This window comes from Mesorhizobium sp. Ca11, assembly GCF_020165275.1.
Classification (GTDB): Bacteria; Pseudomonadota; Alphaproteobacteria; order Rhizobiales; family Rhizobiaceae; genus Mesorhizobium.
In genome coordinates this window covers 165,916-221,876 of record NZ_JAIUHU010000001.1, presented here as the reverse complement: position 1 = coordinate 221,876, position 55,961 = coordinate 165,916, and the positions used below count along the sequence as shown (strand labels likewise).

The window sequence follows — 55,961 nt, the reverse complement described above, 5'->3', positions numbered from 1 at the left end:
CGAGAGCGGCAAAGCCTGTTCGCTTGGCGGCGACGGACTGGAAAAATATGATCGACGACGTCTACAATGCGAAAATTCTCGGTTTCGCCGGGAATATTGGGCGGATCGGCCGGCTCGACGATGCCGACGCGACGGCCAGGGCGCATTCCAAATTGTGCGGCTCGACCGTCACCGTCGACCTCAAGATGGACGGTGACGTGGTGACCGATTTCGCCCATGACGTGAAGGCCTGCGCGCTCGGCCAGGCCTCGTCCTCGATCATGGCCCAGCATGTGGTCGGCGCCAGCGCCGACGAATTGCGCGCCGTGCGCGAAACCATGCTGAAGATGCTGAAGGAGAACGGCGCGCCGCCGGAAGGCCGTTTCGCCGACCTCAAATATCTGGAGCCGGTGCGCGACTACAAGGCGCGCCATGCCTCGACCATGCTGACCTTCGACGCGGTGGTCGACGCGATCGGCCAGATCGAGAAGAAGCGCGCCGAACAGGCGGCTTGAGCGCAGCGGTCAGGCCGCTTCCCTGGTCACGGCGAATTCGCTTCGTATCCAGTCGGCAAATGCCTTGGCGGGTTCCGGCAGATTCCGCAGGCTCCTGGCCACCAGCCAGTAGGCGCCGGAAGCCACATCGATATCGAACGGCTTGATCAAAGTGCCTGACGCAAGGTCCTCGCCGATCTGCAAGAGATCGCCGAGCGCCACGCCATGTCCGAGCAGCGCGGCCTGTTTCGACAGCGAGATGTCGGCCAGCATCGGGCCACGCGCGGGCACTGCGTCGGCGGGCACACCGGCGGCCTGGAACCAGCGCGCCCAACCCTGGCGGTTTTCCTCATGCAGCAGCGTGTAATGGCGAAGGTCGATCGGCCTTTTCAGCGGAGGGCCGGAGGCGAGCAGCGCCGGCGACAGGACCGGTGAATCGACAGTCGAGGCCAGGCGCTCGGCCTCGCTACGCGGCCATGACGTGGCGTGGGCGCTAAAACGCAAGGCGAGTTCGGGCTGATCGCTGCGGAACTCGATCAGGCGCGGATCGACCTCCAGCGACACATCGATATCAGGCCGCAATTGGCGGAAGCGATTGAGCCGTGGCACCAGCCATACGGCGGCAAGCGAGGGTTCGACGCTTATACGGACCACGGCCTGCGCCGGCGAGGCCGTAAGCTCCGATAGCACCCGGTCGATGTCGTCGAAGCTTCTGACCAATCGGTCGAGCAGCTTTTGCCCGGCATCCGTCAGCTCGACGCGGCGATGGAGGCGCAGAAACAGCGGTCTGCCCAAAAAGGTCTCGAGCTCGCGTATCTGCCGGCTGATCGCGGCCTGCGAGACATAAAGCTCCTCGGCCGCCAGGCTGAAACTAAGGTGCCGGCCGGCAGATTCGAAGCTCCTGAGCGCCGTCAGCGGCAGCCGGCCACGCTTCATATCGCATAACCTCAGGTTATCCGAAGCGGAAATTATACTCGTTTGAGGCGGAAGGCCAGCGGCAGTCTAATCGGTGCTCAAAGGAGCACTGCCATGAACCAGTTCCTGGCCATTCTGAGCGATGTCATGCTGATCGCGACGTTTCAGTGGCGCGACAAGAGCCGGCACCCCGGCTGGTGCGAGAAAAGGCCCGGCAGTTCCATGCGCCAGTGGCCGACCGGCATCCTGTCCGTCGCCGCAGGCCGTGAGGGGAAAAGGCGTTGCGTTCGAGGTCGGAAGGACACATCTATCGCGTAGCAAAACAACCGCGGAGATGCGGGTGGGCGACCATCCCGAACATACGCATGGTGGCCGGCCAATCCAGCGCGGGCGCAACTGGCCGGGGCCTTGGCGCAAGACGCCCGGGCGCATCCTGGGGACCTCGCTCGTGCGTCTCTACCAGCTGACGCTGTCCGGCTTTGTCGGCTACAGCTGCCGGCATCTGCCGACCTGCTCCGAATATGCGCATGAGGCGATTGCCCGCCATGGCCTGTGGGCGGGCGGCTGGATGGGACTGTTCCGGGTGCTGCGCTGCGGGCCGTTTGGGACGCATGGCATCGACCGCGTGCCGGAGGTGCTTGCCCAGCGCTATGTCTGGTTCATGCCCTGGCGCTATTGGCGGATCGGCAAAAGGCACAGCGAGCCCGAAATCTGATCGCTTCGCCGTCCCGCGCGACGCGGATTTTAACGATCCGGTAGGGTTAACGCGAAGCTGCACGAACACTGCGAATTTGAGACAAAATCGAGACAAGTCGCCTCGCTAAGCCGCTCCTGCAATCTCATTCCGGAGTGACTTCGCCATGCGCCAGATGGACCGCTATCCTTTCATTTTCGCCATCGTCCTTTTCCTGCTGGCCTGGATGCTGGGCTTGCCGGTGCGGGCGCAATCGGCGCCGCTCGGCGACATCCACTGCACGCTGATCCAGGACCAGCAAAGCGGCGCAACACTTTACCAGGACGGCGTCTGCGAGCAGCGCGTCAGCCCGGCTTCTACCTTCAAGGTGCCCCTGGCGCTGATCGGCTACGATGCCGGCATCCTGAGCGACGAGCATACGCCGAGCTGGGAGTACAAGCCGGAGTTCAAGGCGGCGAAGCGCGACCAGAAGACCGTCGATCCGACGATCTGGGAGCGCGATTCCATCGTCTGGTATTCGCGCGAGATCACGCGGCATCTCGGCGCCGAGAAGTTCGCCGGTTATGTGGCGAAATTCGGCTATGGCAACAAGGACGTCTCGGGCGATGCCGGCAAGGACAACGGGCTGACGCAATCCTGGATCAATTCCTCGCTCGAAATATCGCCGGTCGAGCAGACGGCGTTTCTGCGCCAGCTGCTCGCCGGCAAGATGCCGGTGTCAGCGAAGGCGCATGAGATGACCAGGGCGATCCTGCCGACCTTCGCGGCAGGGGACTGGACGGTGCGAGGCAAGACGGGCAGCACCAGACTCGGCCAGGACGGCAAGCACTCGCTCGGCTGGTTCGTCGGCTGGGCCGAGAAGGGGAGCCGCCGCATCGTCTTTGCAAGGCTGGTCGTCGATGCCAAGCGTACCGGAGAGCCGAAGGGTCTCGCGACGCGGGCGGCGTTCCTGAAGGATTTGCCCGACCTCATCAAATAGAACAGCCTATCAAATAGATGGCTGGCGGCTTTACGGCGGCGGAAACTCCTCATAAAAGACTGCCGCGCCGGACGCCTCCGGCTAACCCTCTGCAAGCCGCAACGCATCCAGCGACATGCATTTCACCACCCGCGCTCGTTTGCGGGACTGGATAGGAGAACCCTGATGCCGAATTCCGTTTCCCTGACATTTCCCGATGGTTCCGTCCGCGACTACGACGCGGCGCTGACCGGTGCCGGTCTTGCCGAATCGATCTCCAAGTCGCTGGCCAAGAAGGCTGTGGCCTATAGCCTCGACGGCATCGTTCGCGATCTTTCCGATCCGCTCGGCACGTCCGGCAAGGTCGAGATCATCACCCGCGAGGATCCGCGCGCGCTGGAGCTCATCCGCCACGATGCGGCGCATGTGCTGGCCGAGGCCGTGCAGGAGCTGTGGCCGGGAACGCAGGTGACGATCGGGCCGGTTATCGAGAACGGGTTCTATTACGACTTTGCCAGGAACGAGCCGTTCACGCCGGACGATTTTCCGGTGATCGAAAAGAAGATGCGCGAGATCATCCAGCGCAACAAGCCGTTCACCAAGGAAGTGTGGTCGCGCGAGAAGGCGAAGAAGGTCTTCGCCGAGAAGGGCGAGCGCTACAAGCTTGAGCTGATCGACGCGATTCCGGAGGACCAGGACCTCAAAATCTACGCACAGGGCGACTGGTTCGACCTGTGCCGCGGTCCGCACATGGCCTCGACCGGGCAGATCGGCAATGCCTTCAAGCTCATGAAGGTGGCGGGCGCCTATTGGCGCGGCGACTCGAACAATCCGATGCTGACGCGCATCTACGGCACAGCCTTTGCCGACCAGGCGCAGCTCGATGCCTACCAGACCCTGCTGGAAGAGGCCGAGAAGCGCGACCACCGCAAGCTCGGCCGCGAGATGGACCTGTTCCATTTCCAGGAAGAGGGACCGGGCGTCGTCTTCTGGCACGCCAAGGGCTGGAAGATGGTGCAGAACCTGATCAACTACATGCGCCGCCGCCTCGACGAGCACGGCTATCAGGAAGTCAATGCGCCGCAGGTGCTGGACAAGAGCCTGTGGGAGACGTCCGGACACTGGGGCTGGTACCGTGATGCGATGTTCAAGGTCACGGTCGCCGGCGACGACACCGACGACGACCGCGTCTTCGCGCTGAAGCCGATGAACTGTCCGGGCCATGTGCAGATCTTCAAGCATGGGTTGAAGTCATACCGCGAACTGCCCGTAAAGCTTGCGGAGTTCGGCAATGTGCATCGCTACGAGCCGTCGGGCGCGCTGCACGGGCTGATGCGCGTGCGCGGCTTCACGCAGGACGATGCGCATATCTTCTGCACCGAGGAGCAGCTCGCGGCCGAATGCCTGCGCATCAACGACCTGATCCTGTCCACCTATGCTGATTTCGGCTTCGAGGAGGTCAGCGTGAAGCTGTCGACCCGGCCGGACAAGCGCGTCGGCACCGACGAGGCCTGGGACCATGCCGAGGCGATCATGAGCAATGTGCTGGAGACGATCCGCACGCGCTCCGGCAACCGCATCAAGACCTCGATCAATCCGGGCGAGGGTGCGTTCTACGGGCCGAAGTTCGAATATGTGCTGAAGGACGCCATCGGCCGCGAATGGCAATGCGGCACCACGCAGGTCGACTTCAACCTGCCGGAGCGCTTCGGTGCCTTCTATATCGGCTCGGATTCGGAGAAGAAGCAGCCGGTGATGGTGCATCGCGCCGTCTGCGGCTCGATGGAGCGCTTCCTCGGCATCCTGATCGAGAACTATTCCGGCCATTTCCCGCTGTGGTTCGCGCCGCTGCAGGTGGTGGTGGCGACGATCACCTCGGATGCGGACGAGTACGCCTTGAATGTGGTCGAGCGGCTGAAGGCCGCGGGGCTGCTCGCCGAAGCCGACCTGCGCAACGAGAAGATCAACTACAAGGTACGCGAGCATTCGCTCGCCAAGGTGCCGGTCATCCTCGTCTGCGGCAGGCGCGAGGCGGAAGAGGAAACCGTCAATGTCCGCCGGCTTGGCTCCCGCGACCAGGAATCGCTGAAGCTCGAGGATGCCGTGAAGTCTCTCACCGACGAGGCGGTCTCGCCCGACCGCAAGCGTCGCGCAGCGTGACTTACCAGCGCTTCCTTGAATGGCGGTGGCGTGTCCACCGCCATTTTCATATGCCTGTCACGCCAGCCTTGTAACGAGCCGCCATGCTCAAGTTGAAACTGCGGGAAAGACGGTTTCCCGAGCTTTCCTACGCCAACCCGCATCAACCGGTGCTGACGCGCTGGTTCATCCATTCGGTCGAGGGCCTCTCGGGGCGCGACCGCTTCGCCGTGCTCTACGATTTCTGGCGCCGCCAGGTGGTGCCGACAGGCGACCGCGTATTCAGCCGCATGCTGGAATTGATCGACGTCAAGGTCTGCAACGCCGTGCAATGGCCGCCGCCAGCGCTGCCGGACACGCCGCTGGTCATCGTCGCAAACCATCCCTTCGGTATCGGCGACGGCATTGCGGTGCTGTCGCTGGCCGAGCAGCTCGGCCGGCCGTTCCGGGTCATGATCCACAAGGATCTGCTCAGGATCCGCGAGATGGAGCCCTATTCGCTGCCGATCGATTTTTCCGAGACCAAGGAAGCGTTGAAGAACAACATGGCGGTGCGCCATGAAGCGGTGCGGCTGTTGAAGGAAGGCGTCACCATCGTCGTGTTCCCGGCCGGCGGCGTCGCCACGGCGCCGAAGGGTTTCGGCCGCGCCATCGACCTGCCGTGGAAGATGTTCCCGGCCAAGCTCGTCCAGGACGCCAAGGCCTCGGTCATCCCGATGCATTTCTCCGGCCAGAACGGCCGCCTGTTCCATCTCGTCAGCGGCCCGATGAACATGGCCGAGCGCGACAATCGCGTGGCGAAGTTCATCGGCAAGGCGTCGCTGACGCTGCGCACCTCCTTGCTTATCCGCGAATTCGCCCGACTGTCGGGCAAGGCGATCGAGGTGCGCATCGGCGACGTGCTGAGATGGAGCGACCTCGAGCCGCTGCGCGACCGCAAGGCGCTGCTCGATCGCCTCTATCGCGCGGTCTTCGACCTGGCGACGCCTTCCGCGCAGCGTGGCCGCGTGCCGTTCCTGCCGAAGCGGATGCGCAAGGCGGCCTGATCAGCCCGATCAGTCCGCGCCTTCCTCGGGGTCGATGGCTGAGGATTCGTTGGCCACGACCTCGATTTCCTGGTTCTGGCCGGCAACGACCGTGAAATCCTTCTGGTAGATACGGTCGCGGTTCTTGGCGATGATGGTGTATTGGCCTTCGGCCAGCACCATCGAGGCGAAGGCGCCGACCGCTTCCTTGATCGGATCGCCGCTCTCGTTGAGCAGCGACCAGGACGTGTCGGCGATGGCCTCGCCGCCGGGCTCGCGCACCAGCTTCATCGTCATCTCGGCAGCGCGGTGCTCGACGGTCGCCTCCGTCAGCTTGCCGGCCTCGACGCGGATGTCGGAGCGGATCACGGCGTTGACCGCCCCATAGGTGGAGACGACATGGTAGGTGCCGGCGTTCAGCCGCACCACGGTGTTCGGCGCGACGTCGGGGGCGATCAGCGCCCGGTCGCCATTGGCCGCGGCTTGGCCTTCATAGATCGAGAAGCGCAATTTCTTCGGCGGGATGGGCGCGCCGCCCGACGTCACCGCGTCGAGCTTCAGGCCGCCGGCGTCGAGCACAAGGCTTTCGCGCTTTGCCTCCTTGCCGACCGTGATGCGTTTGGTGGCGCCGGCGCGTCCGTAGGAGGCATGGACAAGATAGCTGCCGGGGTCGAGCTGGAACACGGCTGTGCCGCCATGGGCGGATGCTACCATCGGCAGTTTGCCATCACTGGCGGGCTGCGGCCTGAAAACCCGCCAGACGATGCCGCGGGTGATGTCGGCGCCCTTGTCGGTCAACTGCGCCGACAGCGTGATGGCGCCGCCGTTGCCGAGCGCCAGCGGCGTCCCGGCCTTCGGCGTTGCGTAGCTCGAAATGCCTGGAAGCTTGATGTCGCCGATGTCGTTGGCGTTCTGGGCCAGCGCGAAGGAAACCGGCACCGCGAACAACGCAGCGACGAGTGCGATCACGAAAAGGCGCAAGATCCCCTCAAACATGCCTTGCGTTGAAGCCCAAGGCGGTGGCAATTTCAAGGCCTAGAAGCGCGCCGCCCGGCGCGGCGGCTTCTTATCAGGCGCAAAACGCCACCGCCCGAGCCGCCCGACCTCCCGATGGCGTGCTTCAGCTCAAAATCGAATGCCTTCAGGAGACTTGCGCCCATGGCGTCGCCGATCATCGAGTTCCTGCTCACCCGCAATTCCGCGCCGATACCCGACCTCAAGGAACCGGCGCCGAGCGATGCCGAGATCGCGACGATGATCGCAGCCGCCTCGCGCGTTCCCGACCACGGCCGGCTCGAGCCATGGCGGTTCATCCTTTATCGCGGCGAGGCGCGCATCGAGATCGGCAAGAAGCTGGCAGCACTTGCCGAACAGCGCGAGGGGCCGCTGCCGGAAGGCCGGCGCAACCAGGAACTGGCGCGCTTCTCGCGCGCGCCGCTGGTGATCGGCGTCGTGTCGGTGCCGAAGGAGAACCCGAAGATCCCGCAATGGGAGATGTTCCTGTCGGGCGGCATGGCGGCGATGAACCTGATGATCGCGGCGAACGCGTTGGGCTATGGCACCAACATGATCAGCAACTGGTATTCCGACGTTCCGGAGGGCAGGGCGATCCTCGGGCTGTCGCCGCAGGAGCGTGTCATCGGCTTCGTCCATATCGGCTCCTATCAGGGGCCGGCGCCGGAGCGGCCGCGGCCCGATCCGGCAAAGCTCTATGGCGATTACGCCGGTCCCTGGGCCGGTTAGGTGTTTTTGCGGGTTTTCGGAGGAACGGCGGCAGCGGGCGGCCAATAGTGGTGGGGGACGTCAGAAGGTTGGTCATGATCTCGAGATTGGTTTTCCAGACATTCGTATGGTTCGGCATCATGGGCGTGCTGCTGTTTCTGTCGGCCGGCACGCTGCACTGGACCGGAGCTTGGGTGTATGTGGTCATGATGGTCGGGCTGAGCCTGACCATGGGCGTCGCGCTCGCCCGGCGCGATCCAGGCCTGATGAATGAGCGTCTCCGCCCGCCCATCCAGAAGACTCAGACGGCGGCCGACAAGATATTGCTGAGCATATTGCTGCTCGGCATCTTTGCCTGGCTGGCTCTCATGGGGCTCGATTTCCGTTTCGGCTGGTCGGCAGCTCCCGTGTGGGTGCAGGCGATAGGTGCGCTGGTCCTGCTTGTCGGGATATGGGTCTGCTATCTGACGATGCTGGAAAACAGCTTCGCGGCGCCTGTCGTGAAGATCCAGGACGAGCGCGGGCAGAAGGTGATCACGACCGGCCCATACAGTTATGTCCGCCATCCGATGTATGCCGGCGCCATACTTTATTTCGCCGGCACGGCGCTGCTGCTTGGTTCCTGGTGGGGACTGGCGTCGGTGCTTGTCTTCATCGTCCTGCTCGGCATCCGCACCTTCATCGAGGAAAAGACGTTGCGAACCGGCCTGCAGGGCTATGACGTTTATGCCGCGCGCGTGCGCTACAAGCTGATCCCGATGGTCTGGTAACCTCAGGCAAGGCTGCCCGCCGCTCGGGCGCGAGCCAATAAATGCTCGGCCAGACGCAAATGCGGCCTGTCGTACATCTTGCCGTCGATGCCGACGACGCCCGGATTTCCCGCCGCCGCGAAGGCATCGACGATCGCCCGCGATCGCGCGACCGCTTCGGCGGACGGCGTGAAGGCGGCATTGATGACCGGCACCTGCGCCGGATGGATCGCCATCTTGCCGGTGAAGCCGTCGCGCTCGGCCTCGCGGCATTCCTTCCCAAGGGCGGCCATATCGCGGAAATCGGGAAAGACGGTGTCGATGGCGGCGACTTCGGCCGCGCCGGCCGCCAGAATGGTCATGGTCCGCGCCAGACGAAACACGTCGGTGTAGCGGCCGCTCTCGTCGCGGGTCGCGCGCGCGCCGATGGCCGCGGACAAATCCTCCGCGCCCCAGGTCAGGCCGGCAAGCCGCGCGCTTGCGCCGGCATAGCTCGCCGCCGCCAGCACGCCCGCCGCGGTCTCGGTGATGATCGGCAGGATTCTTATGGCGCCGTCCGGAAGCCCGTTCTCGGCCTCGTGCACGCGCAGCTTTGCCGCCAGCTGCTGGACGTCTTGCCCGCTGTTCGACTTCGGCAGCATGATGCCGTCGGGCTTCGCCACGACGAGCGCCGCAAGATCGTCGTCGGTCAGGCCGGTGGAAAGATCGTTGACCCGCACATAGATTGCCGAACCCGTCCGGTCTCTTTGGCTCGAGATGAACCCGGCCGCGGTCGCGCGCGCCGCCGCCTTGCTGGCGGCGGCAACGGAATCCTCGAGATCGACGATAACCGCGTCGGCGCCAGCCTCGAATCCCTTTTCCAGCTTGCGCTCGGAATCGCCGGGCACGAACAGCAGCGAGCGCATCAGGCCGCCTTCCTCAGCATCATCGCCTGCCTGGTGCATTTGGCGACAAGAATGTCGTTCTGATTGTAGGCGCGGTGCTCGAACTCGACGATGCCGCGATCGGGTTTCGATTTGGAGTCGCGCACGGAGACAACCGTCGTCTCGACCCGGATGGTGTCGCCGTGGAAGACGGGGTGCGGGAACACCGTTTCCTTCATGCCGAGATTGGCGACCGTGGTGCCGATGGTGATGTCGTTTACCGAAATGCCGATCATCAGGCCAAGCGTGAACAGCGAATTCACCAACGGCCTGCCCCACTCGGTTTTCGCCGCGAAGTCGAAATCGATGTGCAAAGGCTGGGGGTTGAGCGTCATCGCCGAAAACAGCATGTTGTCGCTCTCGGTCACGGTCTTGCGCAGCGTGTGGCGGAAGACATGGCCGACGACAAACTCTTCCAGATAAAGCCCGGCCATGGTTCGATTTCCTCCGATGTCCTTGCTTAATAGGCGTTGGCGGCGCCCCCATCAAGCCGGTTAAGAAACATGGTGAACCGTTCGTAAACCATTTGCAGCCTACCGTTCACAACGGGGCCGGGACCTTTCCGGCAAGGGCGCAGCTGGTCGGTATGGTTGTTTCGCATTTTCTAAAATGGATTGATACGGCAAGGGTTTCCGAGCGTGCCGCCGCCGCGAGCGCGTTGGCGCGCGCCTATATCAACTCCGATCTGCCGTTCGAGGATCGCTGTGCCGCCGAGGCGGCGCTGACGCTGCTTCTGGACGACGCTTCGTCCAAGGTGCGCCTGGCGCTTGCCGAGGCGCTGTCGATGAGCCATCACGCGCCGCCGCAGGTGATCAGCGCTCTGGCCGCCGACCAGCCGGAAGTGGCGGCGCTGGTGCTCGCGCGTTCGCCGCTGCTTACCGATGCCGACCTGGTCGAGCGCGTCGCCTGCGGCCAGAAGGCGACGCAGAAGCTGATTGCCAACCGTCCGGTGGTGTCGATGTCGCTTGCGGCGGCAATCGCCGAGATCGGCGAACCGGAAGCCTGCGCCGTGCTGATTAGCAACAGCGGTGCCGAGATTGCTTCGCTCAGCTTCCGCCGCATGGCCGAGCGGCATGGCCACCTGCCGCTCGTGCGCGAGGCGCTGATTGCCGATCGGCGCCTGCCGGCCGACTGCCGGCACATGTTGCTGGTCAAGCTCGGCGAGACCTTGAAAGGTTCGCCGCTGGTGCTGGCGATGATGGGGGCGGCGCGCGCTGATCGCGTCATGCGCGATGCCTGCGTGAAAGCCTCGGTCACGCTGATCGAGGGAACGCGCATGGAGGAGCATGCCGCACTGATCGAGCATCTGCGGCTGCGCGGCGACCTCACCGCCGGTTTCATCATCCGCACCATCGCACATGGCAAGGTGGACTTCTTCGGCTCGACCCTGGTGGCTCTAGCCCGACAATCCGAGCAACGGGTGACGGCACTTCTCGCCGGCGGGCACGACGTTGCGCTGCAGGCGCTGTTCCGCAGCGCCGGGCTTGCGCCGGCCACGCATGGCATCATCCTGCGGGCGCTGAAAGTCTGGCGCGAGGTCGCCAATGGCCGGCGTGTCGCCGGCGTTCAGGAAGTGAGCTGGCTGATGCTGAAAGAGCTCGGCGGCCAAGCGGCCGAGGGCGATCTCGCAGGGCTGGTGAAGTCGATCCATCTCGACGCCCTGCGTGAAAACGCGCGTGGGCACGCGCTGGCCATCGCCGCCGCCTAAGGACACATATCACGTCTCAGCTGAGTTCCTGGGCGAGGCCGATGAGAAGGCCTTCAGGTCCACGGATGTAGCAAAGGCGATACGCGTCCTTGTACCGGACGACTTCGCCGACGAGCTCAGCGCCGCGCTTGCGGAGCCTCTCTAGCGTGTCGTCGATGTCGTCCACGGCGAACATGATCCGGAGATAGCCCAATGCGTTCACCGGGGCATTGCGGTGATCCGCAATGACAGGCGGCCTGAGAAAGCGGGACAGCTCGAGCCGGCTGTGGCCGTCCGGCGTGCGCATCATGGCGATCTCAACATGCTGGTCGCCGAGCCCAGTGACACGCCCGGCCCACTCTCCTTCGATCGCGGCACGCCCTTCGAGTTCAAGGCCGAGCTCGCGAAAGAAATCAACCGTGCTGTCGAGGTCATCGACGACGATTCCGACATTGTCCATCCGCTTGAGCGCCATGTGTCCAACCTAAAAGGTGTCGACCAGTCCAGCAAGGACCTATGCCCGGAAAGGGCCCAAACCAGACAGGTCCCGAGGTGGTTAAGCGCGACCCCTCGCGAAGAAATCCGGGTAATCTTCCATCGCCGCGGCAATGATGCGCAGCGAGGCGGCGATCTGCAGCATTTCTAGCCGATCGCTGCGTTGGGCGATGCTGGCCGCGTATTGCCTCGCCACCGCGATGGTCGCGGTCTGCGGCTCGCCCAGTTGCCGAAACAGCAATTCGCGCGCCAGGCCGCGCAGGAAATTGCCGATGGACTCGACTGTTTCGTGCGGGACGGCGGAGTTCAGTTGCGCGTGGCGCAGCCGCAGCACTTCCAGTCCGACGGTGACGGCCGCGATGCTGCCGCCGAGAATGGGATCGCCCTTGCGGCCCGTCTGCTGGACCTGCGGCATCAACTGATTGATCCGGTCATAGGCGAGGCTTTCGAAGGCCGAACGGCGGGGAATGCGCTCATGCAGGCAAAGCCGGGCCAGGTCCTCGCGCATCGCCTGCGAGATGCGCTCCACGGTGATCCAGGGATCGGCGGGCAGCACGACGATGAAGACACCGATGGCAATCAGAATGCCGACCAGGATCGAGGCCGAGCCGGCGAAGAACGGCCCGGGATCGTAGATCATCTGCTGATGCGGGCTGAGGAAGGCGAGGAAGTTGATGGCGAAGGCGGTGGCGACGCCGACATGGCGCGGATTGGCCATGCCGAGCGCCGCGGGCACCAAGATCGGCACGACGAAGAGTGTGAACCAGCCGAAGCCCGGCAGCGCCGGAAGCGCGACCTGGCCGACAAGGAAGGCAAAAGGCAGCGCGATCAGCGTGCCGGTGAAAAAACCCCAGGCGGACTGCACGGGATCCGGGCGCGATGCGAACAGGCTGGAGACGACGGCGACGAGGATGACGGTGCCGGCCGCTTCCGACCATCTGGTCGTCAGCCAGAAGATCGCCACGAGCAACGTCGCCAGCGCGGCGCGCACGGCATTGCGCCATGCGGCCTGGTAGTCGCGGTGGACAACCAGCGCCGGCTGGCCCCGCTCGCTCGATTTGCGGGAGACAGGCGAACGAAGCGCGTCAAGACCGCGCATCACCTGCTTCAGCGCCTCGGCGAAATCGCCGGCGATGGTCAGGCGGGTGATGGTGCCGACCTTGTCTTCGCCGTTATCGTTGGAGCCGGTATCGTTGGGCAGTTCGGGCATCTCCCTGGCTTTGCTCGCGATCGCGTCGAGCCTTGCCACCCATGGCCCTGTGTCATCGAGCGCGCCGGGCGTCGCCGCCAGTTCACCGACGAAGGCTTTCAATTCGCTGCGCATGGGAATGAGCGCTGCGTTCTTCGGCCTGCGGTGGCTGTGCAATGCGCGCGCCGCCGAAAGCGCCCACAGAAGCTGACCGATCGTGCGCCGCACCGGATGGGCGCGGGTGGCGAAGCTCGGCGCTTCCAGCCGCGCATAGGTGCGCATCTCGGCGAGCGTCTGGGCATCGGCGATCAGCTTGCGCTGGAGCGCGGCGAGGCTCGCCGGGTCGCCGCCGGAAAAGGCGCCGCCGGCATATTCGGCAAGGTCGAGGATGCTGCGCTTCAACCTGGAAATGATAGCGTCGGCCGCGAGCTTTGGCAGGATCAACCGGCTGGTCACGCCGGCGCAGACGATGCCGAGCACGATCTCCGCGCAACGCGCGACGGCAAGGTCGACGACAATATGCGGTTGTCCGAGGGCCGGCAGGCTGATGATCATCGCCGTGTAGCCGGCAAGCGCGGCGCCATAGGCTTCGGGGTTGCGCAACAGCGACGAGACCAGGGTGCAGACGCCGATCCAGAGCGCCAGCACGGTGACAAGCAGCCACGGGTCGGCGCCGAACAGCGATGTGATGCCGACTGCAGCGAGACCGCCGGCCAGCGTGCCGAGCAGCCGGTAGAAGCCCTTTGCCAGCACCATGCCGGCGACCGGCTGCGCGACGATGAACACCGTCATCATCGCCCATTGCGGATGATCGAGCTTCAGCGCGTAGGCGGCAAGCAGCGCGACCAGTCCGGCCGAAACCGTGCGCAGGGCAAAAACCCAGTCCGAACGGGTCGGCTGCGTCAGACCGCTTAAGGGCGTCTCGACAAGCTCTTTAAACCGCGTCCAGGTCACACCGGTTCTCCGTGCAGGAGACTGTTATGGACCGGTAGGCGATCAGATATCCAGCACGTCCGCCTCGGCGAATTCGGCGCGCTCCTGGATGAAGCGGAAGCGCGCCTCGGGTTTGGTGCCCATCAGCGCGTCGACGGCATCCTTGGTGGCCTGCTCGGCGTCGATCACGTCGACCCTCAAAAGCGTGCGCTTCCTCGGATCCATCGTGGTCTCCTTGAGCTGTGAGGCCATCATCTCGCCCAGGCCCTTGAAGCGGCCGATCTCGACCTTGCCGCGCCCGGTGAACTCGGTGCGCAGCAGTTCGTCCTTGTGCGCGTCGTCGCGGGCATAGCCGACCTTGCCGCCTTGCCGGATCGAATAGAGCGGCGGCACGGCCATGTAGAGATGGCCGCCGCGGATCAGGTTCGGCATCTCCTGATAGAAGAAGGTGATCAGCAACGAAGCGATGTGCGCGCCGTCGACGTCGGCGTCAGTCATGATGATTACGCGGTCGTAGCGCAGATCCTCGTCGCGATATTTCGAACGCGTGCCGCAGCCGAGCGCCTGGATGAGATCGGAAATCTGCTGGTTGGCAGCAAGCTTGTCGTTGCCGGCGGAGGCGACGTTGAGGATCTTGCCGCGCAGCGGCAGCACTGCCTGGCTGGCACGGTCGCGCGCCTGCTTGGCCGAGCCGCCGGCCGAGTCGCCCTCGACGATGAAGATCTCGGCGCCCGCGGCGGCGTTCTGCGTGCAGTCGGCAAGCTTTCCCGGAAGGCGCAGCTTGCGCACCGCGCTTTTGCGCGAGACTTCCTTTTCCTGCCGGCGCCGCACGCGTTCGTCGGCGCGCGCGATGACCCACTCCAGAAGCTTGGAGGCTTCCTGCGGATTGTCCGCCAGCCAGTGGTCGAACGGGTCGCGAAGGGCGTTTTCGACGATGCGCATTGCCTCGATCGTCGCCAGCCTGTCCTTGGTCTGGCCGACGAATTCCGGCTCGCGGATGAACACCGACAGCATGCCGGCGGCCGAGATCATCACGTCATCGGTGGTAATGATCGAAGCTCGCTTGTTGCCGATGAGGTCGGCGTAGGCGCGCAGCCCGCGCGTCAGCACGTTGCGGAAGCCGGCCTCATGCGTGCCGCCTTCGGGGGTCGGAATGGTGTTGCAATAGGAGTTGAGGAAACCGTCGCCGCCGAACCAGGTCACAGCCCATTCGAGCGAACCGTGGCCGCCCTGCTTGTCGCTCTTCCCGGCGAAAACCTCGCGCGTGACCTGGAATTCGTCGCCCAGCGTCGCCTTGAGATAGTCCTTGAGGCCGCCGGGGAAATGGAACTCGGCCTTTGCCGGCGTCTGATCCTTGTCCTTGATCAGCGACGGATCGCAGGTCCAGCGGATCTCGACGCCGCCGAACAGATAGGCCTTCGAGCGCGTCATGCGGTAAAGGCGCGCCGGTTCGAAGGCGGCGCCCTTGCCGAAAATCTGCTCGTCGGGATGGAAGCGGGTCTTCGTGCCGCGGCGGTTGTGGACCTCGCCGAGATGCTCCAATCCACTGACCGGGACGCCGCGCGAAAAACGCTGCCGGTAGAGCTGACGACCCCGCGCGACCTCGACCTCGAGATGGTCGGACAGCGCATTGACGACCGAGACGCCGACGCCGTGCAAGCCGCCGGAGGTCTCGTAAACCTTGGAGTCGAACTTGCCGCCCGAATGCAGCGTGGTCATGATGACTTCGAGCGCCGGCTTCTTGAATTTCGGATGCGGATCGACCGGGATGCCGCGGCCGTTGTCGGTGACGGTCAGGAACCCGTCGGCGGAAAGCTCGACGTCGATGAAGGTGGCGTGGCCGGCCACCGCTTCGTCCATCGAATTGTCGATGACCTCGGCGAACAGGTGATGCATCGCCTTGTCGTCGGTGCCGCCGATATACATGCCAGGACGGCGCCGCACCGGCTCGAGCCCTTCCAGCACCTCGATATCGGCGGCGCTGTAGCCCTCGCTGCCGTCGCGGGTGGCGGTCGTACGCTTCGCCGCCTGCACCAGCGGATCGGCGGGCCGCGAGGGCGCGCGCACTTGCTGTGCCGGCTTTTCCATCTTGCCGAAGAGGTCGTTGTTGTCGTCCATGCGAGGCCTAGCGTCCGGTAATGCGAATCATTCGTGGATACTGCCACGCTTTTGGCGGGCGAACGAGTTCCTGTTCCGTTCAGGGATTCAAACTGTCTCTTATTCTAAAACCATTCGATAACCAAGCCGGCCGAAATAGGGCGGTTGGCGGGTCGCGGGATTCCTGATTCTTTAACATTAACGCCTAGCGTGAGGCCCAACCAACAAAAGACCACGGGCGTCAGGGGTTCCATTGTGAGGGGCAGGGCCATAACCATGATCGGCATCGCCGCCGTTTTCGGCGCGATCTCGATCTTTGCGGCGGATTTCTGGGTCAAGAGCCAGGCGAAGGCTCAGGCCGAGGTCAAGGTCGTCGTGGCGCCGCAGCAGCCCAAGGTCGAGTTCAAGACCATCGTGGTGGCGCAAGCGCCGCTGCGCTACGGCATGGAGCTTGGACGGCCGCAACTCGCCGAGATTCCGTGGCCGCAGGATTCACTGCCGCAGGGCGCTTTCCCGACAATCGACAAGCTGCTTGCGGACGGCAGCCGGGTCGTGCTGTCGCCGATCGAGGTCAACGAACCGGTGCTGCTCACCAAGCTGTCGGGACCGAACGGCCGCGCCACGCTTTCCAACATGCTGTCGGCGGGAATGCGGGCCGTCACCATCCGCACCGACGAGATCGCCGGCGTCGGCGGCTTCATCACGCCGGGAGACCGCGTCGACGTCGTGCTGACGCGCGATGCTGGGGACATCCAGGAAGTGTCCAAGAATGCTCAAGGGGCTGCCGGCTCGACCGTCACGTCCGAGATCGTTGTCTCCGATGCCAAGGTGCTCTCGGTCGGACAGGGCGCCGATGAACGCAAGACCGAGCCGCAAGTCGCCAATTCGGTGACCATCGAGGTGACCAACGACGGGGCGCAGAAGGTGGCGCTTGCCCGCACCGTCGGCACGCTGTCGTTGTCGCTGCGGTCGGCCGCCGACGCCAGCGCCAGCGAAAGCGGGCTGACGACCATCTCGTCCTTCGGCGGTTCGGTTGCCGCAAATGCGCAGGCGAGCGCCGCCTCGCTCGTCAATGCGGTGACGAAGGACCAGGACGAGCCGAAATTCAAGACGGTGATCGTGACGCGCGGCGACAAGGTCGAGGAATACAAGGTTCCTTCGCGGCAACCGCCGCAGGAACTGCAGCAATAGCCGGTGGGGACCGGCGGGGACGGGGCAAGATGTTCGGGTTTGATACATTTCGGACGACCGGGGGATGGCGTCTTCTCGGCGTGATTGCGCTGGCGGCGACAGTGCTTGCCGTCGCCGCGCCGGCAAGGGCGGGCAATGACGTCGTCTATGTCTCGGCGAACAAGAACGCCTCGATCAAGGTCGCCAAGGGCAAGCCGAAGACGATCATGACGAGCGCCGCCTTCTACCAGATCGTCATCGGCGATCCGGAGATCGCCAACGTCAACCCGCTGACCGACAAATCCTTCTATGTGCTGGGCAACAACCTGGGTACCACCGGCATTGCCCTGTTCGACCAGAACAAGCAGCTTGTCGGCACCATCGACATCGAGGTGACGCTGGATACCGACCAGTTGGCCAGCACCATCCGCGCCAGCGTGCCCGACGCCAAGATCAAGGTCGGCTCGGCAAACGGGCGCGTCGTGCTGTCGGGCGAAGCCGACGATGCGGTCGCCGCCGACAAAGCCAGCAAGATTGCGTCACGCTTTTCCGGCAATGAGGAAGTCATCAACTCGGTCAACATCTCGTCCTCGCAGCAGGTTCAGCTCAACGTCCGATTCGTCGAGATCAACCGCCAGGCTGGCCAGGACCTCGGCGCCAAATACGCCGCCAATTTCGCCTATGGCATCGGCAACCGCAAAGTCGTGCTGAATCCGGATGGAGGAAACCTGACAGCAGCGGGAACAGGCGAGATCATCGGCAGCCTGCTGTCGAACGGCGTTTCCATCGATATCGCCATCAAGGCGCTGGAGGAACGCGGCCTGGCGCGACGGCTGGCGGAGCCGAACCTGATCGCGCGTTCGGGCCAGACGGCGAGCTTCCTTGCCGGCGGCGAATTCCCGATCCCGGTTTCCGAAGACAATGGCAAGATCAGCGTCACCTACAAGAAGTACGGCGTAGGCCTCGATTTCACGCCGACGGTGCTGAAGGACGGGCTGGTCAGCCTCGACATCGCGCCGGAAGTGTCCTCGATCGACCCGTCCGCTTCCATCCAGGTCAGCAGCGGCATTTCCATTCCGGCCTTCATCGTGCGCCGCGCCAGGACATCGGTCGACCTCAAGAACGGCCAGAGTTTCATGATCGCCGGCCTCCTGCAGTCGCAGAACGACATCACGACATCGCGGGTGCCGGGGATCGGCAAGCTGCCGGTGCTCGGCCCGCTGTTTTCCTCGAAGTCCTATCAGCGGCGCGAAACCGATCTGGTGATCATCGTCACGCCCTACTTGGTCAAGCCGGTCGATCCCTCGAAGAAGATGGTCGAGCCGACCGACGGCACCCAGCCGGCAAGTCCCGCCGACTATTTCCTGAACAACACCGAGGAAGTGAACGCCTCGGCGTCAAAGCGTCCGGTGGCGCTGGCTGACGGCAGCGCCGCCCGCCCGGTGGCTGCCGCCACGTCCGGCCACTTCCTCGATCTGCCAAAGGATTAAGGCCATGCGCATCCCCGTTTGCATCGCTCTGCTGCTCGCCGGTTTCGCCGGCGGTTGCACCAGCGACGACTATGTACGCGCCGAAGGGGTGACCTTGGCGGCCGGCAACGCGCAGGCGTCCAACACCGCCATGCAGATGGTCGATCCCTGGAAGTACGGCGTCCAGAACACAAGGCTCCTGGTGCCAGCCCAGCGTCCGGGCTCCGAGAGCGCTGCCGTCGGTGCGAAGGCCGGCTCCGTGTCGTCACCGACGACATCATCAACAACATCGAATTGATGGGCTGGCGAGGATGGCATCTGGTAGCAAGACCAAGAAGATCCTGCTCGTTTCGACGGACAGGACGTTCTTGCAGGACACGCGGACGGCTTTCGCGGCCTCCGAGGTCATTGAGCTCTTGACGCTGGAAAAGAGCGTCAACGAACTGCGCGGCGAGATCCTCGAGGCGGACTTCGGCACGGTCATCGTCGACATGGATGCAGCCAAGCTCGAGGAAATCGAGTCGCTGCAGCGCGTCATGCGGCGGCTGGAAGGCAGCGTTCCGGTGGTCGTCGTCACCCAGGAATTCAACGCGGCGGCGGTACGCATCCTGGTGCAGCTCAAGGTCGCCGATTTCCTGGTCAAGCCGATCACCACGGCCGACCTCGTGCGTTCCGTCATCCGTGCGCTGCAAGGACCGGGGCGGGAAGAGAACACCGAATCGCACATCTACACGTTCATGCCGGCAGCCGGCGGTGTCGGCACCACCACGCTCGCCTTGCAGACGGCCTTCCAGCTGCATCATTCGGTGATGCGGGGCGCCTCGACCTGCGTCGTCGACCTCAATTTCCAGCAGGGCGCCTGCGCCGAATATCTCGACCTCGAACCGCGCTTCGACATCACCGAAATCGAGAACCAGCCGGAGCGCCTCGACCGGCAACTGCTCGACGTGATGCTGTCCAAGCATGCGAGCGGGCTGTGCGTGCTTGCCGCGCCGACGCGACCCTCGGACATGCGCTCGTTCAAGACCGATGTCGTGGTGCGCATGCTCGACCTCGTGGCGGCCTATTTCGACAATGTCGTCATCGACATGCCGCGCACCTGGTTCCCCTGGACCGAGACGGTGCTGCTGGGTTCCAACAAGCTCTATATCGTCGCCGAGATGACGGTGCCCTGCCTGCGCCATACGCAGCGTCTCATCCAGGCCGTGTATGAGACCGCCGGCAAGGAAGTGAAGCCCAACGTCATCGTCAACCGCTTCGAGCAGAAGATGTTCGACAACGGCATCAAGCAGGCCGACGTTCAGGAGATACTCGGCGAGCATTTCGTCGGCGGCATCTCCAACAATTACCGGCTGGTGCGCGAGGCGGTCGACCGCGGCGTACCGCTGCACGCCATCGACCCCAACGCCAATGTCGTCAACGACCTGAAGAAGATCATCCTGCCCGAGGAGGCCGTCCAGACGATCGCCAAGTCGAGGTCGCTGTTCGGCCTGGGCAAAGGCTTGCTGAAGAGGAAGGCAGGATGACCAGCCGCTTCTCCAACCTGCAGAGCCGCGACGTCCGCCCGCAGCGGGCGCCCGAACCCGCGCCGGTCACGCACAATGCAGTGATCATCCCGACGACCCGCAAACCGGCGCCGCCCAGGCCTGAGGCAGCCCCCGCAAAGAGCGCCAACAAGGTGCTGGACGCACGCGTGCGCATCCATCGCATGCTGCTCGAGGAGATCAACCTCGTGGCGCTGGAGCGGCTGCCCCGGGATGAAATGCGCCGGCAGGTGCATGATTTCGTCTCGGAAAAGACGCGCCAGGAGCGGATGGCAATCAACAATGCCGAGCTCGACGCCTTGGTCGACGACATCGTCGACGAGATGGTCGGCCTCGGCCCGCTGGAGCCGCTGCTCAAGGACCCCGAGATCAACGATATCCTGATCAATGGCCACCAGAACTGCTTCGTCGAAAAACGCGGCAAGCTGCAGCAGGTCCACATCCCGTTCAAGGATGAGGCGCATCTGCTTAGAATCATTAATAAAATCGTCGCCGCAGTCGGCCGCCGCGTCGATGAATCGCAGCCGATGGTCGACGCCCGGATGCTCGACGGCTCGCGCTTCAACGCGGCGATCCGCCCCGTCGGCGTCGACGGCCCGCTGGTGTCGATCCGCAAGTTCTCCAAGAACAAGCTCGGCCTGCACAAGCTCGTCGAATTCGGCGCCATTACCCAGAACATGGCCGAGGTGCTGGCGGCGGCGGTGCATGCCCGCAAGACCACGATCATCTCCGGCGGCACCGGCACGGGCAAGACGACGATGCTCAACGCTTTGTCGGCCTTCATTCCGGAAGACGAGCGCCTGATCACCATCGAGGACGCGGCCGAGCTGCAATTGCAGCAGCCGCATGTCGCGCGCATGGAGACGCGTCCGGCCAACATCGAGGGCCAGGGCGAATTGAAGCAGCGCGACCTGGTCAAGAACGCGCTGCGCATGCGCCCCGACCGCGTCATCCTCGGCGAATGTCGCGGCGAGGAAGCCTTCGACATGCTGCAGGCGATGAACACCGGCCATGAAGGGTCGATGGCCACCATCCATGCCAACACGCCGCGCGATGCCATCTCGCGTCTGGAACAGATGCTCGGGATGACCGGCATGCCGATGACCGTGCAGTCGATCCGCAGCCAGATTTCCAGCGCCATCGACATCATCGTCCAGCTGACGCGCCTTTCCGACGGCAAGCGCAAGGTGACCAGCGTCGCCGAAGTGACCGGCATGGAAGGCGACGTCATCCAGATGCAGGAGATATTCCGCTTCGTGCGCACCGGCATGGAGGCGGATGGAAAGATCCTCGGCCACTTCGAGGCGACCGGCATCCGCCCGCGCTTCCTCGAGGACCTGCGCAACATGGGCATCGAATTCCCGGGCAAGTATTTCGAACCCGGCCGGCCGCAGGACTAGGCCGGTGTTCGAGGGATTCAGCCCGGTCTACGTCGTCTACGCCGCGGCGGCGCTCACCGGCATCATGATCGCCGAAGGCCTTTATCTGCTCTATGCCGGGCGCAGCGACAAGCGCACGGCCATCAACCGCCGCATGAAGCTCGCGGAGAACAAGATCAGCCAGGAGCAGGTGCTGATCCAACTGCGCAAGGAACGCGGGATCGACGGCGGCACCTCCATCTTTTCCCTCGACCGCTTCCGCGCCCTGCGCACGCAGTCCGGCATAAGCACGCCGCTGCCGAAATTCCTGACGATCACATCGGGGATCGCTCTCGCCCTGGCGCTCGTGGCGATCTGGAAGGGCTTGCCGCTCCTGTTCGGCCTTATCCTGCTTCTCTTGCTGTTGCCGGTGTTGCCGGTCATGGCATTGCGCTGGATGCGCAAGCGCCGGCACAAGCGTTTCGGGATGCAACTGCCTGAGGCGCTTGAATTGATCACGCGCGGGCTGAAGGCAGGCCATCCGGTGCCGGTGGCGATTGCCATGGTGTCGCGCGAGATGGCCGATCCGATCGGCACCGAGTTCGGCGTCGTGGCCGACGAGGTGACCTACGGCTCCGACCTGGTCTCGGCGTTGAACAATCTTTTCGACCGGGTGGGGCATGAGGACTTGCCGCTGTTCGTCACGGCGGTCTCGATCCAGAGCAGTTCGGGCGGCAATCTGCGCGAGATCCTCGATGGCCTGTCGGCGACGATCCGCGACCGCGGCAAGCTGCGCCGCAAGGTGCGCGCCATTTCGACGGAAGGGCGCATGTCGGCTTACATCCTGACCGCGGTGCCAGTGCTTCTGTTCACCGCCATCATGGTGCTGATGCCGCAGTTCTATCAGGATGTCTGGGACGTGCCGAAGACCTGGTACATGATGGGCGGCTCCATCATCTGGCTGCTGCTCGGCAACGCCATCATGTTCAAGATGTCGAATTTCAGGTTCTGAGATGGAAGACGTGATCCGCTTCCTCGCCTCGCTCGCGCCGACCTCGCTGGTGCCGTTCGCCGTGCTGCTCCTTGTGCTGGGCGGCGGCGCCGTCGCCTGGCCGCTGGTGCTCGCTAAGGGCGATCGCGGCGAGGTCAAGCGCCGGCTGAAGGTGGAGACATTGCAACCGGCCGAGCAGGCGGAGCCCGCGCCCAAGAAGAGCACCAATGCCGTGCGCGAGAAGGCGGTGAAACGGGCACAGGAGTTCTACGCCAAGAGCGATCCGGAAAATGTCGCGCGGCTGCGCCTGAAGCTCATCCAGGCCGGCTACATGGAACCGCGCGCCGTCGGCACGTTCTTCCTCATCCGTTTCGCCGCGCTGGTCGGCGCGGCGCTCGGCGCATTCCTGGTCAATCACTGGGCGGCAAGCGCCGAGTCGACCATGACCAGCCGCTGGACCTTCATTATCCTGTCGGCTGCCGGCGGCTATTTCCTGCCTGGCCTGGTGCTGATGCAGAAAATTCGGGAAAAGATGCGCGAATACCGCAACGGCTTTCCCGATTTCATGGATTTGATGATCGTCTGCTCCGATGCCGGCATGAGCATGGAGGCCGGCATCGAGCGGGTCTCCAGGGAGCTTGCCAGGACCTATCCGTCGCTCAGCCAGAACCTGATCCTGGTGTCGCTGGAGTTGCGGGCCGGGCGCAGCCTCGACGACGCGCTGAAGGCGCTTGCCGACCGCCTCAGCCTCGACGAGGTTCGCTCCTTCGCGACGCTGCTGCAGCAATCCAAGGAACTCGGCACCAGCCTGTCGGGCTCGCTGCGTGTCTTTTCCGACGAAATGCGGCACAAGCGCATGTCGCTGGCCGAGGAGAAGGCGCATGCCCTGCCGGCCAAGATGTCGGTCCCGGTGACGGTCTGCATCCTGCCGGTGGTGCTGATGATCGCCATCATTCCGATCATCGTGAAGCTGACCGCGCATTGAGTATTCAGCTGAGGCCGGTTTGCAAACGGCAGCTTCCTGCGCTCCGCCCCGGTTCTCGGAATCCGCCATTTTCGACTCGGCCTGACCTGAATCCAGGACATAGCCGTGGTTAACGCATCCTTGGCGCGCAACCGAATTTTATCTGCATTTCGGCACCGAAGCTTAATCGCTGTCCTGTATCGTTTTTCCTGAAGAACGACCCGGCAAATCGGGCGATGGGGCAGGGGCATGCGTCAGAGACTTCCCAGGGCAGCGGCGGCATTGGCGGCCGTCTTGATGATTACCGGCTGCACGACGAAAAACGATGTCGACACGACCAAGACCACGGCGATCCAGCCGGTGGCCAAGGACGTCAGCGCCAACGACCTCGTTGAAGGCAAGGCGCAGTTCCGCGAGGCGAATTTCGGCCTTGCCGAACAACATTTCCGCAAGGCGGTCGAGCTCAAGTCCGACAATGCCGAGGCCTGGATGGGGCTTGCCGCATCCTATGACGAGCTTGGCCGCTTTGACTTCGCCGATCGCGCCTATATGCAGCTGTTGAAGGTCGCCGGGCGCAAGCCGCAGATCGTCAACAATATGGGCTATTCGCAGCTTCTGCGCGGCAACAAGAAAAAAGCGCGCGCGCTGCTGCTCGAGGCCAAGGCCGGCATGGCCGATCAGACAGTGGTCGATGCCAATCTGGCGCTGCTCGACAAGGGCTGATCCTGCTCCCGCTTCGCGTATTCCGTGTGCCGTCATGGGATTTCGCCTCACATGTCGACGCTTTGTAAACCCTGTGTCGAGGTAGCGTTGGGTGTCCGCCGAAAACGGTTTGCGCCGGGCGCCGCCAGTCTACATTGAGGAGCGACGGGCACCCGCTAGAGGCAGTTCTTCAGGATGTTGGATTTCAGTTCGCTCCTGCTCGCGGCGGCGCTGTCGGGTACATGCCTCAGCATCACTATGTTTGCGATCTGGCTCGCCACACCGAGGGCGCGCTTCGTGCTCACGGTCGCCTGCGGCATCCTCGTGCTCGTCGCCCATGTCGTCGCGTTCTGGCGCTATACCAAGAATGCCGATCCCTGGCTGTGCCAGGTCGTGCTCGCGCTGCTGACCCTGGGTTTCCTGGTCCTCTGCCTGTCGGCGATGCAGTATCTCGGCTTTCGCGACTACCGCCGCGCCATCGTGCCGACGCTGGCCGCGATGGCTGCCTGCGCGATCTTCACCTTTCTCGGTTTCGACGGCATCGGCTTTCAGATCACCTATGCGGCGGTGACGGCGTTGCTCGCGGCGATCGGGGCGATGTTCTGGATGAAGGGGGATCACGACCGCCGGATATTGCTCGTCGTTTCGTTCCTCAGCGGCGCCTGCGGCTTGTCCTTCGTGCTGTGCGGCCTGGCGTTGCTGACGCAAGAGCAATGGGTTCTCGGCGCCGCGCCCGACAATTGGGCGGAGCGATTGAACTCCGTCGTCGCGGTCGCCTGCATGACCGGCCTCGGCGCATTGACGCTTTCACTGCACCATCTGCAGGCGCAGATCGAGCTCAAGGCCGAAACCATGACCGATCCGCTGACCGGCCTGATGAACCGCAGGGCGCTCACCGAGCTTTACGGCGAGCGCAGCTTCGGTCCGTTCATGGCGATCGCCATGTTCGATCTCGACCATTTCAAGATGACCAACGACGTCTTCGGTCATCCCGTTGGCGACCAGGTTCTTTGCCGCTTCGCGGCGGTGATCAGGAAATATGGCAGGACAGGGATCGACGCGTTCCGGCTGGGCGGCGAGGAATTCGCGCTCGTCATGTCGCGCGTGACACCGGAAAAAGCGCATGACATTGCAAGCCGGATCGGCGTCGCTTTCGGCACCGAGGTCGTCGCGACCCATCGCGGGCCGCTGCGCAGCAGTGTCAGCGGCGGCATGGGTTTCGGGTCAATCGCGGGCCGTCCGCTCCATGAGGTGCTGGCGCAGGCCGACGCCGCGCTTTATGCGGCCAAGCGTGCCGGGCGCAACCGTGTCGTCGTTCAGGACGGAGCGGTCCAGCCCGATGCCGGGCCGGCCCTGAAGTCTGCCTGAGCAGACGCTACTCGGCCGCGCCGAGATATTCCGACAGCGGCGGACAGGAGCAGACCAAGTTGCGGTCGCCGGCGACGTTGTCGATGCGCGAGACCGGCGGCCAGTATTTCGCCGCCAGATCGGCGTCGCCCGCCGGATAGGCCGCCTCCAGCCGCGAATAGGGATGCTTCCACTCGCCGGCAAGCGCTTCCGCCGCGGTGTGCGGGGCGTTGACCAGCGGGTTGTCGTTGGACGGCCACTCGCCCTTCGCCACTTTCGCCGCCTCGGCGGCGATGGCGATCATCGCCTCGCAAAACCGGTCGAGCTCACGCTTGGGCTCGGACTCGGTCGGCTCGACCATCAGCGTGCCGGCAACCGGGAACGACATCGTCGGCGCATGGAAGCCGTAGTCGATCAGGCGCTTGGCGATGTCGTCGACGCTGATGCCGGCGCTCTCCTTGAGAACGCGCGTGTCGAGGATGCACTCATGGGCGATGCGGTCGCTTCTGCCTTTGTAAAGCAGCGGGTAGTGCGGCGCGAGCCGTGTCGCCACATAGTTGGCCGAAACGATCGCCGTCTCCGTCGCTTGCTTCAGGCCGGTGCCGCCCATCATGCGGATATACATCCAGGTGATCGGCAGGATGGAGGCGCTGCCGAAGGGCGCCGCCGCCACGGCATGCGCCGAGCCTTCGGTGACATGGCCCGGCAAATAGGGTTTCAGATGCGCCCTGACGCCGATCGGACCGACGCCCGGGCCGCCGCCGCCATGCGGGATGCAGAAGGTCTTGTGCAGGTTCATGTGGCAGACGTCGGCGCCGATGTCGCCGGGACGGGCGAGGCCGACCAGGGCGTTGAGGTTGGCGCCGTCGAAATAGACCTGGCCGCCATGCTCGTGGATCAGCGCGCACAGATGACGCGCGCCTTCCTCGTAGACGCCATGCGTCGAAGGGTAGGTGAACATCAGCGCCGCGAGGTTCTTGGAATGCTCATTGGCCTTGGCGCGCAGATCGTCCATGTCGATATTGCCGTCGTCCAGGCAACGCACGACGACGACGCTCATGCCGGCCATCGCGGCGCTTGCCGGATTGGTGCCATGCGCGGAAGACGGGATCAGGCAGATGGTGCGGTGGCCTTCGCCGCGCGCGCGGTGATAGGCGCGAATGGCGAGCAGGCCGGCATATTCGCCTTGGCTGCCGGCATTGGGCTGCAGGCTGACGGCGTCGAAGCCGGTGATTTCCGACAGCCATGCCTCCAGGTCGGCGGCCATTTTGCGATAGCCCGCCGAATGGCCGGCCGGCGCGAAGGGATGCAGATTGGCGACGCTCGGCCAGCTCACCGGCATCATCTCGGCGGCGGCGTTGAGCTTCATGGTGCAGGAACCGAGCGGGATCATCGTGCGGTCGAGCGCCAGGTCCTTGTCGGCCAGCCTGCGCAGGAAGCGCATCATCTCGGTTTCGGAATGATTGTCGTGGAAGACCGGCTGGGTGAGGAATTCCTTGCCGCGCGGCTTGCCCGGCATGGAGCTGCCTTCAGCCGCGCCGGGCTTGGCGCCAAACAGGGCAGCGATCGCCTCGAGATCGGCTTCCGTCGAGGTCTCGTCGAAGGCGATGCTGACATGGTCGGCATCGATGACGCGCAACAGCCGGCCGGTCTTCTGGGCGGCTTGCGCGATCGAAGCGGCCTTGCCCTTCACCTCGGCCGTGACCGTATCGAAGCGCCTCGCGCCGAGCACCGAAACGCCGGCTGCTTTGAGGCCCGAGGCGAGGCGACCGGCCAACGCGTGGATCTGCCCGGCAATTGCCTGCAGGCCGGCGGGGCCGTGCCAAATCGCATAGGCGGTGGCCATGTTGGCCAGCAGCGCCTGCGCGGTGCAGATGTTGGAGGTGGCCTTGTCGCGACGGATATGCTGCTCGCGCGTCTGCAGCGCCAGCCTGTAGCCCGGGCGGCCCTTGGTATCGGTCGACTGGCCGACAAGGCGGCCAGGCATCAGGCGGGTCAGCTTGTCGGAGACGGCGCAATAGGCGGCGTGCGGGCCGCCGAAGCCCATCGGCACGCCGAAGCGCTGCATCGGACCGACGGCGATGTCGGCGCCGAGCTTCGCCGGCGCATCCGTCAGCGTCAGCGCCAGCGGATCGGCGATGAAGACGACCAGCGCGCCGGCGGCGCGGGCCTTCTCGATCGCCGCCTTGTGGTCGCCATAGACGCCGAACGTGTCCGGCCAGGAGACGAGCAAGGCGGCGGTGTTGTCGTCGATCGTCTCGCCGTCGACCTCGATGTCGAGCGGCTCGGCGCGGGTGCGCACGACGTCCAGCGTCTGCGGATGCGGCGTGCCGGCAAGCGCCACCTTGGTGCGCTTGTCGCGGTGGTGGCGCAGCGCAATGCCGACGGCTTCGGCGACGGCAGTCGCTTCATCGAGCAGCGAGGCCGACGCCACCGGCAGGCCGGTGAGCTCGGCGACCAGGGTCTGGAAGTTGAACAGCATCTCCAGCCGGCCCTGGCTGATCTCGGCCTGGTATGGGGTGTAGGCCGTGTACCAGGCCGGGTTCTCGAACAGGTTCCGCTGGATGACCGGCGGCACGAAGACGCCGTGATAGCCGGCGCCGATGAAGCTCTTCAGCACCGTGTTCTTCGCCATGATCGCCCACAATTCGGCCAGCGCTTCGGCTTCGCTCGCCGGAGCGGGCAGGTTGAGCGGCAGGTCGAGGCGGATCGATCTCGGCACGGCCTGGCTGATCAACGTTTCGACGGATGGAACGCCGATGACGGCGAGCATTGCCCTGACGTCGTTGACGCCTGGGCCGATGTGGCGGGCCGAGAAGGGAATAGGTGCTGCGGTCATTTCCAGGATCCTGATATCAGCCAATATGGGCTTTGTAGGCGGCTTCATCCATGAGGCTGTCGAGCTGGCTTTCGTTGGCCAGCCTCATCTTCCAGAGCCAGCCGTCGCCGGTCGCGGCCGAATTGACCAGCGAGGGGTCGGCCGACAGGGAGGCGTTGGCTTCGGTGATCTCGCCGTCGACCGGCGCGTAGACGTCCGAGGCCGCCTTGACGGATTCGACCACGACGGCGGTGTCGCCCTTGGCGAGCTTGCGACCGATTTCCGGCAGCTCGACGAAAACGAGATCGCCGAGCTGTTCCTGCGCATAATCGGTGATGCCGACCGTAGCGACGCCGCCGTCGACGCGCAGCCACTCATGGTCTTCCGTGAAATAGGTCTTTGCCATCTGAAAATCATCCTTTGCGGTAGCGGTGTGGGGTGAAGGGCAGGGGCGTGACGTCGACCGGGATTTTCGTCCCGCGGACATCGGCAAAGAGCTTCGTGCCGGCCTTGGCCAGCGCGGTGTTGACATAGCCCATGGCGACCGGGTGGCCCGCCGAGGGGCCGAAGCCGCCCGAAGCGACATGACCGGCCGGATGGCCGTCGGCGTCGATCAATGCGGCGCCCGAGCGCACCGGCTGGCGTCCATCGGGCTTCAGGCCGACGCGCTTCTGCGACGGCCCGCGCTCGATGATCGAGCGCAGCGCGTCGGCGCCGATGAAATGACCCGAGGCGCGGATATCCTTGGGAATTGCCCACATCAATCCCGCGCTTGCCGGGTCTATCTCGGGCGTCAGGTCCTGGCCGTGCAGGCAAAGCCCGGCCTCGAGCCGCAGGCTGTCGCGGGCGGCAAGGCCGATCCACTGCACGCGCTCGTCCGCCAGCAGCCTGGCGACCAGATCCCGCGCATCCGCTTCCGGCAGGCCGATCTCGAACCCGTCCTCGCCGGTGTAGCCGGAGCGGCTCATGAACCAGTTTTGCCGGGGCTCGACCCCATGCATGAAGAGCAGCGAGCCGGTCTCGATGCCGGCCCGCGCCAAAGCTGCCCAGGCGTCCGGCCCCTGGATCGCCAGGAAGACGCGGTCGAGCGGATCGACCCTGGCATCGAAACCGGCAGCAAGCGCGCGCAGATGCTTCTCGTCCTCCACCGCGTTGCCGGCATTGGCCACCACCATGAACCGGTCATCGCCCAGGCGCGTCACGATCAGGTCGTCGATGATGCCGGCAGCCTCGTTGAGGAAGAAGGTGTATTTGGACTGCGAGATTTCCAGCGCGCCGGCATCGAGCGGACAGGCGCGGTTCAACAAAGCGATGGCCCCCGGACCGGAGACCTCGAACAGCTTCATATGCGAGATGTCGAACAGGCCGGCATGCTCGCGCGTGTGAAGATGCTCCTTCATCACGCCGGGTGGGTAGGTGAGCGGCATCGACCAGCCGGCGAAGGCGCCGAAACGCGCGCCCGCGGCCTGATGCAAATCCTCAAGGGGGAGGTGTCTGGTGTCTTGGCCTGTCATGTCTTCTCCAGAGTCGCACGGCGATCGACCGCCATTGGCGGCCTAGTCGTGCCCCTCTGTCTGAAGCCTGAGAGACTCGCGCCCCGTAACTCTGTCGGCAGCGCTTACACCTTCGGCGCGGGAAGATTCCCGACTTTCCAGAGTTGTCTTTCCCGTCCACGGTTCTTTTGCCTGAGAGATTTCGGGCGATTTCCCCTTCGGCGACAGCTTGCGCTGCTCTCTCCCGCAAACAGGTAGGACTCAGTCGCCTAAGTCCTCGACGTGTCATCCATAGCCCGTCGGCGACACCTTGTCACCTCCCAGCGACATTTTAAGCGCGCCCTGCTTTTCAGCGACATGGATTGGCCGACAAGGCTTCGCTAACCACGCCGTTTGCCGGTTTCTCAAGATAATGCTGATAAAGCTTGGCGGGGTAACGCACTCAGTTCGCCGGCAACGGGCGACGGGCAGGGACGGCAAATGGGCGAATTGATCATGAGCGCTCCGGTGGCGGGGCTGACCTCGAAGAACAAGATCACGGCCGAAGACGTGACGATGCTGCGGCGCGAGGTATTCGCCGACGGCGTGGTAAGTCGCGGCGAGGCGGAGGCGCTGTTCGCGCTCGACCAGACGGCGCGCGACAAGTGCGGCGAATGGGCGCCGTTCTTCGTCGAGGCGGTGACCGATTACATCGTCCACCAGGAAAAGCCGGAGGGCTATATCTCCGAGCAGAATGCCGACTGGCTGGTCCGAACCGTCTCGCGCGACGGCATAGTCGATGGCCGCACCGAGCTTGAACTGCTGGTGCATGTGCTGGAGGAAGCGAGGTCCTCCCCCAGCGAGCTCTCGGCCTATGCGCTGGAACAGGTCGCGCATGCGGTAATAGACGGCAAGGGTCCGCTGATGCATGGCGGCAGCCTGGTTCCGGGCCATATCGCGAAGGCCGAGGTCGATCTGCTGCGGCGCATCCTCTATGCCTATGGCGGCGACGGCAACATCGCCATCAGCAGGGCCGAGGCGGAGGTCCTATTCAGGATCAACGACCGGACCGTGGCAGCCGACAACGATCCGTCCTGGAGCGACCTCTTCGTCAAGGCGATCGCCAACCACGTCATGTGCTCGACCGGCTACGAGCCGCCGACGCGGGAAGTGGCGCTGCGCCACGAAAACTTCCTCGACGAGGCAGCGCCGACGCTTGGCGGCTTCTTCAGCCGGATGGTCTCGGGTGGTTTCGCGGCGATCCTCGAAGCCTATCATTCGTCCGGCGATATCGAGGCCGAATGGGAAGCCAGGAACCGGGCCGCCGAAGCGCGTGCTCGCCGCGCCGAGACGATCGACGCCAGCGAGGCCGAATGGCTTGCCGAGCGTGTCGGCGGCGGCCGGCGGCCGCTGCGCGACAACGAGCGCGCGCTGCTGACGCTGATCAAGCACGCGGCGCCGGAAATCCATCCGACGCTGAAGCCGCTGCTTGAGAAAGTGGCTTAGGCGTTTCCTGCAATCGTCTTGCAAAGAATGATGTTGGAATGGCCTTCGGGCCAGCCGGTCAATTCGGCCATGCGCTCGAAACCGGCCTTTTCGTAAAGGCCCGGCGCCTGGAAGTCATGGGTCGAAACCCATATCCGCAGCGAGCCGCGAGCGGCGGCTTCCGCGACGAAGGCATCGAGCAGCTTCCTGCCGAGGCCAAGGCCTCGATAGGCTTCGTCGACCCACATCAGCGTGAGCTCGGCAATGCCCGCCCAGGAATAGCCGGCGGCCGCCCCGACGGCGCGGCCTTGCTCATCCCGCAGCGCAAAGACGAGAGCACGGTCGTCGCCACGACCGGTCAGCCGCCGGTTGTCGTTGTCGAGACGCTCCTCGATGACACCAAGCTCGGCGGCCGCTAGATCGTGCTCGGCCTGCAGGCGAGGGCCGTCAAATCCCGCCATACCAGTCGTAGCCATTGTCCTCCCAGTAGCCGCCGCGGCCGCCGCCGACATTGGCGAAACTGTCGACCAGCTCGATCTTGTAGATGTATTTCGGCATCTTGTAGCCGAGCTGGCGCTCGACCCGCACGCGCAGCGGCGCGCCGTTCTCGACCGGCAGGGGCTTGCCGTTCAGGCCGTAGGCAAGAATCGTCTGCGGGTGGCGGGCGTCGATCAGGTCGATGGTGCCGTAATATTTTATGTCGCCGGACAGGCTTTGCTCGATCGTGTCGAGGCAGTGGAACATGACATAGCGGGCCTGCGGCTTGACCACGGCCTGGTCCAGCACCAGCGACAATGGCGTGCCGGTCCATTTGGCGATGCAACTCCAGCCTTCGACACAGTCGTGGCGGGTGATCTGCGTGCGGCTCGGCATGTTCTGAAGCTGCTCGCGGGTCAGCGAAAGCGGCTTCTCTACGAGGCCTGAAACCTCGAGGCGCCAGTCTGCGAAATTGTTGGCGAGCAGGCCCTTGTAGGTGTCGTCGTCCGGCGCTGTAACGCCGTTCGGCCGTTGCGGCTGGCGGATATCGGCCTCGGTGAATTCCGGCGCCAGCGCGTCCCGCCCGGCAAGCAGGCGCTGCGCGCGCCAGGTCAGGCTATTGGCGTTTTCGAGGAAGCTGCGCAGGCCGCCGCCGATGCCGAGGCCGCTGTCGAATACGTCGCAACCAGACAGCGCGATGCCGGACAGGCCGAGGCTGGCGGAGGTGAGGAATTTGCGGCGGCTGATCTGGAATTTTGCCATGTCAGGCGCTCCTCTCGGTCGGCTCAACGTGCTTCGCAGGCGGGTCGGTGCGGTACCAGCCGGTGATGATCGAACGCAGCTCGTTGATCGGGCCGGCGGCGAGGATCATCAGGATGTGGACGATGAAGAAAAGCACGAGCAGCACCATGACGGTGAAGTGGATGGTGCGCGCCGTCTGCCTGCCGCCGAGGATTTCGTTGAGCCAGGGCAATACCGAATTCATGCTCGGCGACATTGCGAGGCCTGTGACGATCATCAGCGGCAAAAGCACGAAGAGCACGCCGCCATAGGCCATTTTCTGCAGCGTGTTGTATTCGCGCGTGTGGTGGAACTTCAGCTTCGCATGATCGACGATGTCGCGCGGCAGCTTGCGCAGGTCTGACACGCGAGGGGCAAGATCGCGACGGATATGGCCGTTGACCAGACTGGCGATCAGCCAGATGAGCAGGGTCGTGGTCAGGATCCAGGCGAAGAAGAAATGCACCACGCGGGCGGTGCCGAGGTCGTAATAGGACGGGATCGTGGCCCAGGAAGGGAAGGCGCGGGGCGTCTCTTGTCCCGGGGGACCCGACCAGCCGAGCACGCCGGTTGTGTCGAAGCGATGGCCGAAGATTTCAGTGAAGCCGCGCGGACCGTTGGCGGTGTTTTCGGCGCCGATCTGGAGGATCGTGTTGTTGAACTCGAAGCCGGACTGCTTGCCGACATAGAGCTGCGGCCGCGCGTTGAAGATCTGCAGGCCGGAAAGCAGCATGAAGAACAGCGAGAAAGCCCAAATCCAGTGGGTCAATCGCGTCCAGCGCGACTGCCGGTAGATGAGGGTCGTGTCCTTGCCTTCCGCCTCGACGGCGGAATGGTTGTTGGCAACAGTGTCCATCTTGCCTCCGGCCGCCTCAAGCAAGCGGCTTCTCAGGTCATTGTCTCCCCCTCAATACGTCGCCGCACAAGGCAATGTTTCATGCGATCACGGATTTATGACGGAGAGCCCAGGGTGACCGCGAGATTGACTGCCGCCGCGACGATCACCGTGTTGAAGAAAAAGGTCAGGATCGAATGAACAAGCACGACCAGCCGCATTTGCGAGGTGGTGACGGCCGTGTCCGCCGTCTGCGCCGTCATGCCGATGACCGTCGCGAAATAGAGGAAATCCCAGCCTTCCGGCCTTTTGCCGCCCGGAAAATCGAGGCCGCCGACCGGCATCTTCTTGTGGGTTTTCTCGTCGATCCCGTCGCCATCCTTCCAATAGACGTGCGCGTAGTGCAGCGACGCCATAGCGTGGATTGTGAACCAGCCGAGCGGGATCGACAATATGGCGAAGGCGAGCTGCAGCGGATGCGCGGCATCCTTGCGGTTGATCAGCAGGAACAGCGAGACGATGGCCGCGCCGACGACAAAGAGGGTGACGGCAAAGATCAGCAGCACGGGCAGGTCGGTCGCGCGCGCATTCTTGCGGAGATAGCGGCCGGTAAGGCTCGGCATCAGGGTCAGCACTAGGGCGATATAGCTTGCAAAGAACACATTGGCGCCGATCGAGTAGGGGAGCGGCCAGCGCAGCAACAAGGCAAGCAGCAGTGCCACGATACCGATGGCCGCGGCGAGGGCGAACTGCATGTGCCGATGCATCGGCGTCTTGAGATCGTCACCCATGGCCCGAGGCCCTTGAAGACGTTGGATCAGTCCGGTGTGACGGATTTGAGCGCGCGCCGCAAGATGCGGTCGAGCTCGCCCAGAAACTGCGAACGGTCCTTCGGTGTGAAGGAGGCATTGAAGCCCCGGCTTTCGCCGGTCTCGCGCAGATGCTGCTTGAGATCGCGCATCGCCACCGCCATGCCGATGGTTTCCGGGGTGAAGGGGCGGCCGGTAGGGCCGAGCACATGCGCGCCGAGCGCCACCGTGCGCGCGGCAAGCGGGATGTCGGCCGTTATCACGACATCGTTTGCCCTGGCGTTCTCGGCGATCCAGTCGTCGGCCGCATCCGCGCCTTTGGAGACGACGACGTTGCGGATCATCGGATCGCGCGACGGCCGCAGGCCGCCATTGGAGACATAGGTGACGACGACGCGGTGGCGCTCCGCGACCTTCTCGACCTCGGCTTTCACCGGGCAGGCATCGGCATCGACATAGATGATGGGCTCGGGCATCGTTACTTCCAAACGAATATGGGGCCGGCGTGTCAGCCAGCCCCATGGCAGAAATCGCGAGATTTGTCAGGCCGCCAAGGCTCCCGACTTCTTGGCTGTCCAAGTGGCGATATAGTCCATCAGGCCGGGGCTGAGGCAGTCATAGGGCTCGAGTCCGATCGACTTCAGCTGGCCGCGGATGCCGTCCATGCGGCTCGGATCGACGCCGGATTCGATGATCGACGACACGAAAGCGGCGAAGCCCGGCGGCGACCAGCCATCCTCCTCGAAACGTTCGGGATGGATGAAGGACAGGCCCTTGAAGGGATGGTCGCGCTCGACCGGGCCGTACATGTGGACGCCGCAGCTTGTGCAGGCATGGCGCTGGATCAGCGCCGAGGGGTCGACCACCTTGAGCTTGTCGCCGTTTTCGGTGACGGTGACGTCGCCGGTGCCGGCAACGGCCACCACCGAGAAGATGGCGCCTTCCGGCTTCCAGCACTTGGTGCAGCCGCAGGCATGATTGTGGGCGATCTGGCCCTTGACCTTCACCTTCACCGGATTGCTGGTGCATAGGCAAACCAGCGTGCCGCCGGAGAAGGATGCGCTCTCCCTCGGCAAGCCGTTGTCGATCTTCGGATGCAGTTTTTCAGGCATTGAGTCCTCCCTTGTTGAACCTGTGCAACTTCAGTCGCTGGCCATAGGTCGGCGGCTTGTTTCCTCAGTAAACCACGACGCTGCGAATCGACTTGCCCTCATGCATCAGGTCGAAGCCCTTGTTGATGTCCTCGAGCTTCAACGTGTGCGTGATCATCGGATCGATCTGGATCTTTTTCTCCATGTACCAGTCGACGATCCTCGGCACATCGGTGCGGCCGCGCGCGCCGCCGAAGGCGGTGCCCATCCAGGTGCGGCCGGTGACCAGCTGGAAGGGACGCGTCGAAATCTCCTGGCCGGCGCCGGCAACGCCGATGATGACCGACTTGCCCCAGCCGCGATGCGAGGCTTCCAGCGCCTGGCGCATCACCTTGGTGTTGCCGGTGCAGTCGAAGGTGTAGTCGGCGCCGCCGATCTGGTCGGCACCGCGCTTGGTCATGTTGACCAGGTAAGGCACGATGTCGCCGTCGATCTCCTTCGGATTGACGAAATGCGTCATGCCGAATTTCTCGCCCCAGGCCTTCTTGTCGTTGTTGACATCGACGCCGATGATCATGTCGGCGCCGGCAAGGCGAAGGCCCTGGATGACGTTGAGGCCAATGCCGCCGAGGCCGAAGACCACGGCGGTTGCGCCCTGCTCGACCTTGGCGGTGTTGATGACCGCGCCGATGCCGGTGGTGACCCCGCAGCCGATGTAGCAGATCTTGTCGAAGGGAGCGTCGGGATTGACCTTGGCCACCGCGATCTCGGGCAGCACGGTGAAGTTGGAGAAGGTCGAGCAGCCCATGTAATGAAACAGCTTGTCCTTGCCCATCGAGAAGCGCGAGGTGCCGTCCGGCATCAGGCCTTGCCCCTGCGTGGCGCGGATGGCCGTGCAGAGATTGGTCTTGCGCGACAGGCACGACGGGCACTGCCGGCATTCGGGCGTGTAGAGCGGAATGACGTGGTCGCCCTTCTTGACCGAAGTCACACCCTTGCCGACATCGACGACCACGCCGGCGCCCTCATGGCCGAGGATGGCCGGAAACAGCCCTTCCGGATCGGCGCCCGACAGCGTGAACTCGTCGGTATGGCAGATGCCGGTCGCCTTGACCTCGACCAGCACCTCGCCCTCGCGCGGCCCCTCGAGGTCGACCTCCATGATCTCCAGCGGCTTTCCGGCGGCGACGGCGACTGCGGCACGCGTTTTCATCAGGCGTTTCCTCCCAAGGCAATCAGTAAGTTTCAGGTTACGACAGGCCGCCGTTCCCGCCTGGCGGGACGAAATCTCTGCCCGCCGTTTGTTTCTCCGAGCCCATCGACCACCTTATCGCTTTCCTTGCTGGCGGCCAACTTCCCTTGCGACGTTTTTCGGCGCGGCAGTCGCAATTCGAGCAAGTCGGATGCGCACCGGCCGGCCACTTGAGACATGGCGGGATTGTCCATAGAACTGGACCGCTTCGCCGGAGGACGACATCCGAATGTTCAAGAAAATCCTTATCGCCAATCGCGGCGAGATCGCCTGCCGCGTGATCAAGACGGCGCGCAAGATGGGGATTGCCACCGTCGCGGTCTATTCGGATGCCGACCGCGATGCCGTGCACGTCGAGATGGCCGACGAAGCGGTGCATATCGGACCCTCGCCGGCGGCACAGAGCTATCTGTTGCCTGAGAAGATCATCGCCGCCTGCAAGGAAACCGGCGCGCAAGCCGTGCATCCGGGCTATGGTTTCCTCTCGGAGCGCGCCTCTTTCTGCGAGGCGCTGGAGAAGCAAGGTATCGTCTTCATCGGGCCGAAGTCCAAGGCTATCAAGGCCATGGGCGACAAGATCGAATCGAAGAAGTTCGCCAACGAGGCCAAGGTCTCGACCGTGCCCGGATGGCTGGGCGTCATCGAAGACGCCGACCATGCCGAAAGGATCGCCGGCGAGATCGGCTATCCGGTGATGATCAAGGCCTCGGCCGGCGGCGGCGGCAAGGGCATGCGCATCGCCTGGAGCAAATCGGAGGTGCGCGACGGCTTCGAGCGGGCGCGTTCAGAAGCGAAAAGCTCCTTCGGCGACGACCGCGTCTTCATCGAGAAGTTCGTTGTCGATCCCCGCCATATCGAAATCCAGGTGCTGGCCGACGCGCATGGCACGGCACTCTACCTTGGGGAGCGCGAATGCTCGATCCAGCGCCGCAACCAGAAAGTGGTGGAAGAAGCGCCGTCGCCGTTCCTCGATGCCAAGACCAGAAAGGCGATGGGCGAGCAGGCGGTGGCCCTAGCCAAGGCCGTCGACTACCAGAGCGCCGGCACCGTCGAGTTCATCGTCGACAAAGACAAGAATTTCTATTTCCTTGAAATGAATACGCGATTGCAGGTCGAGCACCCGGTGACCGAGCTGGTCACCGGCATCGACCTGGTCGAACAGATGATCCGCGTTGCCGCCGGCGAGAAGCTCGGCATCAAGCAGAGCGACGTGAAGCTCAACGGCTGGGCGGTGGAGAGCCGCCTTTACGCGGAGGATCCCTTCCGCAACTTCCTGCCGTCGATCGGCCGGCTGACGCGATACCGGCCGCCGGAAGAAGGCAGGTTCGGCGATGTCGTGGTCCGCAACGATACCGGCGTCGCCGAAGGGTCGGAAATCTCGATGTTCTATGACCCGATGGTGGCCAAGCTCTGCACCTGGGCGCCGACAAGGATCGAGGCGATCGACGCGATGTCGGAGGCTTTGGACAGGTTCATCGTCGACGGCATCGAGCATAACATCCCGTTCCTTTCGGCGCTGATGCAGCACCCGCGCTGGCGCGAGGGGCGTCTGTCGACCGGTTTTATCGCCGAGGAATATCCTAACGGTTTTGCGCCGGTCGGGCCGGATGGCGAGGAGAGGGCGGTATTCGCCGCCGTCGCAACGGCGATCGAGCTGCTGCGCCGCGACCGGCTCGACCGCCTCAGCGGCCGGCTGGCACCGCATTCCGGACATCTCAAGCGCGACTGGGTAGTGAAGATCGGCGCGGACTATCTCCCGGTCGAGATCGTCGACGGCATGATTTCCATCCCGATGGAGGTCGATTTGTCGATCGACGGCGGCAAGCCGCTGACCGTCGCCTCGGACTGGCGGCCGGGCGACGCGATCTGGCAGGGCACGATCGGCGCCGACAAGGTCGCGGCGCAGATCCGTCCGACGCTGAATGGTTTGCGCATCGCCTGGAAAGGCATGTCCGTGACGGCGCGCGCCATGCTGCCGCGCATCGCGGAGCTCGAAAGGCTGATGCCGGAGAAGCTGCCGCCCGACACCTCGAAAATGCTGCTTTGCCCGATGCCTGGTCTCGTCGTCTCGATCGCCGTGGCCGAGGGCCAGGAGGTCAAGGCCGGCGAGACTCTGGCCGTGGTCGAGGCGATGAAGATGGAAAACGTGCTGCGCGCCGAACGCGACCTAACGATAGCAAAACTCAACGCCAAGCCCGGCGACAGCCTGGCGGTCGATGCGGTGATCATGGAGTTTGCCTGAGAAGGGGCGGTGCGGGACCGCCTGTGGTCTGCGGTCGATTGTGCTGGACTGGCATGGCCCCGTCCGGGACAATACATCTGCACCGATGAGTCTTGGCACAGCGTGAAAAAACATGGCGGATGAACGACTTCCACGCGATCCTTTGCAGCGCGAAGCGGCAGTGAAGGCCAGCCGGCCCGAAACGCCGGCGCGTAGGTTCATCCATCTGCGCGTGCATTCGGCCTATTCGCTGCTCGAGGGCGCCTTGCAGCTTGGCGCGATCGTCGGCCATGCCGTCAAGGACGAGGCGCCGGCGATCGCCGTCACCGACACCAACAATCTGTTCGGCGCGCTGGAATTCGCCCAGAAGGCGGTCAAGGACGGCATCCAGCCGATCATCGGCTGCCAGATCGATCTGGCCTTTTCCGGGGAAGCGAGCGACGGCCAGCGCGACCGCCGCCGCCACGGCCCGGACATGTCGCCGGTCGTTCTGATCGCCGCCAGTGAGGACGGCTACAGCAATCTCGTGCGGCTGATCAGCAAGGTCTATCTGGAGACGCCGCCAGGCGAGCCGGTGCATCTGACCAGCGCTATGCTGGAAGATCGGTGCGACGGGCTGATCTGTCTGACCGGCGGGCCGCGCGGTCCGATCGGCAGTGCGCTCAAAGCGGACCGGCGCGACCTCGCCGAACAGCGGCTGCTGTTCCTCAAAGGCCTGTTCGGCGACAGGCTTTATGTCGAGCTGGAGCGGGTCGCCGGCTACGACCGCATGGTCGAGAAATCGACCGTCGACCTTGCCTATACGCATGACCTGCCGCTGGTCGCCACCAACGAGGCCTTCTTCTCCAAACGCGAGGATTACGAGGCGCATGACGCGCTGATTGCGATTGCCGAAGGCTCGGTGGTTGCCGCCGACAACCGCCGGCGGCTTTCGCCTGACAATTTCCTGCGCGGCCAGGCCGAGATGGCGCGCCTCTTTTCCGACTTGCCCGAAGCGATCGACAACACGGTCGAGATCGCGATGCGCTGCTCCTACTATCCGAAGACCCGCAGCCCGATCCTGCCGCGCTTCACCGGCGCCGACGCTGCCGACAAGGACGCAGCCGAGAAGGCGGAAGCGGCCGAGCTTGCCCGGCAGGCGCGCGAAGGTCTGGAGGCGCGGCTGGCCGCGCACGGGCCGACGCCCGGCTACACGGTCGAGCAATATCGCGAGCGGCTCGAATTCGAGCTCGGCATCATCGAGAAGATGAAGTTCCCGGGTTACTTCCTGATCGTTGCCGACTTCATCAAATGGGCGAAGGCGCAAGGCATTCCCGTCGGGCCGGGGCGCGGTTCGGGCGCCGGCTCGCTGGTCGCCTATTCGACCACCATCACCGACATCGACCCGCTGCGTTTCTCGCTGCTGTTCGAGCGCTTCCTCAATCCGGACCGGGTGTCGATGCCGGACTTCGACATCGACTTCTGCCAGGACCGGCGCGAGGAAGTCATCCGCTACGTCCAGCAGAAATACGGCCGCGACCAGGTCGGGCAGATCATCACCTTCGGAACGCTGCAGGCGCGCGCGGTGCTGCGCGATGTCGGCCGCGTGCTGCAGATGCCTTACGGTCAGGTCGACAAGCTCTCCAAGATGGTGCCGCAGAACCCGGCCAATCCGGTCAAGCTGGCGGACGCCATCGCCAACGAGCCGCGCTTCGCCGAGGAGGCGGAGAAGGAGCCGATCGTGCAGACGCTGCTCGACACGGCGCAGAAGCTCGAAGGCCTCTACCGCCATGCTTCGACGCATGCCGCGGGCATCGTCATCGGCGACCGTCCGCTGTCCGAGCTGGTGCCGATGTACCGCGATCCGCGCTCGGACATGCCGGTCACCCAGTTCAACATGAAATATGTCGAGCAGGCGGGGCTGGTGAAGTTCGACTTCCTCGGCCTGAAGACGCTGACGGTGCTGGAAACGGCAGTGAAGCTGATACGGCGGCGCGGCGTCGACATCGATCTCGCCAAGATACCGCTCGACGACCCCGACACCTACGCGATGCTGTCGCGCGGCGAGGTGGTCGGCGTGTTCCAGGTTGAAAGTGCCGGCATGCGCAAGGCGCTGATCGGCATGCGGCCGGACTGCATCGAGGACATTATCGCGCTGGTGGCGCTCTATCGCCCCGGCCCGATGGAGAATATCCCGACCTACAACGCCAGAAAGCATGGCGAGGAGGAGATGGCCTCGATCCATCCCAAGATCGACCATCTGGTGAAGGAGACCCAAGGCGTCATCGTCTACCAGGAACAGGTGATGCAGATCGCGCAGGAGCTTTCCGGCTATTCGCTCGGCGAAGCCGACCTTCTGCGCCGCGCCATGGGCAAGAAGATCCGCGCCGAGATGGACAAGCAGCGAGAGCGCTTCGTCACCGGCGCGGTCGAGCGCGGCGTCTCAAAGCAGCAGGCCGATTTTATCTTCGACCTCCTGGCCAAGTTCGCCGACTACGGCTTCAACAAGTCGCACGCCGCGGCCTATGCGGTCGTTTCCTACCAGACCGCCTATCTCAAGGCGCATTACCCGGTAGAGTTCCTCGCGGCGTCGATGACGCTCGACATGAGCAATACCGACAAGCTGGCCGATTTCCGCCAGGACGCCATGCGCCTTGGCATCGAGGTGGTGCCGCCGTCGGTGATGTCGAGCTTCCGTCCCTTCGAGGTCGGCGAGAACAAGATCTTCTATTCGCTGGCGGCGCTGAAAGGCGTCGGCGACGCGGCGGTCGAGCACATCGTCGAGAAGCGCGGCGAGAAGCCGTTCAAGAACCTTGCCGATTTCTGCGAGCGGGTCGATCCCAAGATCGTCGGCAAGCGCGTATTCGAAAGCCTGATCATGGCGGGCGCGCTGGATTGCTTCGGCCACGACCGCGCGCAGATGATGGCCGGCGTCGAGCGGATGATGGGCCTGGCCTCGCTGGCGCAGCAAAACGCGATCTCCGGCCAGGCCGACATTTTCGGCGCTTCGCTTGGGAGCCAGTCGCAGGCGCTCAACCTGCCGGCGACCGATCCGTGGCTTGCTGCCGACAAGCTGCACCGTGAATTCCAGATCGTCGGCTTCTATCTTTCGGCGCATCCGCTCGATGAGTACAAGTCCGCGCTGCAGAAGATGCGGGTGCAGAACTGGGCGGAATTTTCGGCTGCGGTCAAACGCGGCGCCGCCGCCGGGCGCCTCGCCGGCACGGTCACCTCCAAGCAGGAGCGCAAGACCCGTACGGGTAACAAGATGGGCGTGGTGCAGTTTTCCGACACGACGGGACAGTATGAGGCCGTACTGTTTTCCGAAGGCCTGGCGCAGTATCGCGACATGCTGGAGCCCGGCAGTTCGGTGGTGATTATGGTTGCGGCCGAAGACAGGCCTGAGGGCGTGAACCTGCGCATCAACTCGGTGCAATCACTGGACGATGAAGCCAGCCGCATCCAGAAAGCGCTGCGCATATTTGTCAGGGATGATGGACCATCGTCGATCATTCAATCGCAGCTCAAACAGCGTGGCGACAGTCAAGTCAGCATCATCGTTCTCAAGGGAGAGGCGCAGGGCGAGATTGAGATCGGCCTGGGTAATTATCGCGTCTCGCCGCAGATCGCCTCCGCCATGCGCGCGGTGCAGGGCGTGGTGGACGTGGAGTTGGTCTAGGTTGTGTTGATATCCAGGTGATGCCAGCCTGCAAATGCTGGTTTTCTGCGCTTCCGGTGCTCACGGACCCGAATGTCCGCTCCGCTCCGGTTCTCGAAAGCCACCATTTTCGGCTTGGCCTGACCTGAATCTCAACACACCCGAGCTCAGGGCGTTGCCGCTTCCGCCTCTGCCACCCGCGGCGTCTTCTTCTGCAGGTTGAGCAGGTTGCCGGCGAGGATCAGGGCCGCGCCACCGGCGGCGAAGACGTCGATCTGCTCATGGTAGAGCAGCCAGCCGACCAGCGCCGTCAGCGGCACGCGCAGGAAGTCCATCGGCGAGATGATCGTGGCATCAGCATGGACCAGCGCACGGGCCAGGCAGAAATGCGACGACATGCCGGTGAAGGCGATGACGAAGATCCATGGCCAGAGCCCTGGCGAAGGGTTGTGCCAGCTGTAGAGAGCCGGGATCAGGCCAACCGCCGACTGGATGATCAGCATCCAGAAGATGATGCGCACCACGCTTTCGGTTTTGGTCATCGACTTGACCAGCACCATCGAGATGCCGAAGCACACCGCGGCGCCCAAGACGACGAGGTGGCCAGGATCCATCGAGCCGGCGCTGGGGCGCACGATGACGACCACGCCGATCAGGCCAAGCACGATCGCCGTGAGCTTCGACCGGGACAGTCTTTCCCCCAGAAAGCTGACCGCCAGGATCGCCGTCCAGATCGGCGTGGTGAACTCGATCGAGATCAGCACGGCGAGCGGAATGAGCGTCAGCGCGTAGAGCCAGGCGGCCTGGCCGGTATAGTGGATCATGTTGCGGGCGACATGGGCGAACGGGCGCTCACTGCGCATCGCGGCAAAACCGCCGCTCATCATCACCAGCGGCAAAAGGATGAAGAAACCGATCACCGAGCGCAGCTCGAGCACCTGGAAGACGTTGAGCTCGGCCGTCGTCTCGCGGCCGGCAACCGACATCGCCAGCATCGAGGCGATTGACAGAGCCATCCAGAACGCGGCTTTTGGGATCGAGGGAGCGGACGCCATTTGGGGCCCTATGTCGCAAGCCCGAACCCGGGCCGCAACCGTTAGTGGCGTCATTCCACTGGGCCAGCGGAGCGGGCGTCAAAAAATCGTCATCGCGGCGGCGGAACCTGGCGGCTGAGCACCCGTTAAGTCCACGCCTTCCGTCGGAGGGCGCATGATCGCGAGAGGGAAACGTCTTGATGAAATCGACCGCCGCTTTGCTGGCCGCCGCCTGTTTTTTCTGCGCGACGGGCGCGCATGCCGACGAGGCGGCTTTCCTGCGATCGCTGCAGGGGAAGTTCTCCGGTAAGGGGATGGTCAGGATCAGAACGAACACGCCGGTGATGAACATCAACTGCAACTTCACCTCGGACGCAACGGCGGACTCGCTCTCGCTTGACGGCACCTGTCGTGCGTTGTTGATCATGTCGCGGGAAATCCGCGCCGACCTGAAGGTCGACGGGGCGAGCTACACCGGCACCTACATAGGTTCGCGCAGCGGACCTGCCGGGCTCAGCGGAAGCCGCAAGGGCGACGCAATCAACCTCGACATCCACTGGGCGAAAGTCGTCAATGGCGACCGCAATGCGGAGCTGACCGTAGAAAAGATCGGGCCGGACAATATGCGCATGACGGTGACCGACATGGATCCGGCAACCGGCCAGATGGTGGTGACGAGCCGGATCGACCTCAAGCGGAACTGACCCTTCAATCTTCCAGCGGCTCGGGCGGATTGGCGGCGCGGCCTTTGCCGAATGTATAGCCGGTCTCGACGGCTTTCCTGCCGAACTTGTCGCGCAGCGTGTCCATCGCGCCTTCGGCAAGCGCGCGCTTGCGCGACTGCACGTCGACCAGATCCGGCGGATCGGCCTTTTGGTCGTCGGAGAGGTCGCTGACGCCGATTCCGAGCAGGCGGAATTTTGTGCCGTCGGCCTCGCGGCGCAACAGGTCGAGCCCAGTCTGGAAAATGCGGTCGGCCAGGCGCGTCGGGTCGCCGAGCTGGCGATTGCGGGTCCGTATCTTGAAATCCTGCGTCTTCAGCTTCAGCACCACGGTGCGGCCGGCGATGCCGGATCTCTTCAGTCGCGCCGAGACCTTTTCCGACAGCCCGCGCAGCACCGGCACCAGGTCCGCCAAGGCTCCGATGTCGTTGTCGAAGGTGGTTTCGGCCGAGACGCTCTTGGCATCGCCGTCCGGATCGACCGGGCGGTCGTCCTCGCCTCGCGACAGGCGGTAGAGCCGGTCGCCCATCACGCCATAGCGGCGCATCAGGTCGCCGCGCTCCATGCGCTGCAGCTGCGCGATCATGCGGATGCCGTCGCGCTCCAGCGTCGCGGCCAGCGCCTTGCCGACACCCCAGATCATCGTCACCGGCTGCGCGGCGAGGAAGCTTGGCGCCTCGGCTTCGCCGATCACGGAAAAGCCGCGCGGCTTGCGGAGGTCCGAGGCAATTTTCGCCAGGAACTTGCAGTAGGAGAGGCCGGCCGAAACGGTGATGCCGAGCTCCTTTTCCACCGTCTGCGCGAAGCGGCCCAGCACCAGCGCCGGCGGCATGCCGTGCAGCCGCTCGGTGCCGGCGAGGTCGAGAAAGGCCTCGTCGATCGACAGCGGCTCGACCTGCGGCGTCAGCGCCTGCATCAACGCGCGCACCTGGCGGCCGACACCGACATATTTTTCCATGTCGGGCGGGATCACCACCGCCTCGGGGCACAGTTCGAGCGCCTTGAACATCGGCATGGCCGAGCGGACGCCCTGGATGCGGGCGATATAGCAGGCGGTGGAAACGACGCCTCGCCGGCCGCCGCCGATGATGACAGGCCTGTCCTTCAGCGCGGGATTGTCACGCTTCTCGACCGCCGCGTAGAAGGCGTCGCAATCGATATGAGCGATCCGCAGCCGGTAGAGCTCGGCGTGGCGGACAAGGCGCGGGCTACCGCAGCGATCGCAGCGACGCGTCTCGCCGCGCTGGAAAGCCAGGCAGTCACGGCAAAAACCGTGTTCGGGATTGTTGACAGGAGCCGCCATCGCTGCGAACATAAAGAGAACAAACGCAATGGTACGACAGCGCAGGGCCGGCAACAAGCTTGGCCTGGGGAGAACGCATGAGCACGACCATCGCACCGCTGACTCCTGAGCGCTGGCCCGATTTCGAGGACCTGTTCGGCAAGCAGGGTGCCTGCTACGGCTGCTGGTGCACGCATTTCCGGTTGTCGCCGGCGGAGCGCCGCGCCAGCGACAAGGAGCGGAACAAGGATCTCATCAAGGCGCGAATCGAGACGGGCCCGCCGCCGGGGCTCTTGGCGCTCGAGGACGGCAAGGCCGTCGGCTGGATGCAGGTCGGCCCGCGCGCCGACATCCCCGAGTGGAACAATCAGGGCAGGGGCTCGGCCCCGGTCGATCCCGCCGATGCCGGCGACCCGGCCGTCTGGGCGATCTCCTGCTTCTTCGTCCGCGCCAGGGCGAGGGGACGAGGCATCACGCATCGCCTCGTCGAGGGCGGCATCGCCTTCGCCCGCGAGAACGGCGCGAGGCTGCTGGAAGCCTGCCCGATCGACCTGTCGCGCGATTCGCGCTCGATCGGGCTTTTCGTCGGCTCGTCGCGGGTGTTCGAGAAGGCCGGCTTCGAGAGGCTGGTGGAGCGCAAGCCCGGCCGGCCGCTGATGCGCCTTGTGCTTTAGGTAGTGATGCCCTTGTGCTTTGGGCGCCGATGCGCCTAGCGCTTTAGCCGAATGAGCTTTTGGCCTACAGTCGGCGTCTTGCGGCTGTTACGCTTCTTGCCTACCAGAAGCATGAATATTTCGTCTTCCGAAATCACGGAGAACTGACGTGAAGCGTATTTTGCCATTTGCCTTTGCCCTCGCGCTCAGCGCGCCGGCTTTTGCCCAGACCGTCGACAATCAAGGCGCCAAAGATCTTTCCGACAATCTGGCGCGCTATTTCGGCAAGCAGGCGTTCGACAAGGGCGTGCTCAAGGTTTCGGTCGAGGGCGACGCCTACAAGATCGCGCTTGACGTCAAGGCGCTCGTCAATGCGCTGCCGGAACAGAAGCTCCTGAAATTCAACATGGCGCCATACGCGCTGATGGTGAAGCCGCGCAGCGACGGATCCTGGGACGTCTCGTCGAATTTCTCGCAAGGCGCATCCTTCGAGTTCGAAGGACCGGAAGGCCGTCAGAGCATGGAGTTCACGATCAAGGACGGCAAGCTGACCAGCATCTACGATCCGGCCCTCGCCGCCTTCACCAGCGCGACCAGCTCATTGGCCGGAATGACCATGACGTCGCGGCAAGCCAAGCAGCAGGCAGATGTCTCGACCGGCGCCGGCACCGCCACCGTTACCGCGACCAAATCCGCCAATGGCGGCGTCGACTTCACGGCCACGCAGAAAGTCTCGGACTTCGTCGAGATGATCAAGGTGAACGATCCCGACAGCGGGATGAATTTTCCGCTCACCTTGAAGACGCCGGAACTTTCGGTGGACGCAAACGGCAAGGGCTTGCGGACGAAGCCGCTGCTCGACCTGCTTGCCTTTGCCGTGGCCAATGAGGACGAAGCCAAGCTCAAGGCCAACCAGGCCGAGCTCAAATCGCTCATGCTGGCCGCGCTGCCCATTTGGGAAAGGGTCGATGGCAATTACGGCTTCAAGAATTTCGAGGTCGACAGCCCTGTCGGCAAGTTCGGCGCCACGCAATTCAGCACCGCATTCGGCATGGACGGCATCTCCCAGAACGGCAAGGTCGATTACGCGATCAAGGCTGCCGGTCTGACGATCCCGCATCAGACCCTGCCGGAATGGACCACCCCATTGCTGCCCACCGACATCGACCTGCATTTCGGCGGCGCCAATATCGATCTCGATACGATGGCGAAAAAAGCGATCGAAGCCTTTGATCTCAATAAGAATCCGCCGCTATCGGACGAGTTCGGCAAAGCTTTGGTCGCCGATTTCAAGGCCAAGAATCCGAAGGTCGTGATCGGGCACAGCACGGTGAAGAACGGCAATATCGAGGTTGCGCTGGAAGGCGAGATGACCTTTCCCGGCGAGAAACCCGATGCGACCATGACCGTCGATGTCGCCGGCTATGACAAGATCGTCGATGCCTTGAAGGAAGCCGCCAAAAGCGATGAGCAGATGGCGCAGGCCTTCCCCTTTGCCCTGGCCGTCAAAGGTTTTGGCAAAACGCTGCCGGACGGCCGGTTGGAGTGGACGATCAACACCAAGGCCGATGGATCAGTCACGGTCAACGGCGCGATGCTGAAGGGACCGGACGCCGCCCAGGACGACAGCGCCGGTCAGGATGACAACTCAGGCGATGACGGCGCGGACGGAACGGATGATTCCACCGGCGGAGACGATTCGGACGGCGGCGACAATGGTGGGGCCGGAGCGAAGCTGAAGCCCTGAGTGCTTGGGTTAAAGCCCGAGCGCGGCCGCGATCTTTGGCGTCGCATCGCGCCAGTCGTCGACCGAGATAATGTCTTCCGGCGTCGGTGGCAGGAAGGCGCGCAGGGAGTTGTCAGCCATCAAATGGAAGAGATGGGCATCCGCCACGGAGTTGCGCGCCGAAACCAGGTTGGAAGGCTGGTCGTCGACGAAGGCGACAGGCCGGCCCCCGACGCCGCGCAGTTTCGCGATGGCGGGTCCCTTGGCCATTTCCGTCGTCAGCAGCGGGTAATTGAGCCCCAGCGCATCGAGATGCGCACGGCGCACGGCGCGGTGCTTGTGCGGCATGGCAGTCAGCAGGACGATCTCGGCGCTTCGGCCGAGCATCGCCAGCGCGTCCGCCGCACCCTCTGCGATGCTTTGCCAGTCCGCCTGGGCGTCGAAGAAATCGCCGAGCAGCGCCGTCACTTCCGGCTGCTCGATCAGCCGCCCGCTCGCCGTCTCGGCGATGTTGCCGGTGAGGCGGAAGGAAGCCAGCGTCAGCCCGAAGCCGCGCGACTTCAGGAAATGCGGGAAGGGCCGGACGAATTCGAGCACGACATCGTCGACGTCGAGCACCAGCAGCGGCCGGTCATCCGCGGCAAGCTCTTCGATCTGCCGCGCCGTCTCGGGATCGTCGCTCATGTCGAGCGCTCGTGATCGTCGTCGCCGAGCGGAAGGGCGCGCAATGCCTTGCCGACGGCGGCTGGCGGCGTGCCGGTTTCATCGGCGAAGCGCAGAAGCGTCGGCTCGTGTGCCAGGATGAATTGCAGAACGCCGGCAAGGAAGCCCGGCTCAGCTGCGGCCCTGCGGATCGAGTTCGCCTCGATGCCGGTGATCGCCAGGAAGCGGGGCAGAAGCTCCGGGTCGGCGGCGACGAAGGCCAGGGCCTTGACGGCAATGGTTTCCGCTTCCTCGCGCATTGACGCTGCGTTCGCCATCGTTACCTTTGCAATGGTGGATTTTTTCGAGTCTCCTTCCGCAGTAACGGCAAGCGTCGCTTGCGGCAAGCCTCCGCTCTTTCCCATGCAACGTCCGAAGGTGGAATTGGTGCAGCTTTCCAACCTCCGGTTTCCGTTTCGTCAATCATATTGGGCTAGAGTGGAAATGGGTTGGGTGCGGGCCGAAGGGGACGCATTGCGACGGCCTTCGGCTTCGAGGGCGGTCGGGACGGGAAACTGATGGCTAAGAAGGTGATGATCGTCGAGGACAATGAGCTTAACATGAAGCTCTTTCGGGACCTCATCGAAGCCAGCGGTTACGAAACGGTTCGCACGCGCAATGGCCTGGAGGCGCTCGACCTCGCGCGCCAGCACCGGCCGGACCTCATCCTGATGGACATCCAGCTGCCGGAAGTGTCCGGCCTGGAAGTGACCAAATGGCTGAAGGAAGACGACGAATTGCATTCGATCCCCGTTATCGCCGTCACCGCCTTCGCCATGAAGGGCGATGAGGAGCGCATCCGCCAGGGCGGCTGCGAGGCCTATATTTCCAAGCCGATCTCGGTGCCGCGCTTCATCGAGACGATCAAATCCTATCTGGGCGACGCCTGATGCCCGAGACCAGCAGAACCGGAGTTTTGAGATGACCGCGCGGATCCTCGTCGTCGACGATATCCCCGCCAATGTGCGGCTGCTGGAGGTTCGGCTGCTTGCCGAGTATTTCGAGGTGCTGACGGCCAATAACGGCCCGGATGCGATCGAGACCTGCGAGAACGGCAAGGTCGACGTCGTGCTGCTCGATGTGATGATGCCGGACATGGATGGGTTCGAGGTCTGCAAGCGCCTGAAGAGCGATCCGGCGACCTCGCATATCCCTGTCGTCATGATCACCGCGCTCGACCAGGTGTCGGACCGGGTACGCGGCCTCGAGGCGGGCGCTGACGATTTCCTGACCAAGCCCGTCAACGACCTGCAGTTGATGACACGCGTCAAGAGCCTGGTCAGGCTGAAGTCGCTGACCGACGAGCTCAGGCTGCGCGCCTCGACCACGCGCAATATCGGCATCGAGGAACTTCTGAGCCGCGATTTCGCGACCGAAGACGCAAAGCCGCGGGTGCTGCTCATCGACGAGCGCAAAACTTCCGTCGAACGCATCCAGAAGATGCTGCGCAACACCGCCGAGCTCGATGTCGCGACCGACCCGAATGCGGGGTTCTTCCAGGCGGCCGAGACGGCGTATGAATGCGTGCTGATCTCGACTGCCTTCTCCGACTTCGATGCGCTGAGACTCTGCTCGCAGCTGCGTTCGCTCGACCGCACCCGCTTCCTGCCGATCATGCTGCTCGCAGACGAGGGCGAGGAGGGCCGCATCCTGCGTGGTCTGGAACTTGGCATCAATGACTACCTGATCCGGCCGATCGACCAGCATGAGCTGACGGCGCGCCTGCGCACACAGGTGCGGCGCAAGCGCTACAACGATCAGTTGCGCGCCAGCGTCGCCCAGACGATCGAGATGGCGGTGATCGACGGGCTGACCGGGCTGCACAACCGCCGCTACCTCGACAGCCATCTGCAGACGCTGTTCGATCGCGCCGTGGCGCGGCGGCGGCCCTTGTCGGTGATGATCACCGATCTCGATCGCTTCAAGTCGATCAACGATACCCATGGCCATGACGGCGGCGACGACGTTCTGCGCGAGTTCGCCCGGCGGCTGCGCAAGAATGTGCGCGGCATCGACCTCGCCTGCCGCTTTGGCGGCGAGGAGTTCGTCGTGGTCATGCCGGACACCGAGGGCGCGGTCGCCGAGAAGGTGGCCGAACGCATTCGCGCCGAGATCGCACAAGCACCTTTTGCCATCGGTGCCGACGGCAAGGCGATCGAGGTCACGGTCAGCCTCGGCGTGTCGTCTCTCCTGAAAGGGGCCGATAGCGTCGCCGCCCTGATGAAGCGCGCCGACCTGGCGCTCTATGAGGCCAAAAGCGGCGGCCGCAACAGGGTGGTCGCCAAGGCTGCCTAAAACGCGTCGCGATCTTTCACACCCCGCACGCGCCTGTCTTTATCCCGAAACCGGTTTCCACTTTCGGGAGACGTGCTCGGCAAACAGGCGACGATTCCCGGCCGTGCCAACAGGGTTACGAATTTACCTTAACCCAAGCGATTCGTGAGCGGTGGTTAAGAAATGGTTGATTTTTATGAGGTCTTGCGCAAATCTGCGACGCATAGACAGAAGACGAGGCCGGCGCGAGGGTAGAGTAGCCGGCTCGATCCAAAAATACCCCATGATGCTCAGGTCCGCCGCATCTCCTGGGTCCGTGGGGTCGGCCGGCCGGCGCTGGCACATAGTGGCCTCCTCGTACCGCTGCCAACCGCCGACCGGCCCCCTTTTCTCAAAACCGACATCGGAACCGCCGTGCTTGATCGTGGCACGGCTCCTTTGTCGTCCGGTCCTTCCTAAAACAAAAACGCCGCCCAGAGGGCGGCGTTTCGATTTCTCGGGATAGCCAGATTACTTGATCTTGGTTTCCTTGAACTCGACGTGCTTCTTGGCGACCGGATCGTACTTGCGGAACGAGAGCTTGTCCGTCTTGGTACGGCTGTTCTTGCTGGTGACGTAGAAGAACCCGGTGTCGGCGGTCGACAGAAGTTTGATCTTGATGTTTGCGGCTTTGGCCATGATTTTCGTCCGTTAATGTTCGTGGAGTTTTGGCCGCTGAAGCACGGGGAAAACACCCGGACGCGGGAAACTTGGCGCGACACATAAAGAACGCGCCTGGAAAGTCAAGCCCGAGCGCCTTCTTCGCCTCATTTCGGCATGGCCCGTGTCCACGTCTTAAGCGTTATGCTCGACCAATTGCCCCGCCTTTTTCCAGTCGCCCGTGGTGTTCCACCAGCGGTTGGGATTGGCACGGTCGTCAAGACCCTTGGAACGGCTGGCAAGCAGCGGCTGGATGCGGATGACGGGCTCCTGGTAGGAATGGGCCTGGAAAATCGTCTCGACGACACGGGCGGCGAGTGCCTGGTCGTCGGCGATCTCGAACGACACTTCGACGGTGCCGGGTCGCCGGCGCAGTTCGGTCTCAGCGCCGGCCGCGGCGCCTTCGAGCGGCCGGTAGCGCTCGATGCCTTGCGCCGACTGATAGGCGTTGGCGTCATACTTGCCCATGCGCAGCGGCGTGATCGCCACCACGGCCTCCATGATGCGCTCGACATCGGCGGCCGGCGCTTGGAATGTGACGAGCAGAAGCAGTTCCATCCTGAGGGATCTGGTTTCAAAGCCGCTGTCGACCATCGCAATTCTCCTACCTCGCGCTGGAGACAGGTATAGCAGGGGTGCTGCTGACACGGTGATGTCAGGATGGCCGACGCTTCGGCGGCATTTGCCTAGGGTGTGTTGATATTCAGGTGATGCCAGCCTGCAAATGATGGTTTTCTGCGCTTCCGGTGCTCACGGACCCGAATGTCCGCTCCGCTCCGGTTCTCGAAAGCCATCATTTTCGGCTTGGCCTGACCTGAATCTCAACACACCCTAGAGAATCTTGCGCACCAACCTGACCAGGATCAGAGCCATGTAGGCGGCGAAGAAGAAGGCCAGCGACCAGCCGAAGCCGGACGGGCCGAAGGCGTCCATGCCGATGCCGATCGCCTGCGGACCCAGCACCATGCCGACGCCATAGCAAAGCACGAAGGCAGCATTGGCGGATGCCAGTTCATGGCCGGACAGCTGCGAGCCGAGATGGGCAAGGCCGATCGTGTACATGGCGGCGACGACGCCGCCCCAGACGAACAGGAGGGCCGCCATCAGATGCCAGTTCTGTGCGAAGAACGGCATGAAGACCGTGCCGATGAGCCCGACCGTGGCGCAGGCCAGCAGCAGGTAGCGGCGGTCGGAAACGCGGTCGCTGATCATGCCGATCGGGATCTGCAGAAGCACATTGCCGAGCCCGATCATTGTCAGAAGCAGCGCGGCGTCGGCTTCCGAATAGCCGATACGGCTGCCATAGACGGGGAAGAGCGAGAAACCGCCGGTCTCGACGGCGCCGAAAACAAGCACGGCGAAGGTCGCGGTCGGCACCAGCCAGATGTAGCGCAGGAAGTGGCTGGTTTCGCTGTCGGCGACGATGCTCGGGCTCTCGTTGCGAGCGGCCAGCACCGGAATGGCGGCAAGCGTCACCAGCGCTATGGTGACGCCGAACGGCAGGAAACCCGAACTGCCGAGATGGGCGAACAGCCAGGGTCCGGCGGCAAAGCCGAGTGACAAAACGGTGGCATAGATGCCAAGCACAAGGCCGCGCCGGTTCGGCGGGGCCGAGGTGCTGATCCAGAATTCCGAAAGGATGAACAGCACCGTCAGCGAGATGTGCAGGGCGACGCGAAGCGGAAACCACATCCAGAAATCCGGCGCGAAATGGAAACCGACGAAGGCGAGCGCGCCGATGGCAATCATCAACAGCATGGTCCAGGCGACGCCGAGCCGCATGGCGAGCGGCGTGGCCAAAGGCGCGCCGGCGATCGAGGCGAGGCCGGCGACGGCGGTGTTGAGGCCGATCATCGAAGCCGAATGGCCGCGGCTTTCCAGAATGACGCTGAGCAGCGGCATGCCGAGGCCGATGGCGATGCCGACGACGCTGATCGAGGAGATCGCCGCGACCATCGGCAGCCAGTGTACGCGTTCGTCGCCCTGTTGTTGGGTATCGACCGTCATGAGATCAAAATGCTCTGCTTCTAAAGGACTTCGCGGACGAAGCGGTTGCGGACGAGCCGGAAGAACGGCACGGCGCCACCCGGGCGCAACAATGGATCTTCGGCAAGCCGACTTTCCAGTTCTTCCAGGACCATGCCGGTGATGTCGGGGATGTCGGCCTTGCGGGCATCGGCAAGCGGCAGCCAGACGAGTTCTTCGAGTTCGTTCGTCGGACCGCCGCCGGGCAATTCCACGGCAACGTCGTGGCGCCAGGCGCTGAAAAAACGCGTGTCGAAACGGCGCACGCGATTGGGCGGAGTGATGGCGCGGGCGACGAAGCGGAGCGCGTCCAGCGAGGGGATCACGCCGTGTTCGGCGAAACCCTGCCAGTCGCGCTTTGCGGTCGAGAAGGTGCCCTTGCGGCCGATCAGCAGGCCGGCTTCCTCATAGGTTTCGCGAATCGCCGACAGGGCGATTGCGCGGGCCCGCGCCGCGCTGGCACGGCCGGGGCCTGCGGCCAGCTTGCCTTCTTCCTCACCACCCAGAGGGGCAGCGACGGGAACGCGGCTGTCGGAGGGATCGGTGCGGCCGCCGGGGAAGACGAATTTTCCGGGCATGAAGGCGTGCCCGGCATGGCGCCGGCCCATCAGCACCAGAACGTCCTTGCCCCGGCGATCGAGCAGAATGAGGGTCGCCGCATCACGCGGACGCAACGCTCGGCCGCTGCGTACGGCCAGGCCCTTATCGAGCTTGTCGACATCCGCCTTGGTCATTCCTTCCATGCGCTCGACCTAGCGGAAACTTCCTTGATGCGAAAGTGGCTTGCGCGTCGTGGCCTTTGCACCAGGGCCGACCGGTGCGGCCTGGCTTAATTAATGGCTCTCGAATTCGTCCTTCTCGTCGCCGAAGCCGTGCATATAAAGCGCCCATTGCAGGCCGATGACAGCTCCCTTGACCGGCTGCAGCAGTGCGACGGCCAGAATAATGGTCAGCGGAACCCAGATCATCGCGTGCTGCCAGGTCGATAGCGTCGACGCGGCCTCGACGGCCATGAAGCCGCCAACGACGATGTGACCGACGATGACGATGACCAGATAGGCAGGCAGGTCGTCCGCGCGATGGTGGTGCAGCTCCTCGCCGCAGACCTCGCACTTGTCCACGGGCTTCACGAAAGCGCGGAACAGCTTTCCCTTGCCGCAATGCGGGCAGCGGCCGAGTATCCCGCGCTTGATCGCCATCCACAGGGGACGCGCGACGCGGCCCGAATGATGCTCGACGCCGAAGACCTGTTCTTGCACTTGGAAGTTACCTGGCATTATCGTCTCCTGCCGCGCGGTCCCGAACGCGATTGCGACGCGCGGGCGCGGCCCTTGGCCTTGTGGAACGACCGCCTCGAGCCGGGCAGGGGCTTCGGGTCGGTCAGCATCTCGAAACGCATCGCACCGGCCATTGGCGCGACCTCGACCAGCCGAACTTCGACACGATCGGCAAGCTGATAGCCCTTGCCGGTGCGTTCCCCGAACAGCGATCGGGCGGTTTCGTCGTAGATATAGTAGTCGCCGCCCAGAGTTGACACCGGAATAAAGCCGTCGGCGCCATACTGCGGCAATTGGACAAAGAGTCCCGCCTTGGTGACGCCGGAGATGCGCGCGTCGAACGTGTCGTTGACGCGCTCGGCGAGATAGGCGGCAATCAGCCGGTCGACCGTATCGCGCTCGGCCGCCATGGCTCGACGCTCGGTCGCTGAGATCAGCGCGGCGACCTCTTCCAGCCGGTCCGCCTCCTGCTGCGCCAGGCCGCCGGGCCCGAGGCCAAGCGCCGCGATCAGCCCGCGGTGCACGATCAGATCGGCGTAGCGGCGGATCGGCGAGGTGAAATGGGCGTAGCGCCTGAGGTTGAGGCCGAAATGGCCGATGTTCTTCGGCGAGTACTCCGCCTGGCTCTGCGAGCGCAGCACCACTTCGTTGACCAGCGCCTCGTTGTCGGCGCCGCGCACCCGCTCCAGAATGCCGTTGAACTGGCTCGGCCGCATCTGCGCGCCGCGCGCCAAGGACAGGCTGAGCGTTGCCAGGAACTCGCGCAGCGATTCCTGCTTGGCGAGCGACGGCGCGTCATGGATGCGGTAGACGAGCGGCTCTTTCTTGCCCTCCAATGTCTCGGCGGCCGCGACATTGGCCTGGATCATGAATTCCTCGATGAGCTTATGCGCGTCGAGGCGCTCCGGCACGACGACGCGGTCGACCGTGCCGTCGGGCTTCAGCAGGATCTTGCGCTCGGGCAGGTCGAGCTCAAGCGGCTGGCGGGACTGGCGGCCGCGCCTGAGCACGGCGTAGGCGTCCCATAACGGCTTCAAAGCGCTGTCGAGGATCGGCCGTGTCTTGTCGTCGGGCGCGCCGTCGATCGCGGCCTGCGCCTGCGGGTAGGCGAGCTTGGCGGCCGACTTCATCATGACGCGGTGGAAG

53 protein-coding genes and 1 riboswitch (1 of these 54 running past the window's edge) are annotated in these 55,961 nt (G+C 64.1%); of the genes, 26 read left to right on the top strand and 27 right to left on the bottom strand.

Annotated elements, in window-relative coordinates:
• Positions 1-47 precede the first annotated feature (47 nt).
• Positions 48-494 carry an iron-sulfur cluster assembly scaffold protein gene (locus LB538_RS01105; RefSeq protein WP_140627330.1) on the top strand — a complete coding sequence of 149 codons (447 nt, stop codon included), beginning with the start codon at positions 48-50 and terminating at the stop codon, positions 492-494.
• A gap of 9 nt (positions 495-503) precedes the next feature.
• Here LB538_RS01105 and LB538_RS01100 read toward each other — a convergent pair whose 3' ends face one another.
• Positions 504-1,409, bottom strand: coding sequence for a LysR substrate-binding domain-containing protein (locus LB538_RS01100; RefSeq protein ID WP_224525338.1), 906 nt, complete (start codon positions 1,407-1,409; stop codon positions 504-506).
• A gap of 93 nt (positions 1,410-1,502) precedes the next feature.
• Between LB538_RS01100 and LB538_RS01095 the strand changes: the two genes are divergently transcribed.
• The 5 genes from LB538_RS01095 (at position 1,503) to LB538_RS01075 (ending at position 6,225) form a co-directional block, all read left to right on the top strand.
• Positions 1,503-1,706, top strand: coding sequence for a hypothetical protein (locus LB538_RS01095; protein WP_224525342.1), 204 nt, complete (start codon positions 1,503-1,505; stop codon positions 1,704-1,706).
• A 16-nt stretch (positions 1,707-1,722) separates the two neighbouring features.
• A complete protein-coding gene (yidD, locus tag LB538_RS01090) occupies positions 1,723-2,103 on the top strand; it encodes a membrane protein insertion efficiency factor YidD (RefSeq protein WP_224525345.1) in 381 nt (126 codons plus the stop codon).
• Between the two features lie 145 nt (positions 2,104-2,248).
• The gene (gene blaOXA, locus LB538_RS01085; protein ID WP_224525346.1) at positions 2,249-3,061 is read left to right on the top strand and encodes a class D beta-lactamase; all 813 of its coding nucleotides are present in this window, start codon (positions 2,249-2,251) and stop codon (positions 3,059-3,061) included.
• Positions 3,062-3,226: 165 nt separating this feature from the next.
• A complete protein-coding gene (gene thrS, locus LB538_RS01080) occupies positions 3,227-5,200 on the top strand; it encodes a threonine--tRNA ligase (RefSeq protein WP_095765065.1) in 1,974 nt (657 codons plus the stop codon).
• Between the two features lie 83 nt (positions 5,201-5,283).
• A complete protein-coding gene (locus tag LB538_RS01075; RefSeq protein ID WP_224525351.1) occupies positions 5,284-6,225 on the top strand; it encodes a lysophospholipid acyltransferase family protein in 942 nt (313 codons plus the stop codon).
• A gap of 9 nt (positions 6,226-6,234) precedes the next feature.
• Here LB538_RS01075 and LB538_RS01070 read toward each other — a convergent pair whose 3' ends face one another.
• A complete protein-coding gene (locus LB538_RS01070) occupies positions 6,235-7,200 on the bottom strand; it encodes a hypothetical protein (protein ID WP_095765067.1) in 966 nt (321 codons plus the stop codon).
• 162 nt (positions 7,201-7,362) lie between these two features.
• Here LB538_RS01070 and LB538_RS01065 point away from each other — a divergent pair, with 162 nt between their 5' ends.
• Positions 7,363-7,947, top strand: a complete 585-nt coding sequence (locus LB538_RS01065; protein WP_224525353.1) for a nitroreductase — start codon at positions 7,363-7,365, stop codon at positions 7,945-7,947.
• A gap of 74 nt (positions 7,948-8,021) precedes the next feature.
• Positions 8,022-8,696 (top strand): methyltransferase family protein, encoded by a 675-nt coding sequence (locus LB538_RS01060; RefSeq protein ID WP_224525356.1) that lies wholly within the window; start codon positions 8,022-8,024, stop codon positions 8,694-8,696.
• A gap of 2 nt (positions 8,697-8,698) precedes the next feature.
• Here the strand turns inward: LB538_RS01060 and LB538_RS01055 are convergent, their stop codons facing one another.
• Together LB538_RS01055 and LB538_RS01050 are read right to left on the bottom strand one after the other, a co-directional pair.
• Positions 8,699-9,580 (bottom strand): HpcH/HpaI aldolase/citrate lyase family protein, encoded by an 882-nt coding sequence (locus LB538_RS01055; protein ID WP_224525359.1) that lies wholly within the window; start codon positions 9,578-9,580, stop codon positions 8,699-8,701.
• Positions 9,580-10,032 (bottom strand): MaoC family dehydratase, encoded by a 453-nt coding sequence (locus LB538_RS01050; RefSeq protein WP_224525362.1) that lies wholly within the window; start codon positions 10,030-10,032, stop codon positions 9,580-9,582. Before LB538_RS01050 ends, LB538_RS01055 begins: the two co-directional genes overlap by 1 nt.
• A gap of 152 nt (positions 10,033-10,184) precedes the next feature.
• Here LB538_RS01050 and LB538_RS01045 point away from each other — a divergent pair, with 152 nt between their 5' ends.
• Positions 10,185-11,306, top strand: coding sequence for a DUF2336 domain-containing protein (locus tag LB538_RS01045; protein ID WP_224525365.1), 1,122 nt, complete (start codon positions 10,185-10,187; stop codon positions 11,304-11,306).
• Positions 11,307-11,322: 16 nt separating this feature from the next.
• Here the strand turns inward: LB538_RS01045 and LB538_RS01040 are convergent, their stop codons facing one another.
• The 3 genes from LB538_RS01040 to parE form a co-directional block, all read right to left on the bottom strand.
• Entirely contained in the window at positions 11,323-11,760 is a 438-nt protein-coding gene (locus LB538_RS01040) for a VOC family protein (RefSeq protein ID WP_224525367.1), read from the bottom strand.
• An 81-nt stretch (positions 11,761-11,841) separates the two neighbouring features.
• The gene (locus LB538_RS01035) at positions 11,842-13,923 is read right to left on the bottom strand and encodes an FUSC family protein (protein WP_224525369.1); all 2,082 of its coding nucleotides are present in this window, start codon (positions 13,921-13,923) and stop codon (positions 11,842-11,844) included.
• 42 nt (positions 13,924-13,965) lie between these two features.
• Positions 13,966-16,020 carry a DNA topoisomerase IV subunit B gene (gene parE / locus LB538_RS01030; RefSeq protein WP_224525371.1) on the bottom strand — a complete coding sequence of 685 codons (2,055 nt, stop codon included), beginning with the start codon at positions 16,018-16,020 and terminating at the stop codon, positions 13,966-13,968.
• Positions 16,021-16,275: 255 nt separating this feature from the next.
• On the opposite strand from parE, the gene cpaB reads away from it, so the two are divergent.
• From cpaB to LB538_RS00985, 9 genes are all read left to right on the top strand, one after another.
• Positions 16,276-17,190: a Flp pilus assembly protein CpaB gene (gene cpaB / locus LB538_RS01025; RefSeq protein ID WP_224525372.1), complete on the top strand. Its 915-nt coding sequence runs from the start codon at positions 16,276-16,278 to the stop codon at positions 17,188-17,190.
• A 29-nt stretch (positions 17,191-17,219) separates the two neighbouring features.
• Entirely contained in the window at positions 17,220-18,659 is a 1,440-nt protein-coding gene (locus tag LB538_RS01020; protein WP_224525373.1) for a type II and III secretion system protein family protein, read from the top strand.
• A 4-nt stretch (positions 18,660-18,663) separates the two neighbouring features.
• Complete coding sequence (locus LB538_RS01015) at positions 18,664-18,936, top strand: hypothetical protein (RefSeq protein ID WP_140690575.1); 273 nt, start codon at positions 18,664-18,666, stop codon at positions 18,934-18,936.
• 13 nt (positions 18,937-18,949) lie between these two features.
• Positions 18,950-20,164: a CpaE family protein gene (locus LB538_RS01010; protein WP_095765078.1), complete on the top strand. Its 1,215-nt coding sequence runs from the start codon at positions 18,950-18,952 to the stop codon at positions 20,162-20,164.
• The gene (locus LB538_RS01005; protein ID WP_140840376.1) at positions 20,161-21,582 is read left to right on the top strand and encodes a CpaF family protein; all 1,422 of its coding nucleotides are present in this window, start codon (positions 20,161-20,163) and stop codon (positions 21,580-21,582) included. Before LB538_RS01010 ends, LB538_RS01005 begins: the two co-directional genes overlap by 4 nt.
• A gap of 4 nt (positions 21,583-21,586) precedes the next feature.
• A complete protein-coding gene (locus LB538_RS29255; protein ID WP_095765080.1) occupies positions 21,587-22,552 on the top strand; it encodes a type II secretion system F family protein in 966 nt (321 codons plus the stop codon).
• A 1-nt stretch (position 22,553) separates the two neighbouring features.
• Entirely contained in the window at positions 22,554-23,516 is a 963-nt protein-coding gene (locus LB538_RS00995) for a type II secretion system F family protein (RefSeq protein ID WP_224525374.1), read from the top strand.
• Between the two features lie 228 nt (positions 23,517-23,744).
• Positions 23,745-24,218 carry a hypothetical protein gene (locus LB538_RS00990; RefSeq protein WP_224525375.1) on the top strand — a complete coding sequence of 158 codons (474 nt, stop codon included), beginning with the start codon at positions 23,745-23,747 and terminating at the stop codon, positions 24,216-24,218.
• A gap of 174 nt (positions 24,219-24,392) precedes the next feature.
• Positions 24,393-25,565, top strand: a complete 1,173-nt coding sequence (locus tag LB538_RS00985) for a GGDEF domain-containing protein (RefSeq protein WP_224525376.1) — start codon at positions 24,393-24,395, stop codon at positions 25,563-25,565.
• 7 nt (positions 25,566-25,572) lie between these two features.
• Here the strand turns inward: LB538_RS00985 and gcvP are convergent, their stop codons facing one another.
• Genes gcvP through gcvT form a run of 3 tightly spaced genes read right to left on the bottom strand, consistent with a single transcriptional unit; the run spans position 25,573 to position 29,876 of the window.
• Positions 25,573-28,383 carry an aminomethyl-transferring glycine dehydrogenase gene (gene gcvP / locus LB538_RS00980; protein ID WP_224525378.1) on the bottom strand — a complete coding sequence of 937 codons (2,811 nt, stop codon included), beginning with the start codon at positions 28,381-28,383 and terminating at the stop codon, positions 25,573-25,575.
• A 16-nt stretch (positions 28,384-28,399) separates the two neighbouring features.
• Positions 28,400-28,768: a glycine cleavage system protein GcvH gene (gene gcvH / locus LB538_RS00975; protein ID WP_095765085.1), complete on the bottom strand. Its 369-nt coding sequence runs from the start codon at positions 28,766-28,768 to the stop codon at positions 28,400-28,402.
• Positions 28,769-28,775: 7 nt separating this feature from the next.
• Entirely contained in the window at positions 28,776-29,876 is a 1,101-nt protein-coding gene (gene gcvT / locus LB538_RS00970; RefSeq protein ID WP_224525380.1) for a glycine cleavage system aminomethyltransferase GcvT, read from the bottom strand.
• Between the two features lie 149 nt (positions 29,877-30,025).
• Positions 30,026-30,112: riboswitch (glycine riboswitch) on the bottom strand.
• Between the two features lie 223 nt (positions 30,113-30,335).
• Here gcvT and LB538_RS00965 point away from each other — a divergent pair.
• Positions 30,336-31,340 (top strand): hypothetical protein, encoded by a 1,005-nt coding sequence (locus LB538_RS00965; RefSeq protein ID WP_224525384.1) that lies wholly within the window; start codon positions 30,336-30,338, stop codon positions 31,338-31,340.
• Here LB538_RS00965 and LB538_RS00960 read toward each other — a convergent pair.
• From LB538_RS00960 to LB538_RS00930, 7 genes are all read right to left on the bottom strand, one after another.
• Complete coding sequence (locus LB538_RS00960; protein ID WP_224525387.1) at positions 31,337-31,795, bottom strand: GNAT family N-acetyltransferase; 459 nt, start codon at positions 31,793-31,795, stop codon at positions 31,337-31,339. The genes LB538_RS00965 and LB538_RS00960 overlap by 4 nt on opposite strands.
• Positions 31,767-32,558 (bottom strand): molybdopterin-binding protein, encoded by a 792-nt coding sequence (locus LB538_RS00955; RefSeq protein ID WP_095765089.1) that lies wholly within the window; start codon positions 32,556-32,558, stop codon positions 31,767-31,769. Before LB538_RS00955 ends, LB538_RS00960 begins: the two co-directional genes overlap by 29 nt.
• A 1-nt stretch (position 32,559) precedes the next feature.
• Positions 32,560-33,432 carry a cytochrome b/b6 domain-containing protein gene (locus LB538_RS00950; protein ID WP_224525389.1) on the bottom strand — a complete coding sequence of 291 codons (873 nt, stop codon included), beginning with the start codon at positions 33,430-33,432 and terminating at the stop codon, positions 32,560-32,562.
• Positions 33,433-33,527: 95 nt separating this feature from the next.
• Positions 33,528-34,202: a DUF1345 domain-containing protein gene (locus LB538_RS00945; RefSeq protein ID WP_224525391.1), complete on the bottom strand. Its 675-nt coding sequence runs from the start codon at positions 34,200-34,202 to the stop codon at positions 33,528-33,530.
• 26 nt (positions 34,203-34,228) lie between these two features.
• The gene (locus LB538_RS00940; RefSeq protein ID WP_224525393.1) at positions 34,229-34,696 is read right to left on the bottom strand and encodes a YaiI/YqxD family protein; all 468 of its coding nucleotides are present in this window, start codon (positions 34,694-34,696) and stop codon (positions 34,229-34,231) included.
• A gap of 66 nt (positions 34,697-34,762) precedes the next feature.
• Positions 34,763-35,332 carry an S-(hydroxymethyl)glutathione synthase gene (gfa, locus tag LB538_RS00935; protein WP_224525394.1) on the bottom strand — a complete coding sequence of 190 codons (570 nt, stop codon included), beginning with the start codon at positions 35,330-35,332 and terminating at the stop codon, positions 34,763-34,765.
• Positions 35,333-35,396: 64 nt separating this feature from the next.
• Positions 35,397-36,524, bottom strand: coding sequence for an S-(hydroxymethyl)glutathione dehydrogenase/class III alcohol dehydrogenase (locus LB538_RS00930; protein WP_224525396.1), 1,128 nt, complete (start codon positions 36,522-36,524; stop codon positions 35,397-35,399).
• A 268-nt stretch (positions 36,525-36,792) separates the two neighbouring features.
• Here LB538_RS00930 and LB538_RS00925 point away from each other — a divergent pair, with 268 nt between their 5' ends.
• Both LB538_RS00925 and dnaE read left to right on the top strand, forming a co-directional pair.
• Complete coding sequence (locus LB538_RS00925) at positions 36,793-38,805, top strand: acetyl/propionyl/methylcrotonyl-CoA carboxylase subunit alpha (RefSeq protein ID WP_224525398.1); 2,013 nt, start codon at positions 36,793-36,795, stop codon at positions 38,803-38,805.
• Positions 38,806-38,917: 112 nt separating this feature from the next.
• Positions 38,918-42,442: a DNA polymerase III subunit alpha gene (gene dnaE / locus LB538_RS00920; protein ID WP_224525400.1), complete on the top strand. Its 3,525-nt coding sequence runs from the start codon at positions 38,918-38,920 to the stop codon at positions 42,440-42,442.
• A 146-nt stretch (positions 42,443-42,588) separates the two neighbouring features.
• On the opposite strand, the gene LB538_RS00915 is transcribed toward dnaE, so the two are convergent.
• Positions 42,589-43,476, bottom strand: a complete 888-nt coding sequence (locus tag LB538_RS00915; RefSeq protein ID WP_224525403.1) for a DMT family transporter — start codon at positions 43,474-43,476, stop codon at positions 42,589-42,591.
• 179 nt (positions 43,477-43,655) lie between these two features.
• Here LB538_RS00915 and LB538_RS00910 point away from each other — a divergent pair, with 179 nt between their 5' ends.
• Complete coding sequence (locus tag LB538_RS00910; protein WP_224525406.1) at positions 43,656-44,159, top strand: hypothetical protein; 504 nt, start codon at positions 43,656-43,658, stop codon at positions 44,157-44,159.
• A gap of 4 nt (positions 44,160-44,163) precedes the next feature.
• Here LB538_RS00910 and LB538_RS00905 read toward each other — a convergent pair whose 3' ends face one another.
• Positions 44,164-45,492: a DNA polymerase IV gene (locus LB538_RS00905; RefSeq protein ID WP_224525409.1), complete on the bottom strand. Its 1,329-nt coding sequence runs from the start codon at positions 45,490-45,492 to the stop codon at positions 44,164-44,166.
• A 65-nt stretch (positions 45,493-45,557) separates the two neighbouring features.
• Here LB538_RS00905 and LB538_RS00900 point away from each other — a divergent pair, with 65 nt between their 5' ends.
• Entirely contained in the window at positions 45,558-46,133 is a 576-nt protein-coding gene (locus tag LB538_RS00900) for a GNAT family N-acetyltransferase (protein WP_224525412.1), read from the top strand.
• 148 nt (positions 46,134-46,281) lie between these two features.
• The gene (locus tag LB538_RS00895; RefSeq protein ID WP_224525415.1) at positions 46,282-47,859 is read left to right on the top strand and encodes a hypothetical protein; all 1,578 of its coding nucleotides are present in this window, start codon (positions 46,282-46,284) and stop codon (positions 47,857-47,859) included.
• A gap of 9 nt (positions 47,860-47,868) precedes the next feature.
• On the opposite strand, the gene LB538_RS00890 is transcribed toward LB538_RS00895, so the two are convergent.
• Together LB538_RS00890 and LB538_RS00885 are read right to left on the bottom strand one after the other, a co-directional pair.
• Positions 47,869-48,522, bottom strand: a complete 654-nt coding sequence (locus LB538_RS00890; protein ID WP_224525417.1) for a hypothetical protein — start codon at positions 48,520-48,522, stop codon at positions 47,869-47,871.
• The gene (locus LB538_RS00885) at positions 48,519-48,818 is read right to left on the bottom strand and encodes a DUF3572 domain-containing protein (protein ID WP_224525419.1); all 300 of its coding nucleotides are present in this window, start codon (positions 48,816-48,818) and stop codon (positions 48,519-48,521) included. Before LB538_RS00885 ends, LB538_RS00890 begins: the two co-directional genes overlap by 4 nt.
• Before the next feature lie 240 nt (positions 48,819-49,058).
• On the opposite strand from LB538_RS00885, the gene LB538_RS00880 reads away from it, so the two are divergent.
• Both LB538_RS00880 and LB538_RS00875 read left to right on the top strand, forming a co-directional pair.
• Positions 49,059-49,430, top strand: coding sequence for a response regulator (locus tag LB538_RS00880; RefSeq protein WP_027166515.1), 372 nt, complete (start codon positions 49,059-49,061; stop codon positions 49,428-49,430).
• 31 nt (positions 49,431-49,461) lie between these two features.
• The gene (locus tag LB538_RS00875; RefSeq protein WP_224525421.1) at positions 49,462-50,835 is read left to right on the top strand and encodes a PleD family two-component system response regulator; all 1,374 of its coding nucleotides are present in this window, start codon (positions 49,462-49,464) and stop codon (positions 50,833-50,835) included.
• 489 nt (positions 50,836-51,324) lie between these two features.
• Here LB538_RS00875 and rpmG read toward each other — a convergent pair whose 3' ends face one another.
• The 6 genes from rpmG to rnr all read right to left on the bottom strand — a co-directional run.
• A complete protein-coding gene (gene rpmG / locus LB538_RS00870; RefSeq protein WP_006201775.1) occupies positions 51,325-51,492 on the bottom strand; it encodes a 50S ribosomal protein L33 in 168 nt (55 codons plus the stop codon).
• Positions 51,493-51,648: 156 nt separating this feature from the next.
• Entirely contained in the window at positions 51,649-52,107 is a 459-nt protein-coding gene (locus tag LB538_RS00865) for a hypothetical protein (RefSeq protein ID WP_224525423.1), read from the bottom strand.
• A 237-nt stretch (positions 52,108-52,344) separates the two neighbouring features.
• On the bottom strand, positions 52,345-53,520 hold the full coding sequence (locus LB538_RS00860; protein ID WP_095765107.1) for an MFS transporter: 1,176 nt from the start codon (positions 53,518-53,520) through the stop codon (positions 52,345-52,347).
• Between the two features lie 20 nt (positions 53,521-53,540).
• Positions 53,541-54,281, bottom strand: coding sequence for an NUDIX hydrolase (locus LB538_RS00855; protein ID WP_224525425.1), 741 nt, complete (start codon positions 54,279-54,281; stop codon positions 53,541-53,543).
• 90 nt (positions 54,282-54,371) lie between these two features.
• On the bottom strand, positions 54,372-54,815 hold the full coding sequence (locus tag LB538_RS00850) for a DUF983 domain-containing protein (protein ID WP_224525427.1): 444 nt from the start codon (positions 54,813-54,815) through the stop codon (positions 54,372-54,374).
• Positions 54,815-55,961: the end of a ribonuclease R gene (gene rnr, locus LB538_RS00845; RefSeq protein ID WP_224525431.1), read on the bottom strand. Its footprint extends 1,160 nt past the window's final position; 1,147 of the gene's 2,307 nt are visible here — the last part of the coding sequence; the start codon falls outside the window, past its right edge; its stop codon occupies positions 54,815-54,817. The genes LB538_RS00850 and rnr overlap by 1 nt, the downstream gene beginning before the upstream one ends.

What these genes read in the sequence shown, in the direction of transcription:
- LB538_RS01105 (WP_140627330.1), top strand. Translation starts at nt 48, where the DNA reads ATGATCGACGACGTCTACAATGCGAAAATTCTCGGTTTCGCCGGGAAT.
- LB538_RS01100 (WP_224525338.1), bottom strand. Translation starts at nt 1,409, where the DNA reads ATGAAGCGTGGCCGGCTGCCGCTGACGGCGCTCAGGAGCTTCGAATCT.
- LB538_RS01095 (WP_224525342.1), top strand. Translation starts at nt 1,503, where the DNA reads ATGAACCAGTTCCTGGCCATTCTGAGCGATGTCATGCTGATCGCGACG.
- yidD (WP_224525345.1), top strand. Translation starts at nt 1,723, where the DNA reads ATGCGGGTGGGCGACCATCCCGAACATACGCATGGTGGCCGGCCAATC.
- blaOXA (WP_224525346.1), top strand. Translation starts at nt 2,249, where the DNA reads ATGCGCCAGATGGACCGCTATCCTTTCATTTTCGCCATCGTCCTTTTC.
- thrS (WP_095765065.1), top strand. Translation starts at nt 3,227, where the DNA reads ATGCCGAATTCCGTTTCCCTGACATTTCCCGATGGTTCCGTCCGCGAC.
- LB538_RS01075 (WP_224525351.1), top strand. Translation starts at nt 5,284, where the DNA reads ATGCTCAAGTTGAAACTGCGGGAAAGACGGTTTCCCGAGCTTTCCTAC.
- LB538_RS01070 (WP_095765067.1), bottom strand. Translation starts at nt 7,200, where the DNA reads ATGTTTGAGGGGATCTTGCGCCTTTTCGTGATCGCACTCGTCGCTGCG.
- LB538_RS01065 (WP_224525353.1), top strand. Translation starts at nt 7,363, where the DNA reads ATGGCGTCGCCGATCATCGAGTTCCTGCTCACCCGCAATTCCGCGCCG.
- LB538_RS01060 (WP_224525356.1), top strand. Translation starts at nt 8,022, where the DNA reads ATGATCTCGAGATTGGTTTTCCAGACATTCGTATGGTTCGGCATCATG.
- LB538_RS01055 (WP_224525359.1), bottom strand. Translation starts at nt 9,580, where the DNA reads ATGCGCTCGCTGCTGTTCGTGCCCGGCGATTCCGAGCGCAAGCTGGAA.
- LB538_RS01050 (WP_224525362.1), bottom strand. Translation starts at nt 10,032, where the DNA reads ATGGCCGGGCTTTATCTGGAAGAGTTTGTCGTCGGCCATGTCTTCCGC.
- LB538_RS01045 (WP_224525365.1), top strand. Translation starts at nt 10,185, where the DNA reads ATGGTTGTTTCGCATTTTCTAAAATGGATTGATACGGCAAGGGTTTCC.
- LB538_RS01040 (WP_224525367.1), bottom strand. Translation starts at nt 11,760, where the DNA reads ATGGCGCTCAAGCGGATGGACAATGTCGGAATCGTCGTCGATGACCTC.
- parE (WP_224525371.1), bottom strand. Translation starts at nt 16,020, where the DNA reads ATGGACGACAACAACGACCTCTTCGGCAAGATGGAAAAGCCGGCACAG.
- cpaB (WP_224525372.1), top strand. Translation starts at nt 16,276, where the DNA reads ATGATCGGCATCGCCGCCGTTTTCGGCGCGATCTCGATCTTTGCGGCG.
- LB538_RS01020 (WP_224525373.1), top strand. Translation starts at nt 17,220, where the DNA reads ATGTTCGGGTTTGATACATTTCGGACGACCGGGGGATGGCGTCTTCTC.
- LB538_RS01015 (WP_140690575.1), top strand. Translation starts at nt 18,664, where the DNA reads ATGCGCATCCCCGTTTGCATCGCTCTGCTGCTCGCCGGTTTCGCCGGC.
- LB538_RS01010 (WP_095765078.1), top strand. Translation starts at nt 18,950, where the DNA reads ATGGCATCTGGTAGCAAGACCAAGAAGATCCTGCTCGTTTCGACGGAC.
- LB538_RS01005 (WP_140840376.1), top strand. Translation starts at nt 20,161, where the DNA reads ATGACCAGCCGCTTCTCCAACCTGCAGAGCCGCGACGTCCGCCCGCAG.
- LB538_RS00995 (WP_224525374.1), top strand. Translation starts at nt 22,554, where the DNA reads ATGGAAGACGTGATCCGCTTCCTCGCCTCGCTCGCGCCGACCTCGCTG.
- LB538_RS00990 (WP_224525375.1), top strand. Translation starts at nt 23,745, where the DNA reads ATGCGTCAGAGACTTCCCAGGGCAGCGGCGGCATTGGCGGCCGTCTTG.
- LB538_RS00985 (WP_224525376.1), top strand. Translation starts at nt 24,393, where the DNA reads ATGTTGGATTTCAGTTCGCTCCTGCTCGCGGCGGCGCTGTCGGGTACA.
- gcvP (WP_224525378.1), bottom strand. Translation starts at nt 28,383, where the DNA reads ATGACCGCAGCACCTATTCCCTTCTCGGCCCGCCACATCGGCCCAGGC.
- gcvH (WP_095765085.1), bottom strand. Translation starts at nt 28,768, where the DNA reads ATGGCAAAGACCTATTTCACGGAAGACCATGAGTGGCTGCGCGTCGAC.
- gcvT (WP_224525380.1), bottom strand. Translation starts at nt 29,876, where the DNA reads ATGACAGGCCAAGACACCAGACACCTCCCCCTTGAGGATTTGCATCAG.
- LB538_RS00965 (WP_224525384.1), top strand. Translation starts at nt 30,336, where the DNA reads ATGGGCGAATTGATCATGAGCGCTCCGGTGGCGGGGCTGACCTCGAAG.
- LB538_RS00960 (WP_224525387.1), bottom strand. Translation starts at nt 31,795, where the DNA reads ATGGCTACGACTGGTATGGCGGGATTTGACGGCCCTCGCCTGCAGGCC.
- LB538_RS00955 (WP_095765089.1), bottom strand. Translation starts at nt 32,558, where the DNA reads ATGGCAAAATTCCAGATCAGCCGCCGCAAATTCCTCACCTCCGCCAGC.
- LB538_RS00950 (WP_224525389.1), bottom strand. Translation starts at nt 33,432, where the DNA reads ATGGACACTGTTGCCAACAACCATTCCGCCGTCGAGGCGGAAGGCAAG.
- LB538_RS00945 (WP_224525391.1), bottom strand. Translation starts at nt 34,202, where the DNA reads ATGGGTGACGATCTCAAGACGCCGATGCATCGGCACATGCAGTTCGCC.
- LB538_RS00940 (WP_224525393.1), bottom strand. Translation starts at nt 34,696, where the DNA reads ATGCCCGAGCCCATCATCTATGTCGATGCCGATGCCTGCCCGGTGAAA.
- gfa (WP_224525394.1), bottom strand. Translation starts at nt 35,332, where the DNA reads ATGCCTGAAAAACTGCATCCGAAGATCGACAACGGCTTGCCGAGGGAG.
- LB538_RS00930 (WP_224525396.1), bottom strand. Translation starts at nt 36,524, where the DNA reads ATGAAAACGCGTGCCGCAGTCGCCGTCGCCGCCGGAAAGCCGCTGGAG.
- LB538_RS00925 (WP_224525398.1), top strand. Translation starts at nt 36,793, where the DNA reads ATGTTCAAGAAAATCCTTATCGCCAATCGCGGCGAGATCGCCTGCCGC.
- dnaE (WP_224525400.1), top strand. Translation starts at nt 38,918, where the DNA reads ATGGCGGATGAACGACTTCCACGCGATCCTTTGCAGCGCGAAGCGGCA.
- LB538_RS00915 (WP_224525403.1), bottom strand. Translation starts at nt 43,476, where the DNA reads ATGGCGTCCGCTCCCTCGATCCCAAAAGCCGCGTTCTGGATGGCTCTG.
- LB538_RS00910 (WP_224525406.1), top strand. Translation starts at nt 43,656, where the DNA reads ATGAAATCGACCGCCGCTTTGCTGGCCGCCGCCTGTTTTTTCTGCGCG.
- LB538_RS00905 (WP_224525409.1), bottom strand. Translation starts at nt 45,492, where the DNA reads ATGTTCGCAGCGATGGCGGCTCCTGTCAACAATCCCGAACACGGTTTT.
- LB538_RS00900 (WP_224525412.1), top strand. Translation starts at nt 45,558, where the DNA reads ATGAGCACGACCATCGCACCGCTGACTCCTGAGCGCTGGCCCGATTTC.
- LB538_RS00890 (WP_224525417.1), bottom strand. Translation starts at nt 48,522, where the DNA reads ATGAGCGACGATCCCGAGACGGCGCGGCAGATCGAAGAGCTTGCCGCG.
- LB538_RS00885 (WP_224525419.1), bottom strand. Translation starts at nt 48,818, where the DNA reads ATGGCGAACGCAGCGTCAATGCGCGAGGAAGCGGAAACCATTGCCGTC.
- LB538_RS00880 (WP_027166515.1), top strand. Translation starts at nt 49,059, where the DNA reads ATGGCTAAGAAGGTGATGATCGTCGAGGACAATGAGCTTAACATGAAG.
- LB538_RS00875 (WP_224525421.1), top strand. Translation starts at nt 49,462, where the DNA reads ATGACCGCGCGGATCCTCGTCGTCGACGATATCCCCGCCAATGTGCGG.
- rpmG (WP_006201775.1), bottom strand. Translation starts at nt 51,492, where the DNA reads ATGGCCAAAGCCGCAAACATCAAGATCAAACTTCTGTCGACCGCCGAC.
- LB538_RS00865 (WP_224525423.1), bottom strand. Translation starts at nt 52,107, where the DNA reads ATGGTCGACAGCGGCTTTGAAACCAGATCCCTCAGGATGGAACTGCTT.
- LB538_RS00860 (WP_095765107.1), bottom strand. Translation starts at nt 53,520, where the DNA reads ATGACGGTCGATACCCAACAACAGGGCGACGAACGCGTACACTGGCTG.
- LB538_RS00855 (WP_224525425.1), bottom strand. Translation starts at nt 54,281, where the DNA reads ATGGAAGGAATGACCAAGGCGGATGTCGACAAGCTCGATAAGGGCCTG.
- LB538_RS00850 (WP_224525427.1), bottom strand. Translation starts at nt 54,815, where the DNA reads ATGCCAGGTAACTTCCAAGTGCAAGAACAGGTCTTCGGCGTCGAGCAT.